Source organism: Kitasatospora sp. cg17-2 (genome assembly GCF_054031055.1).
On record NZ_CM132923.1, the window covers coordinates 3488143 to 3543412 of the forward strand.

55 protein-coding genes, 1 tRNA gene and 2 pseudogenes (2 of these 58 running past the window's edge) are annotated in these 55270 nt (G+C 71.3%); 38 read left to right on the top strand and 20 right to left on the bottom strand.

Going from position 1 to position 55270, the window contains the following annotated elements; translation table 11 throughout:
• A protein-coding gene (kynU, locus tag ACW14Y_RS14290; protein WP_340631565.1) for a kynureninase crosses the window boundary here: on the top strand, nt 1–802 show its 3' portion. 425 nt of this gene lie to the left of the window's left edge; 802 of the gene's 1227 nt are visible here — the last part of the coding sequence; the start codon falls outside the window, past its left edge; the stop codon is at nt 800–802.
• 152 nt (nt 803–954) lie between these two features.
• Nucleotides 955–1467 carry a F0F1 ATP synthase subunit B family protein gene (locus ACW14Y_RS14295; RefSeq protein WP_380312049.1) on the top strand — a complete coding sequence of 171 codons (513 nt, stop codon included), beginning with the start codon at nt 955–957 and terminating at the stop codon, nt 1465–1467.
• A gap of 103 nt (nt 1468–1570) precedes the next feature.
• Here ACW14Y_RS14295 and ACW14Y_RS14300 read toward each other — a convergent pair whose 3' ends face one another.
• Nucleotides 1571–2524 (bottom strand): hypothetical protein, encoded by a 954-nt coding sequence (locus tag ACW14Y_RS14300; protein ID WP_380312047.1) that lies wholly within the window; start codon nt 2522–2524, stop codon nt 1571–1573.
• Between the two features lie 63 nt (nt 2525–2587).
• On the opposite strand from ACW14Y_RS14300, the gene ACW14Y_RS14305 reads away from it, so the two are divergent.
• A complete protein-coding gene (locus tag ACW14Y_RS14305) occupies nt 2588–3223 on the top strand; it encodes a TetR/AcrR family transcriptional regulator (RefSeq protein ID WP_456986988.1) in 636 nt (211 codons plus the stop codon).
• 76 nt (nt 3224–3299) lie between these two features.
• Here ACW14Y_RS14305 and ACW14Y_RS14310 read toward each other — a convergent pair whose 3' ends face one another.
• Complete coding sequence (locus ACW14Y_RS14310; protein ID WP_380387533.1) at nt 3300–4772, bottom strand: choice-of-anchor A family protein; 1473 nt, start codon at nt 4770–4772, stop codon at nt 3300–3302.
• Nucleotides 4773–5049: 277 nt separating this feature from the next.
• Between ACW14Y_RS14310 and ACW14Y_RS14315 the strand changes: the two genes are divergently transcribed.
• The 3 genes from ACW14Y_RS14315 (at nt 5050) to ACW14Y_RS14325 (ending at nt 7344) form a co-directional block, all read left to right on the top strand.
• Complete coding sequence (locus ACW14Y_RS14315) at nt 5050–5805, top strand: 4'-phosphopantetheinyl transferase family protein (protein ID WP_380302816.1); 756 nt, start codon at nt 5050–5052, stop codon at nt 5803–5805.
• Between the two features lie 194 nt (nt 5806–5999).
• A complete protein-coding gene (locus ACW14Y_RS14320) occupies nt 6000–6482 on the top strand; it encodes a DUF2269 family protein (RefSeq protein WP_380302814.1) in 483 nt (160 codons plus the stop codon).
• A 31-nt stretch (nt 6483–6513) separates the two neighbouring features.
• Nucleotides 6514–7344: a helix-turn-helix domain-containing protein gene (locus ACW14Y_RS14325; RefSeq protein ID WP_380302812.1), complete on the top strand. Its 831-nt coding sequence runs from the start codon at nt 6514–6516 to the stop codon at nt 7342–7344.
• Nucleotides 7345–7381: 37 nt separating this feature from the next.
• On the opposite strand, the gene ACW14Y_RS14330 is transcribed toward ACW14Y_RS14325, so the two are convergent.
• Entirely contained in the window at nt 7382–7801 is a 420-nt protein-coding gene (locus ACW14Y_RS14330; protein WP_456986992.1) for a hypothetical protein, read from the bottom strand.
• 129 nt (nt 7802–7930) lie between these two features.
• Nucleotides 7931–8950, bottom strand: coding sequence for an Lrp/AsnC family transcriptional regulator (locus tag ACW14Y_RS14335; protein WP_380302808.1), 1020 nt, complete (start codon nt 8948–8950; stop codon nt 7931–7933).
• A 99-nt stretch (nt 8951–9049) separates the two neighbouring features.
• Here ACW14Y_RS14335 and ACW14Y_RS14340 point away from each other — a divergent pair, with 99 nt between their 5' ends.
• Nucleotides 9050–9865 (top strand): inositol monophosphatase family protein, encoded by an 816-nt coding sequence (locus ACW14Y_RS14340; protein ID WP_456986994.1) that lies wholly within the window; start codon nt 9050–9052, stop codon nt 9863–9865.
• Nucleotides 9866–9868: 3 nt separating this feature from the next.
• Here the strand turns inward: ACW14Y_RS14340 and ACW14Y_RS14345 are convergent, their stop codons facing one another.
• From ACW14Y_RS14345 to ACW14Y_RS14365, 5 genes are all read right to left on the bottom strand, one after another.
• Complete coding sequence (locus ACW14Y_RS14345) at nt 9869–10759, bottom strand: amidohydrolase family protein (RefSeq protein WP_456986996.1); 891 nt, start codon at nt 10757–10759, stop codon at nt 9869–9871.
• A complete protein-coding gene (locus ACW14Y_RS14350) occupies nt 10756–12393 on the bottom strand; it encodes an acyl-CoA dehydrogenase family protein (protein ID WP_456986998.1) in 1638 nt (545 codons plus the stop codon). The genes ACW14Y_RS14345 and ACW14Y_RS14350 overlap by 4 nt, the downstream gene beginning before the upstream one ends.
• Nucleotides 12377–13006 (bottom strand): TetR/AcrR family transcriptional regulator, encoded by a 630-nt coding sequence (locus ACW14Y_RS14355; RefSeq protein WP_340631553.1) that lies wholly within the window; start codon nt 13004–13006, stop codon nt 12377–12379. Before ACW14Y_RS14355 ends, ACW14Y_RS14350 begins: the two co-directional genes overlap by 17 nt.
• A 232-nt stretch (nt 13007–13238) precedes the next feature.
• Nucleotides 13239–14714, bottom strand: a complete 1476-nt coding sequence (locus tag ACW14Y_RS14360; RefSeq protein WP_456987001.1) for a S28 family serine protease — start codon at nt 14712–14714, stop codon at nt 13239–13241.
• A 151-nt stretch (nt 14715–14865) separates the two neighbouring features.
• A complete protein-coding gene (locus ACW14Y_RS14365) occupies nt 14866–15735 on the bottom strand; it encodes a S1 family peptidase (RefSeq protein WP_456987003.1) in 870 nt (289 codons plus the stop codon).
• Between the two features lie 165 nt (nt 15736–15900).
• Between ACW14Y_RS14365 and ACW14Y_RS14370 the strand changes: the two genes are divergently transcribed.
• A complete protein-coding gene (locus ACW14Y_RS14370; protein WP_402721518.1) occupies nt 15901–16782 on the top strand; it encodes a metallophosphoesterase family protein in 882 nt (293 codons plus the stop codon).
• A 24-nt stretch (nt 16783–16806) separates the two neighbouring features.
• On the opposite strand, the gene ACW14Y_RS14375 is transcribed toward ACW14Y_RS14370, so the two are convergent.
• Entirely contained in the window at nt 16807–19389 is a 2583-nt protein-coding gene (locus tag ACW14Y_RS14375; RefSeq protein WP_456988160.1) for an ATP-dependent Clp protease ATP-binding subunit, read from the bottom strand.
• A 104-nt stretch (nt 19390–19493) separates the two neighbouring features.
• The gene (locus ACW14Y_RS14380; protein WP_380387508.1) at nt 19494–19799 is read right to left on the bottom strand and encodes an MmcQ/YjbR family DNA-binding protein; all 306 of its coding nucleotides are present in this window, start codon (nt 19797–19799) and stop codon (nt 19494–19496) included.
• Between the two features lie 192 nt (nt 19800–19991).
• On the opposite strand from ACW14Y_RS14380, the gene ACW14Y_RS14385 reads away from it, so the two are divergent.
• Nucleotides 19992–20885: a nuclease-related domain-containing protein gene (locus ACW14Y_RS14385; RefSeq protein WP_456987006.1), complete on the top strand. Its 894-nt coding sequence runs from the start codon at nt 19992–19994 to the stop codon at nt 20883–20885.
• Between the two features lie 194 nt (nt 20886–21079).
• Here the strand turns inward: ACW14Y_RS14385 and ACW14Y_RS14390 are convergent.
• A pseudogene (locus ACW14Y_RS14390) lies at nt 21080–21196 on the bottom strand (hypothetical protein); the annotation flags it as partial.
• A 197-nt stretch (nt 21197–21393) separates the two neighbouring features.
• On the opposite strand from ACW14Y_RS14390, the gene ACW14Y_RS14395 reads away from it, so the two are divergent.
• From ACW14Y_RS14395 to ACW14Y_RS14415, 5 genes and pseudogenes are all read left to right on the top strand, one after another.
• The gene (locus ACW14Y_RS14395; protein WP_456987008.1) at nt 21394–22647 is read left to right on the top strand and encodes a restriction endonuclease; all 1254 of its coding nucleotides are present in this window, start codon (nt 21394–21396) and stop codon (nt 22645–22647) included.
• A 752-nt stretch (nt 22648–23399) separates the two neighbouring features.
• Complete coding sequence (locus ACW14Y_RS14400) at nt 23400–24260, top strand: HNH endonuclease (RefSeq protein WP_456987010.1); 861 nt, start codon at nt 23400–23402, stop codon at nt 24258–24260.
• Between the two features lie 271 nt (nt 24261–24531).
• Entirely contained in the window at nt 24532–25191 is a 660-nt protein-coding gene (locus ACW14Y_RS14405) for an HAD family hydrolase (protein WP_456987012.1), read from the top strand.
• Nucleotides 25188–26033 carry a DUF1932 domain-containing protein gene (locus ACW14Y_RS14410; protein ID WP_456987014.1) on the top strand — a complete coding sequence of 282 codons (846 nt, stop codon included), beginning with the start codon at nt 25188–25190 and terminating at the stop codon, nt 26031–26033. The genes ACW14Y_RS14405 and ACW14Y_RS14410 overlap by 4 nt, the downstream gene beginning before the upstream one ends.
• A 152-nt stretch (nt 26034–26185) precedes the next feature.
• Nucleotides 26186–26699 (top strand): annotated as a pseudogene (locus ACW14Y_RS14415) (IS701 family transposase); the annotation flags it as partial.
• Between the two features lie 76 nt (nt 26700–26775).
• Here the strand turns inward: ACW14Y_RS14415 and ACW14Y_RS14420 are convergent.
• Nucleotides 26776–27706, bottom strand: a protein-coding gene (locus ACW14Y_RS14420; RefSeq protein ID WP_456986901.1) for an IS5 family transposase whose coding sequence is annotated in 2 segments (ribosomal slippage) — nt 26776–27312 and nt 27314–27706 — 930 coding nt in all. Because the reading frame shifts where the segments join, the coding sequence is not laid out codon by codon here.
• A gap of 385 nt (nt 27707–28091) precedes the next feature.
• On the opposite strand from ACW14Y_RS14420, the gene ACW14Y_RS14425 reads away from it, so the two are divergent.
• The 3 genes from ACW14Y_RS14425 (at nt 28092) to ACW14Y_RS14435 (ending at nt 32158) form a co-directional block, all read left to right on the top strand.
• Entirely contained in the window at nt 28092–28451 is a 360-nt protein-coding gene (locus tag ACW14Y_RS14425; RefSeq protein WP_456987016.1) for a CU044_2847 family protein, read from the top strand.
• A 317-nt stretch (nt 28452–28768) separates the two neighbouring features.
• Complete coding sequence (locus ACW14Y_RS14430; protein WP_456987018.1) at nt 28769–29791, top strand: AAA family ATPase; 1023 nt, start codon at nt 28769–28771, stop codon at nt 29789–29791.
• 24 nt (nt 29792–29815) lie between these two features.
• Complete coding sequence (locus ACW14Y_RS14435; RefSeq protein ID WP_456987020.1) at nt 29816–32158, top strand: S8 family peptidase; 2343 nt, start codon at nt 29816–29818, stop codon at nt 32156–32158.
• A gap of 115 nt (nt 32159–32273) precedes the next feature.
• On the opposite strand, the gene ACW14Y_RS14440 is transcribed toward ACW14Y_RS14435, so the two are convergent.
• From ACW14Y_RS14440 to ACW14Y_RS14450, 3 genes are all read right to left on the bottom strand, one after another.
• On the bottom strand, nt 32274–32702 hold the full coding sequence (locus tag ACW14Y_RS14440) for a phosphotransferase-like protein (RefSeq protein WP_456987022.1): 429 nt from the start codon (nt 32700–32702) through the stop codon (nt 32274–32276).
• 137 nt (nt 32703–32839) lie between these two features.
• A complete protein-coding gene (locus ACW14Y_RS14445; RefSeq protein WP_456987024.1) occupies nt 32840–33841 on the bottom strand; it encodes an AAA family ATPase in 1002 nt (333 codons plus the stop codon).
• A gap of 261 nt (nt 33842–34102) precedes the next feature.
• Nucleotides 34103–34453: a GntR family transcriptional regulator gene (locus ACW14Y_RS14450; RefSeq protein ID WP_456987026.1), complete on the bottom strand. Its 351-nt coding sequence runs from the start codon at nt 34451–34453 to the stop codon at nt 34103–34105.
• Nucleotides 34454–34933: 480 nt separating this feature from the next.
• Between ACW14Y_RS14450 and ACW14Y_RS14455 the strand changes: the two genes are divergently transcribed.
• From ACW14Y_RS14455 to ACW14Y_RS14540, 18 genes are all read left to right on the top strand, one after another.
• Nucleotides 34934–35212 (top strand): hypothetical protein, encoded by a 279-nt coding sequence (locus ACW14Y_RS14455; protein WP_456987028.1) that lies wholly within the window; start codon nt 34934–34936, stop codon nt 35210–35212.
• Nucleotides 35209–36462 (top strand): hypothetical protein, encoded by a 1254-nt coding sequence (locus tag ACW14Y_RS14460; RefSeq protein ID WP_456987030.1) that lies wholly within the window; start codon nt 35209–35211, stop codon nt 36460–36462. Before ACW14Y_RS14455 ends, ACW14Y_RS14460 begins: the two co-directional genes overlap by 4 nt.
• The gene (locus tag ACW14Y_RS14465; RefSeq protein ID WP_456987032.1) at nt 36459–36818 is read left to right on the top strand and encodes a hypothetical protein; all 360 of its coding nucleotides are present in this window, start codon (nt 36459–36461) and stop codon (nt 36816–36818) included. Before ACW14Y_RS14460 ends, ACW14Y_RS14465 begins: the two co-directional genes overlap by 4 nt.
• A complete protein-coding gene (locus ACW14Y_RS14470) occupies nt 36815–37138 on the top strand; it encodes a hypothetical protein (protein WP_456987034.1) in 324 nt (107 codons plus the stop codon). Before ACW14Y_RS14465 ends, ACW14Y_RS14470 begins: the two co-directional genes overlap by 4 nt.
• A 51-nt stretch (nt 37139–37189) precedes the next feature.
• Nucleotides 37190–37519 (top strand): RRQRL motif-containing zinc-binding protein, encoded by a 330-nt coding sequence (locus ACW14Y_RS14475; RefSeq protein ID WP_456988161.1) that lies wholly within the window; start codon nt 37190–37192, stop codon nt 37517–37519.
• A gap of 51 nt (nt 37520–37570) precedes the next feature.
• Nucleotides 37571–38212 (top strand): RapZ C-terminal domain-containing protein, encoded by a 642-nt coding sequence (locus tag ACW14Y_RS14480; RefSeq protein WP_456987036.1) that lies wholly within the window; start codon nt 37571–37573, stop codon nt 38210–38212.
• 144 nt (nt 38213–38356) lie between these two features.
• Nucleotides 38357–40531: a cell division protein FtsK gene (locus ACW14Y_RS14485; protein ID WP_456988163.1), complete on the top strand. Its 2175-nt coding sequence runs from the start codon at nt 38357–38359 to the stop codon at nt 40529–40531.
• A 149-nt stretch (nt 40532–40680) separates the two neighbouring features.
• Entirely contained in the window at nt 40681–40935 is a 255-nt protein-coding gene (locus tag ACW14Y_RS14490; protein ID WP_456987038.1) for a hypothetical protein, read from the top strand.
• Nucleotides 40936–40976: 41 nt separating this feature from the next.
• Nucleotides 40977–41165: a hypothetical protein gene (locus ACW14Y_RS14495; RefSeq protein ID WP_456987040.1), complete on the top strand. Its 189-nt coding sequence runs from the start codon at nt 40977–40979 to the stop codon at nt 41163–41165.
• A 9-nt stretch (nt 41166–41174) separates the two neighbouring features.
• A complete protein-coding gene (locus tag ACW14Y_RS14500) occupies nt 41175–41390 on the top strand; it encodes a hypothetical protein (protein ID WP_456987042.1) in 216 nt (71 codons plus the stop codon).
• On the top strand, nt 41387–41662 hold the full coding sequence (locus ACW14Y_RS14505) for a hypothetical protein (protein ID WP_456987044.1): 276 nt from the start codon (nt 41387–41389) through the stop codon (nt 41660–41662). The genes ACW14Y_RS14500 and ACW14Y_RS14505 overlap by 4 nt, the downstream gene beginning before the upstream one ends.
• Before the next feature lie 9 nt (nt 41663–41671).
• Nucleotides 41672–42385, top strand: coding sequence for an SAM-dependent methyltransferase (locus tag ACW14Y_RS14510; protein WP_456987046.1), 714 nt, complete (start codon nt 41672–41674; stop codon nt 42383–42385).
• 15 nt (nt 42386–42400) lie between these two features.
• Nucleotides 42401–42604, top strand: a complete 204-nt coding sequence (locus ACW14Y_RS14515) for a hypothetical protein (RefSeq protein ID WP_456987048.1) — start codon at nt 42401–42403, stop codon at nt 42602–42604.
• 96 nt (nt 42605–42700) lie between these two features.
• Nucleotides 42701–43330 carry a GGDEF domain-containing protein gene (locus tag ACW14Y_RS14520; protein ID WP_456987050.1) on the top strand — a complete coding sequence of 210 codons (630 nt, stop codon included), beginning with the start codon at nt 42701–42703 and terminating at the stop codon, nt 43328–43330.
• Nucleotides 43331–43432: 102 nt separating this feature from the next.
• Nucleotides 43433–44287 carry a bifunctional DNA primase/polymerase gene (locus tag ACW14Y_RS14525; RefSeq protein WP_456987052.1) on the top strand — a complete coding sequence of 285 codons (855 nt, stop codon included), beginning with the start codon at nt 43433–43435 and terminating at the stop codon, nt 44285–44287.
• Nucleotides 44288–44289: 2 nt separating this feature from the next.
• Entirely contained in the window at nt 44290–45765 is a 1476-nt protein-coding gene (locus ACW14Y_RS14530; protein ID WP_456987054.1) for an ATP-binding protein, read from the top strand.
• Nucleotides 45766–46214: 449 nt separating this feature from the next.
• Complete coding sequence (locus tag ACW14Y_RS14535) at nt 46215–46406, top strand: helix-turn-helix domain-containing protein (protein WP_340634723.1); 192 nt, start codon at nt 46215–46217, stop codon at nt 46404–46406.
• Entirely contained in the window at nt 46406–47548 is a 1143-nt protein-coding gene (locus tag ACW14Y_RS14540) for a tyrosine-type recombinase/integrase (RefSeq protein ID WP_456987056.1), read from the top strand. Before ACW14Y_RS14535 ends, ACW14Y_RS14540 begins: the two co-directional genes overlap by 1 nt.
• Before the next feature lie 68 nt (nt 47549–47616).
• On the opposite strand, the gene ACW14Y_RS14545 is transcribed toward ACW14Y_RS14540, so the two are convergent.
• Nucleotides 47617–47691: transfer RNA gene (locus ACW14Y_RS14545), tRNA-Val, on the bottom strand.
• 223 nt (nt 47692–47914) lie between these two features.
• Here ACW14Y_RS14545 and ACW14Y_RS14550 point away from each other — a divergent pair.
• On the top strand, nt 47915–49234 hold the full coding sequence (locus tag ACW14Y_RS14550; RefSeq protein WP_456987058.1) for a hypothetical protein: 1320 nt from the start codon (nt 47915–47917) through the stop codon (nt 49232–49234).
• Between the two features lie 81 nt (nt 49235–49315).
• Entirely contained in the window at nt 49316–49543 is a 228-nt protein-coding gene (locus ACW14Y_RS14555) for an FmdB family zinc ribbon protein (RefSeq protein WP_375981414.1), read from the top strand.
• 24 nt (nt 49544–49567) lie between these two features.
• Here ACW14Y_RS14555 and ACW14Y_RS14560 read toward each other — a convergent pair whose 3' ends face one another.
• From ACW14Y_RS14560 to ACW14Y_RS14570, 3 genes are all read right to left on the bottom strand, one after another.
• The gene (locus ACW14Y_RS14560) at nt 49568–50491 is read right to left on the bottom strand and encodes an HAD family hydrolase (RefSeq protein ID WP_380439151.1); all 924 of its coding nucleotides are present in this window, start codon (nt 50489–50491) and stop codon (nt 49568–49570) included.
• 5 nt (nt 50492–50496) lie between these two features.
• Nucleotides 50497–52935, bottom strand: a complete 2439-nt coding sequence (locus ACW14Y_RS14565; protein WP_456988165.1) for a phosphoribosyltransferase — start codon at nt 52933–52935, stop codon at nt 50497–50499.
• A gap of 286 nt (nt 52936–53221) precedes the next feature.
• Nucleotides 53222–54481 carry an HpcH/HpaI aldolase/citrate lyase family protein gene (locus tag ACW14Y_RS14570; RefSeq protein WP_456987061.1) on the bottom strand — a complete coding sequence of 420 codons (1260 nt, stop codon included), beginning with the start codon at nt 54479–54481 and terminating at the stop codon, nt 53222–53224.
• A 331-nt stretch (nt 54482–54812) separates the two neighbouring features.
• Here ACW14Y_RS14570 and ACW14Y_RS14575 point away from each other — a divergent pair, with 331 nt between their 5' ends.
• On the top strand, nt 54813–55270 hold the start of the coding sequence (locus tag ACW14Y_RS14575; protein WP_456987063.1) for a TerD family protein. Its footprint extends 619 nt past the window's final position; 458 of the gene's 1077 nt are visible here — the first part of the coding sequence; its start codon is at nt 54813–54815; the stop codon falls past the right edge of the window.

A 55270-nucleotide genomic window follows, 5' to 3' on the forward strand; every position in this document is an offset into this window, starting at 1 on the left:
CCGCAGCCTGCTGGTCGACCCGGCGGAGCTGGACGCGCACCTGGACGGGGACGTCGCCGCGGTCGTGCTCTCGCACGTCGACTACCGGACCGGCGAGCTGCTCGACATGCCCGGGATCACCGCCCGGGTGCGGGCCGCCGGGGCGCTGATGATCTGGGACGTCTGCCACTCGGTGGGCGCGCTGCCGGTCGAACTCGGCGCGAGCGGCGCGGACTTCGCGGTCGGCTGCACCTACAAGTACCTGAACGGCGGCCCCGGTTCGCCGGCCTTCCTGTACGTCGCCGAGCGGCACCTGGCGGCCGGGCCGCTCCAGCCGCTGAGCGGTTGGTTCGGCCACGCCCGCCCGTTCGCCTTCGAGCCCGGCTACGAGCCCAAGGACGGCATCGGCCGCTTCCTCACCAGCTCGCCCTCGCTGCTGGGCCAGGCCGCGCTGGAGTCCTCGCTGGACATCTGGGAGCGGGCCGACCGGGCCGCCGTCCGGGCGAAGAGCCTGGCGCTGACCGATCTGTTCATCTCCCTGGTGGAGGACCTCGAAGGGATCGAGGTGGTCACCCCGCGCGAGCACGAGCGGCGCGGCAGCCAGGTGGCGCTGCGGCACGCCGACGGCTACCCGGTGGTGCAGGCGCTGATCGCCCGCGGCGTGATCGGGGACTTCCGGGCGCCGGACCTCATGCGCTTCGGCTTCACCCCGCTCTACCTCTCGCACACCGAGGTGTGGGACGCCGCGCGGCACCTCGCCGAGGTGCTGGGCAGCGGCGAGTGGAAGGACGAGCGCTTCGCCCGCCGCGGCGAGGTGACCTGAGCGGCCGGGGCGACCCGAGCAGCCGGAGCACCCGAGCGACTGCGGCGACCAGGGCGACCGGAGTGACGACCCCCACACCGGGCCGACGCTTCGTCGTCGATCCGCCTGGGAAGCCTCCCTGATGACGATTCGTCAGACATTGGGAGGGTCGTATGGATCTGGAACTCGGACCGCTGAAGCCGGAGCCCGTCGAACTCCTCGTCGGGCTGGCCTGCTTCTTCCTCGTCCTCTGGCTGCTCGGCCGCGTGGTACTGCCCCGGGCGGAGCGGGTGTTGGCCGAACGGCGGGACGCCACGGAGGGCAGGCTGGAGCGGGCCGCCGCCATCGTGGCCGAGGCCGAGCGAACGCTGGACGAGTACCGGCAGGAGCTGGCCGCGGCGCGGCACGAGGCGGCGCACATACGGCAGCAGGCCGCCGAGGAGGGCGCGGCGGCCATCGCGGCGGCCCGCGAGGAGGGCCTGCGCGAGCGCGACCTGCTGCTCGCCGAGGCCGACGCGCGGCTCGCCGTGGACCGGGCGTTCGCCGAGGCGGCGCTGCGGGAGGACGTCGGACAGCTGGCCACCGAGCTGGCCGGCCGGCTGGTCGGCGAGTCGGTGGCCGCCGTCGCCGCCGAGCGCCGCACGGCGGAACGCTTCTTCGACGAACTCCCCGCCGCCGAGCGCTGAGCGGACCGGGCGAGGGCCCCGCACCCGGATTCCGGGTGCGGGGCCGTTCGCGTCACGGCGCGGTCCGCGTCACGGGGCCCTTCGCGTCACGGGACCGTTCGCGTCACGGCGCCGTCAGCTCCTGGACCAGCCGCCCGTAGACGGCGAAGGCCGGCTTGGGGGCGTAGTCGTCACGGAGCAGGCCGAAGCGGTGGAACAGGCCCGGCCCCGCGCTGTCCGCGTCGCGCAGGCCGAAGTGGCTGTAACCGGAGAGGTTCAGCTCCCCCGCGAGCCCGGCCGTCGTCCTGACCACCTCCTCGACCACCTCGGCCTGCCGCCGCTCGGAGCGGTCCGGACCGGTCGGCCAGCCGTGTTCGCACACCCTGATCGGCACCGCCGCCCCGATCCCGGCCCGGACCACGACCTCCCTCCGGAAGCCGGTGAGCACCGCCTCGACCGCCGCCCCGAGCCGCCCGGCCGGGACCGGGCGGAAGACGTCCGGGAAGAAGTCCAGGCCGACGTGGTCGAGCGCGCGGTGGAACCGCTCGTCGGCGAGCCCGCCGAGCGCGGACCAGAACGGCTCGGCCGGATCCGGACTGAAGGCCGCGTTGAAGCCCACGGCGAGGTCCAGGCCGAGGGCGAGCGCCTCCTCCTTGGCCGCGACCACCCCGTCGACCAGCGCCCGCAGGACGCCCGGGGCGGAGCCGTCGAGCACCGGCGAGTCGACGTTCGGCTCCTCGCAGATCTGCAGGGTGCCGATCCGCCCGCCACCGGTGCGGACCGCGTGCCGGACGAAGTCGGTCCAACCGTCCGGCCGCTCGCCGGGGCCCCGGTACTGGAGCACCAGGTCGAGCCGGCGCCCCTCGCCGAGGTACCGCTCCGGCTCGGCCGGGGTGGGCGGCAGGGCCGGGCCCGGCGGGTACGAGCGGTAGGCACGGACCAGCAGGACCGGTGCGGTGCCCTGGAGTTCGCGCAGCGCGGCGGTGATCCGGGCAGGGTCGTCCGGGCGGACGGGGACGATCACGCCGTTCTCGTCGCCGAGCAGGCCGCCGGGGTAGATGCCGAAGGTGAAGGTCATGGCCCCACCGTAGCCGAAATTATTGGTGTCACTGCAAGTTTGGTGCGGCACTATGATTCCCGTATGGGACTTCGCGAGGAGAAGAAGCGGCAGACCAGGACCCTGCTCACCGACACCGCGACCGCGCTGTTCGCCGAGCACGGGTTCGAGCGGGTCACGGTGGCCGAGGTGGCCCGGGCCGCCGGCGTGGCCGTCAACACGGTCTTCAACTACTTCCCGACCAAGGAGGACCTCTTCTTCGACCGGCAGGAGGAGGTGGTCGCCCGGCTGGCCCTGGTCGTGCGCGAGCGGCCGCCCGGCGCCTCCCCCGTGGACGCCGTCCGGGCCGAACTCCTGGCCGGGCTGGACGAGGCCGAGCCGACGTACGGGCTGGACCCGCGGGCCGCGGCGTTCTGGCGGACGGTCGAGGACAGCCCGGCGCTCCGGGCCCGGCTGTTGGAGCTCGGCGAGCGCGCCGAGGAGGCACTGGCCGGCGCCCTGGCCGAGGAGGCCGGCGCGCCGCCCGGCGATCCACTGCCGCGGCTGGTGGCGGGCGCGCTGGCCGGGGCCCACCGGGCGGCCCTGGCCGAGGTCCGCCGGGGCATGGTGGCGGGCGAGCCGGTGGACGCCGTCCGGGCGCGGGTCGTGACCGCGGTGACGGCGGCCTTCGGCCTGCTGGCGGCGGGCCTCGACGACTGGCCGGACCGGCCCGGGGGCTGAACCCCGCGGCCGGAACGGCCGGGGCCGCCCGGTCGGAGCGACCGGGCGGCCCTGGTGACGGACGGCAGCGCTTGCGTCAGCTGTGGCGACCGCGGCGACGCGCGGCCAGGACGGCGAGGGCGCCGAGGCCGAGCAGGCCCACGCCCGCCAGCCCGAGGACCACCGGGGCGTTGCCCGCACCGGTGGAGGGCAGCTGGCCGCCCCCGCCACCGTGGCTGGGCACCGGGTGGTGGCTGCTCGGACCGTGGCTGGACGGGCCGTGGCTGGTCGGCGCCGCGCTGGAGGAACTGGGCGAGGTGGTCGGGGTAGGCGTCGGCGTCGGGGTGGGCGTCGGGGTCGGGGACGTCGGCGACGGGGAGGTACTGGTCGGGCTGGGCGAGGTCGGCGCCGGCGAGGTGGTGGTCTCGGTCGGGGTCGGGGTAGGCGTCGGGGAGGTCGGCGAGGGCGACGGCGAGGTGGGCGAGGGGCTCGGCGTCACCTCGCAGTCGGGCAGGTCACCGTCGAACGGGTAGCTGTGGATCTCGTAGCCGCCGTTGCCGTTCTGGACCAGGTTGCCCGCCAGGTAGACCCGGCCGTTCATGCCCGGCATGGTGATCGTCGTGGTGCCGGCCGGGTTGCCGGCCATCACCGAGCCCTGGAACTGCGCGCTGCCGAGGATCTGCGCGCCGGTGGAGGTCGGGAAGTTCCACATCAGCCGGGAGCGCATCTCGGTGGTCGGGTCGCCCGCCAGGCCGGTGCCGGTGTAGGTGTTGATCACCGGGTTGTCCGCCAGCATGTTGACCACGACGGTGGCACCGGCCGGGATGTTGTTGAACACCAGGCCGATCTGCCCGCCGTTCGGCGCGGCGAGGTTCCCGGGGACGTTGAAGACCTGCTTCGCACTGGTCCCGTCGCCGGTGAAGGTCGCCTCGCTGCTGGTGACGGCGACGGTGCCGGTGGCGGTGGCCTTGGCCACACAGGCCGAGACCTCCTCGATCTGCGTGAGCACCGACTGGTACGGCGCGGCCGCGTCGGGATCCTTGATCGCCTGGCCGGTCGGGTCGATGGAGACCGTGCCGGTGAGCGTGCCCGCGTAGCGCAGGTTGCCGAAGGCCTCGCCCTTGGAGTCGCTGCCGCCGATCAGCAGGCTGTTGCCGGGCTGGACGGTGACATTGCCGCCGACGGTCAGGAAGTCGCTGCCGTTCGGCGGGACCACCCGCGAGCCGACACCGACCACACCCGCGTTGAAGGCGCCGCCGCCCTCGCTCTTGTTGATCTCGAAGTTGCCGAGGGTGACGATCTTTCCCTCGGCCTCGGCCGCCCGGCCGGCGACCAGGTAGTTGCCGCCGGTGAAGACGGTGATGGAGGCGTCCCGGCCGGCGAAGTCCCCGTTGGTCGGCGGCGACGGCCAGACCGCGGGGCAGTCCGGCCCGCTGCACGGCCCCAGCGGCGGGGTCAGCGGAGCGGCCGAACCCACCGTCAGCACCGCCGCCAGCGGCAGCATCGCGACGGCGGTCGCCACCGCGACCCGGACGGCCGTCCGCCCGCCGGGGGACGGCGGACGCTCCACGGTGGTCCTGTCGCGACCCGGCGCACCGGTTCCCTGTCCCTGACCCATCGGCACATTCCTCCGCACAGAGAAAAAGCAGGTGGAGCAGCACCTGCCAGATTCCAGACGATTCCCGACCATCCCGGCCCATTGACGGAGAATCCCGGGATACCGGAAATTACCTATCAAATCGGACCATCCATACCCTACAGACCATCAGCGGCGATCCGACAATGCTCCGGTCGGACCGGCCGACCGTGTCCTTCCGGGCCGCGCGCGGCCCCGCTAGGTTGGAGGCATGACTTCCGCCGGCAGGACCTCCGACGCGACCGACGTGACCGACGCAGCCCGCGCGACCGACGCGACCGGTGCCGCCGACGCGATCGCCACCGTCGCCGCGAGCGCCGACGTACTGCGCCACCCCGAGGCCGGGGAGCACCTGCTCACCGAGGTCGAGAAGGAGCGCGCCGCCCGTTTCCGGTACGAGTCCGGGCGGGTCGACTTCACCGCCGGGCACGTCCTGGTCCGGCTCTGCGCGGCCCGGCTGCTCGGCGTCCCGGCGGCCGCGCTGACGCTCGCCCAGCACTGCCCCGACTGCGGCAAGGGCGACCACGGCAAGCCCTACCTGCCCGACCACCCCGGGATCTCGGTCAGCCTCTCGCACACCAAGGGCGTGGTCGCCGCCGCCGCCGGTCACCGGCCGATCGGCGTCGACGTCGAGCTCGTCGACCGGGGCGGCACCCTGCTCGACGTCGCCCCCCGGGTGCTCACCGAGGAGGAGCTGCGGCAGGTCCGGGCGCACGCCGACCCGGCACGCGCCTTCCTGCGGCTCTGGGTCCGCAAGGAGGCGCTGATCAAGGTCGGCCGGACCACCCTGGACGGCCTCGCCGCCGTCGACCTCTCCGGGCTCCCGCTGGACCTGCCCGGCGGCCGTCCGCTGCTCGGGCGCTTCGAGGACCTGGAGCTGCTCGACTGGGCCGACGAGTCGCACGGCGCGGCCGTCGCGGCGGTCTGCGGGCTGCCGCCGCGGGTGGTCGAGCTCTCCGCGCTCTGACCCGGGACGGCCCGCGGTCGCGGCCGCTCCCACCCGGGTGGCTGCTCCGACCTGGGTGGCTGCTCCGACCTGGGTGGAAGGCGGTCGGATAAGCGGTGTTAGCGTCCTCGACGGGGCGATGAGAACCGTCCGCCCCGGCTGCCCGCGCCACGACCGCCGCCGGGCCGCCCCGCTGAACCGCAAGGGTGCCCGCCATGGCCAAATTCCTGCTGAGCCTGCACGTCCTCGCCTCGGTGCTGTTCATCGGCCCGGTGGCCGTGGCCGTCAGCATGTTTCCGCGCCGGGCGGCCGCCGCGCTGGCCGGCGGGCCCGAGCGGGCGGCCGACGCCGGCATGCTGCGGCAGCTGCACCGGATCACCCAGGTCTACGCGCTGCTCGGGATCGCGGTGCCGGTCCTCGGCATCGGGGTCGCCCAGGTGATGGACGTGCTCGGGCAGTCCTGGCTGATCGCCTCGATGGTGCTGACCGCCGTCGCCGCCCTCGCCCTGCTGCTGTTCGTGCTGCCCGCGCAGCAGGCCGCGGTCGACGCCCTCGCCCTGGAGCCCGACGCGGAGGAGCACGGCAGGGCCGTCCGCGGGCTGAAACTGCTGCCGATGACGGCGGGCGTGTTCAACCTGCTCTGGGCGGTCGTGGTGGTGCTGATGATCGTCCGGCCGGGATCGACCACCGGCGTCTGACCGCCCCGCGTCGCAGTAGTACTGTCCCGCCATGACGATCATGGCGGGGATGGGGCCCGGCACCGGGGCGGGCATAGGGCCGCTGCTGCGCGGCTGGCGCGAACGACGGCGGCTCAGCCAACTGCAGCTCGCCCTGCTGGCCGACTCCTCGGCCCGGCACCTCAGCTTCGTCGAGAACGGCCGCTCCCGGCCCAGCCAGGAGCTGGTGCTCCGGCTCGCCGAGCACCTCGACGTCCCGGTGCGGGAGCGCAACGCCCTGCTGCTGGCCGCCGGCTACGCGCCGCTCTACCCGGAGAAGCGGCTGGACGACCCCTCGATGGCGGCGCTGCGCTCCGGCATGGAACGGCTGCTCGCCGCCCACGACCCGTACCCGGCGCTGGTCGTCGACGGGTCCTTCCGGGTGCTCGCGGCCAACCGCGCGCTCGGGCTGCTGCTGGCGGGCGTCGCGCCGCACCTGCTGGAGCCGCCGCTGAACGCCGTCCGGATCACCCTGCACCCGGAGGGGCTCGCACCGCGGATCGTGAACCTGCGGCAGTGGCGGCGGCACCTGCTGGAGCGGATGGAGCAGCAGCTCGGACTGGTCCGCTCGGCGCCGCTGCGGCTGCTGCTGGAGGAGGTGCGGGCCTACCCGGAGCCGCCGGGCGTGGCGGAGGCGGCCGAGGAGGACCACACCGAGCTGTTCCCGTTCGCGCTCCCGCTGCGGATCGCGCACGAGGGGCGGGTGCTGTCGTTCCTGTCGACCATCGCGACCTTCAACACGCCGATGGACGTGACCGTCTCCGAACTGGCCCTGGAGGCCTTCCTCCCGGCCGACACGGAGACGGCCGCGTTCCTCCTGGCCGCCGTGGGGGCGGAGCGGTAGCACCCTCGGGCTTCCGGGCCTTCAGGCGTTCAGGCCTTCAGGCCGGGACGCGGCGGAGGGTGGTGAACTGGAGCACGGCGAAGCCGGCCACCGAGGCGGCCTGCAACGGGATCCAGACATAACCGGCGGTGGTCGGCTCGAACCACAGCTCCATCGCCACCAGACTGAGCACCGTCCAGCCCAGGTTGATGTCGATCACCGCCCGCACCGCGGTCCGCGAGGGCTGCGGCCGGGCCGCCAGCAGACCGACCGCCAGTCCGAAGGCCGCCAGCACGGCGCCGAGTTCGAGCAGGGTCGAGCGGCCGACGCCCAGCAGTTCGGCCAGTGGCCCGGAGAAGGCCAGGTAGGCGAGGCCGTTGCCGCCGCTGACCACGGCGTCGAGGGCGAGGAAGCGGCGCAGCGCCGTCCAGGAGGCGGGGGCGGTACGACGGGCGGTGGCGACGGTGTGGGCGGACATGGCGGATCGGCCTCCGGCGGTGGGGTGGGGTCCCGGTCGGCGCTCCGCCGCCGGGTGGGCACCACTGTGCCGGGCGGGCGGACGGCCGTCGATTACCTCCGGGGTCATCCTCCGCCTCCTACGGCCGGGTCAGGGCCGGGAGGCGCGCGGCCGGAGTGCCTCGGCGCCCGGCGGCCGCAGCGGCACGCCCGCGCGCTTGACCGCCCGCGCGACGATCACCGTCTCGGCGCGGCCCACGCCGAGCGGGCCCAGGGTGTCCGTGACGAACCGGTAGAGGCCGCCGTGGTCCGGGCAGAACACCGCGGCCATCAGATTGGCCGGCCCGCTGGTCGCGAACACACCGTGCACCTGCGGGTGCCGGCCGAGCGCGGCGCCGACGGCCGCGAGCCGGCCCGGCGGCACGTCCAGCCACAGGTTGGCGTCCACCGCGAGCCCCAACAGCCGGGGGTCGACGGTGACATGGGTGCGCAGCAGCCCGGCCGCGTCCAGCCGGTGCAGCCGGCGCCGGACGGTGGACTCGGGGGTGCCGGCCGCCGCCGCCAGCATCGCGTGCGACTGCCGGGCGTCCTCGCCGAGCCGGGCCAGCAGGTCGCGGTCCAGCCCGTCCAGCGGCACGCTCCCGGCGGCCCGGCGGGCGACCGGCGGTTCGGCGAGCGCGGCCGCCTCGGCCTCCTCCAGGTGGCCGGAGCGCCACTGGCCGGCGTCCGCGAAGGCGTGCAGCACGGCGTGGACGGTGGTCTCGGTGACCGCGGCGGTGGCGGGCAGCTGCCCGTTCAGCAGCCGGTCGCGGGCACCGGCCCCGGTGAGCATCACCGCCCCCACCTCCTGGTCGCCGAGCATGACGTCGACGAAGGGCACGTCCGGCCGCTCGGCCAGCGCCCGCGCCACGGCCTCGCCCTTGCCCCGCAGCACCCGGATCCGCAGCAGCAGCGCGCCGACCGCCGCGTCCTCGACGTCGGGCATCCGGACCACCCGGACCAGGCCGGTCTGCTGGAGCCGGACGAGCCGGCGGGTGACCGTGCGCGGGGAGACGCCGAGCACCTCGGCGATCCTCCCGGCCCCGGCCCGGCCGTTCACCTGGAGCGCGCAGACCAGCCGGCGGTCCAGGGTGTCCAGCACGGTGTCCGGATCAGCAGCAGCGACGTCCATGGTGTCCGATCTCCGTCGTCCGTCCCGCACCGGACGTCCTGTCCGGGCGCTCCGACGGTACTCCTTGACCGCACGAGCACGAGGAACGGGAGAGGGACCATGGGCGACATCGAGGTGCGGGAACTGCGGACGCTGCTGCCGGCCGTGGAGGCGGCGGTCCGGGAGGTCGGCGCGCGACTGGCCGAACGGCGGCCGGCCGAGCCCTGCCCGGAGTTCGGCCTGGCCGGGGCGATGGCGCGGTTCGCCGCGTTCGACGACCCGGCGGCCGCCGAACTCCGGGCGCGGCTGGGCGCGTTGCGCCCGGAGGCGGGCCTGCTGGAGGACGAGTTCGAGGGCACGGTGCCGGCCGGGGGCGAGTGGTGGCTGTGCGACGCCATGGACGGCGCGGTGCAGTTCCTGCTCGGACTGCCGCAGTGGGCGGTGACCGCGACCCTGGTGCGCGACGGCGCGGCGGTGCTGGCCGTGGTGCACACGCCGCAGCTCGGCGCCCGCACCTACCGGGCGGTGCGCGGCGGCGGGGCGGAGCTGGACGGGCGGCCGATCGCCGCCGTGGAGCGGGAGCTGGCGGCGGCGGTGGCCGGGACCAGCCAGCCGCCGGGGGTGGCCGCCGACCCGGTGGCGCTGCGCCGGGCGGGCGCCTCGCTGTCGGCGGTGGCGGGATCGGTGCTGGCCGTCCGCAATCTGGGGCCGACCTCGCTCCAGGTGGCCCAGGTCGGCTCCGGACACCTGGGCCTGTTCTGGGAGTTCGGCGCGGACGCGGCCAATCTGCTGCCCGGCGCGCTGGTCGCGGCGGAGGCGGGCGCGGCGGTCACGGACGCCGCCGGGGCCCCGTGGACGCCCGCCGCGGACGCCCTCCTGGCCGCCGCGCCGGGCCTCCACGGCCGGGCCCTCCCCCTGCTGAACGGTCTTGACTGACCGTCAGAGACGGAACAGCGCGGCCGCGTTGTCGTGACAGACGGCCCGCAGCCAGTCCTCCCCCAGCCCGAGCCGGTCCAGCGCGTCCAGCTGGTGCCCGTACCGGTAGGGGATGTTGGGGAAGTCGGTGCCGAGCAGCACCTTGTCCCCGAGGGCGCGCAGCCGGGGCAGCTCGGCCGGCGGGAAGGGGGTCTCCCGCTCGGAGAAGTCGGTGAACGCCATGGTGGTGTCCAGCCGGACACCGGGGTACCGCTCGGCGAGGTCGAGGAAGTCGGTGTACTCGGGCAGGCCGAGGTGGGCCACCACCAGGACCAGCCGGGGGTGCCGGGCGAGCACCGCGGCGATCGGGCCGGGGCCGGTGTGCTTGCCCGGGACGGGTCCGGAGCCGCAGTGGGTGACCACCGGTGTACCGCTCTCCGCGAGCAGTCCCCAGACCTCGTCGAGCAGTTCGTCCGCCGGGTCGTAGCCGCCGACCTGGAGGTGCGCCTTGAACACCCGGGCGCCGTCGGCGAGTGCCCGGGCCACGTAGCCGGGCGCGCCCGGCTCGGGGTGGAAGGTCGCGGTGTGCAGGCAGTCGGGGGTGCGGGCGGCGAAGTCCGAGGCCCAGGCGTTCAGCCACTCGGCCATCCCCGGCTTGTGCGGGTAGAGCATCGCGGTGAACGCCCGGACGCCGAACTCCCGCAGCCGGGCGACCCGTTGCTCCTCCGCCTCGCGGTAGGCGATCGGCCAGGGGCGGCCGGTCAGCGGGCCGGCCGCGTCGAAGTACGCCCACACCTTGTCCAGCACGTTCTTCGGCATGAAGTGGGTGTGCACGTCGATCAGTCCGGGCAGGCCGAGGCGCTGCCAGAAGGCGCGCACCCCGGCCGCCTCGGCGACGGGGTCGGGCGCGCTCATGCGGCCGGGACGGGCCGGGCGCGGTCGATGATCGCCGCGACGTCCGGTCCGGGCGGCAGGGTGCCGAACGCGCCGCCGTGGTCGCCGCCGAGCCGGGAGGCGCAGAACACGTCGGCGACCGCCGGGTCCCCGTACCGGACCAGCAGCGAGCCCTGGAAGGCCAGCGCCATCGCCTCCACCAGTCGGCGGGTGCGGTACTCCAGCTGGTCGAGGTCGGTGAGCTGCTTGCGCAGCCCGGCGACGGCCGCGTCCAGCCGGCGGTCGGCGCCCGCCGCCGCGTCCAGCTCGCCGAGGAGGGCGTCGACGGTCTCCGGATGCTTGGCCATGGCGCGCAGCGCGTCCAGGGCGGCGACATTGCCGGAGCCCTCCCAGATCGAGACCAGCGGCGCCTCCCGGTAGAGCCGGGGCATGCCGGACTCCTCGACGTAGCCGTTGCCGCCCAGGCACTCCAGGGCCTCGGCGGCGTGCGCCGGACCGCGCTTGCAGACCCAGTACTTGGCGACGGCCAGGCCGAGCCGACGGACCAGCGCCTCCCGCTCGTCCCCGGCGAGCGCGGCGTCGGTGGCCTGGGCGAGCCGCATCGCCACGGTGGTGGCGGCCTCGGACTCCACCACGAGGTCGGCGAGCACATTGCGCATCAACGGCTGGTCGACCAGCGCCCGGCCGAACGCCCGCCGGTGCAGGGCGTGCTGGACCGCCCGGGTGGACCCGAGCCGCATCCCGGCGGCGGCGCCGATGGTGCAGTCGAGCCGGGTCGTGTTGACCATCTCGATGATGGTCCGCACCCCGCGCCCCTCCTCGCCGACCAGCAGGCCGTACGCCTCCTCGTACTCGATCTCGGCGGAGGCGTTGGACTTGTTGCCGAGCTTGTCCTTGAGCCGCTGGAGGCGGAGCCGGTTGCGGCTGCCGTCCGGCAGGACGCGCGGCAGCAGGAAGCAGCTGAGCCCGCCCGGCGCCTGGGCGAGGGTGAGGAAGAGGTCGGACATCGGCGCCGAGGTGAACCACTTGTGGCCGGTGAGCCGGTAGCTCCCGTCGGGCTGCGGGACGGCGGTCGTGGTGTTGGTGCGGACGTCCGAGCCGCCCTGCTTCTCGGTCATCGACATGCCGGCGATCAGACCGCGCTTGCCGTGCGGCTCGCGCAGTCCGAAGTCGTACTCGGTGGCGGCGAGCAGCGGTTCGAACTCGGCGGCCAGCGCGGGGGTGGTGCGCAGCGCGGGAACGGCGGCGTAGGTCATCGAGACGGGGCAGGTGTGGCCGGCCTCGACCTGGCTCCAGACGTGGAACTTGGCGGCGCGGGCGGTGTGCGCGCCGGGCCGGTCGTCCCGCCAGGGGGCGGCGTGCAGACCGTGGCCGACGGCGGTGCGCATCAGCTCGTGCCAGTACGGGTGGAACTCGACCTCGTCGATCCGGTGGCCGAAGCGGTCGTGGGTGCGCAGCACCGGCGGGTGCTCGTTGGCCAGCCGCCCCCACTCGGCGGCCTGCTCGGAGCCAGCCAGCCGGCCGAGGGCGCGCAGTTCGGGCTCGGCCCAGCCGGCGCCGGCCCGGTGCAGGGCGGCGAGCAGCGCGGGGTCGGCGGCGGTGTCGTGCCCGTACGGGGGCGGGACCTGGTTGGTGACCTCATGCGTCGCTGTCATCGCGTTCTCCAAGCGCTCGGAGGGTGAAGGAGACGAGGGCGGGGACCACGGCGTCGGGGACGGCCCCGGGGCCGTGCGGGGGTACCGCGGCGAGCGGGCCGGTGAGGGCCTCGGCGGTCGCGCCGACGATCGCGGCGGCGGTCAGCTGCGGGTCCTGGGGCGGCAGCCGTCCGGCGGCGAGCGCGGTGGCGATCTCGGCGGCGAGCACGTCGCGGAAGGTGCGGCGGAAGACCAGGCGCTCGGCGTCCACCACGGTGTCGGCCGGTTCGACCAGCAGCGCGTGGGCGAGCCGGGGGGCGCGCAGGGCGCGGGCGGCGAAGGTCTCCACGACGGCCGCGATCCGGTCCCGGGGGGTGTCGTGCCGGGCGACGGCCTCGTGCACGGCGGCCACCTCCCGGGTGACCACCCGACGGAAGAGCTCGACCGAGAGTTCGGCCTTGTTGGCGAAGTGCCCGTACATCGAGCCGGTGGCGATACCGGCCCGTTCGGCCACCGCGGCCATGCTGCAGCCGCCGTAGCCGCGCTCGGCGAGCAGGCCGACCGCGGCCTGGAGCACCGCCTCGCGCTGGGCGTCCAGTCGGGCTTGCACGGCGGGGGTGCGACGGTAGGCCATGGAAGCATTGAAGCACTGATTCACCGCTTCGGGGAGGTGCCTCGCGCCCCCTTCCCGAAACGCTCCGGGGGCGGCGGCGCGGGCCCGGGAACGGCGGAGGGCCGCCCGTCCACCGGGCGGCCCTCGCTTCGTACGGTCCCGCGAGCGCGGGCGCTCCCGCCGAGGCGGGTGGTCCCGCCGACGCGGGCGGTCCCGCCAAGGCGGGCGGTCCCGCCAAGGCGGGCGGTCCGGACTACAGCCGGACGCGGTCCTGCTTCAGCCCCTCGACGTCCAGCGGGCCGATCGGCGGCACCTGGTACTGCCCCTTCAGCGCGCGGGCCGAGGCGTCCGTACCGAGACCGGCCCACTCCAGCACCTTCGCGGTGGCGGCCGCCGACTCGTCGGCCGGGAGCTTGGAGATGTTGGAGCCGTGGTTGCCCCCCGGCACCGTGTAGACGTAGCTGTCCTCGCTGCCCCACCCGAGCCGGAACGGCTCGGCGCCCCACGGGTCGTTCTGGCCGTAGACGTAGATGATCCGCTCGGCCGAGTTCCGCACCCAGCGGTCGATGTCGCGCATCGCGGACGGGTCGAAGCGCATCGGGATCGAACGCGGCACATAGGTGCGCGGCGCGTACAGCTCCTTGTAGTCGTAGTGCAGCAGGCCCTTGAGGGCCGAGACGTCGAAGGAGGGCGAGCCCAGCTCGGTGCCGGCCTGGTAGTAGTACGCGGTGTACCCGGCGAGCGCCTGGTCGCTGTTGCCGGTGATGCCGGACTGGGTGTCGAGCCAGGCGTACAGCGCGTCGTCGGTGCCGGCGGCGCCCGGGACGTTCACGCAGTCGGCCGCCAGGCTGTACTGCCAGAACGCCCAGACCGAGTCCAGCACGGCCAGCTCGTACGCCTTGTCGGCGCTGCCGATGGTGGTGAACGTGGAGCCGGCGGTGGCGTTGTCGGCGGCGTAGCGGGGCTCCAGCCGGTCGCGGCGGGCCAGCAGTTCACGCTGGGTGGCGGTCAGCGCGGCCCGGCACTCCGGGGTCCCGACGTTGCGGAAGAACCGGCTGTAGGCGGAGTCCTCGCGGTCGTCGACGTCGTTCGGGGCGACGTAGGCGATGGTGCCGGCCACGTCGTCCGGGAAGAAGCGCCGGTGGTAGGTGGAGGACATGCCGCCCTTGGAGGCGCCGGTGGACAGCCACTCCTGGTGGTAGATCCGCTTCAGCGCGGTGATCAGCCGGTGCGCGTCGGTGGCCGCCTGCTTGATGCCGGCCTTGCTCCAGTCGGCGGGCTCGGGGCGCGACGGCGTGAAGTAGCGGTACTCGATGGAGACCTGGTTGCCGTCGACCAGCCGGGCCGGCTCGGTGCGCGAGGGGGTGGTGCGCAGCGTGTAGCCGTTGGTGTAGAACACGGTCGGCCGGTCGTAGCCCCGGTGCAGCACGCTCAGCCGCTGCTGGAAGGTGCCCAGCCAGGGGCGGGCGTGGTCGATCGGCTGGGTGTAGGTGAGCAGGAAGTAGCGGTGGCCGGTGGTGGTGGGCTGCTCCTCGGTGACGGTCATGCCGGGGATCCCGGCCAGCCGGGCCTTGATGTCGGCCGACGGGTCGTCGGCGACCGAGGCCGCGACGCCCTCGGGGCCGGTCGTCGTCCCGGCGGACCGGGCGAGCGCCGTCGGGGCCAGGCCCAGGCCGAGCAGCGGTATCAGCAGAACGGCTACCAGCAGCCTTCTGATCGTGGTGGTCATCAACTCTCCATCGGGTCAACGGAACTGTGCGGTGTTCTGGTCCGAACTCTCCGGCAGTCGGCGCGCCGCCGCCGGACGGACCGGCCGTCCGGTAGACGGCCGAATGGGCCACCCGCCGGTCGCGGATGGCCCATCGGGGAAAAAGCGCCGGTCAGGGGCGCGGCAGAGTGCAGCCGGCCCTGGTGAGGTCGAGCTTGTTGCCGGTGCCGAAACAGGCGGGGATGGTGTACGTCTCCTGGGCGTAGCCGATGCCCCGGCGGACGGTCACCGCGCCGTTCTGGTCCACCTCGCACGGGTTGTTCAGCGTGCAGCGCTGACCGTCCTCGTTGATGGTGTTGTTCACCGCGACGACCTGCCCGCTGTTGGCGTCGACCACCGGGGAGCCGGAGGTGCCGCCGATGACGTTGCAGGTGGAGGTGTAGCGGAGGGAGTCCTTGAAGGTCCAGTCCGCTTCCTTGAGCCGGTAGGCGAAGCCGTCGGCCGAGCAGGAGTAGATCTTCTTCCAGTACCCGGAGACGACCTTGATCGAGCTGCCCTGGACGGGGTGGGTGGCCGCGACGGTCAGCGGGGCGATGCCGTAACGGGACTGGATCGCGGCATACGTGGTGTTCAGCTGGTAGATCGACACATCGGTGTCGGTCATGGTGCCGTAGACCATCTTGCTGGCCTTCACCGTGCCGAGCGAACCGCCGCTCGCGTTGAGCAGGGTGAAGCTGCGGCTGGAGGCCTGGTTGGTGACCACCTGGCCGGGGCCGGGCATACCGGTCTCCAGGCAGTGGCCGTTGGAGAGCACCAGGGCCGGGTCGTTGGCGGTCGAGGCGGGGAACCGGACCAGCGAGCCGGAGCAGTTGCTCAGCGCCACCGTCCCGGCGAACGTGACGGCGGCGACCTTCCCGGCCTGCGGCGACGTGACGTTCGTGCTGGTGGTGGCGGTGGACGCGGTCGCGGCGGGGGCGCCAGCCAGGGCGGTCGCCCCGGCGAACAGGAGCGCGGCGGCCGTGCCTATGAGCGGCTTCTTCATGAGAGACCTCTCGGTGTGTCTCGGCGTGGGGGTGCCCCAAAGCTGGCGCGGACATGACGTGCTGTCAAGAGTCCTGTCACCGACCCCCGGACCAGAGGGCCGTGTTCCGGCCGCCGGACCCCGGTACTGTGACCGGAACGGCAGGAAGACCATCTGGGGGCTGACATGACCGGCGAGCACCGCGACCACCGCACGGACGACGCGCGACGCGGACCGACCGGGGGCCGGCTGCTCGCGGTCAGCGACCTGCACGTCTCCTACCAGCAGAACCGTGACCTGGTGGAGCAGTTGCGCCCGGGCTCTCCCGACGACTGGCTGATCGTGGCCGGCGACGTGTCCGAGTCCACCACTACCATCCGCTGGGCCCTGGGCCTGCTGGCCGAACGCTTCGCCAAGGTCGTCTGGGCCCCCGGCAACCACGAGCTGTGGACCCACCCCAACGACCCGGTCCAGGTGCGCGGCGTCGAGCGCTACCAGTACCTGGTGGAGATGTGCCGCGAGCTCGGCGTGGTGACCCCCGAGGACCCGTACCCCGTGTGGACCGGCGCCGGCGGCCCGGTCGCGGTCGCCCCGCTGTTCCTGCTCTACGACTACACCTTCCGGGCCCCCGGCACCTCCACCAAGGAGGAGTCCCTGGCCGCGGCCTACGAGACCGGCGTGGTCTGCGCGGACGAGCGCTTCCTGCACCCCGACCCGTACCCGGACCGCGACTCCTGGTGCCGCGAGCGCGTCCGGCTGACCGAGAAGCGCCTCGCCGAGCACGACCCCGAACTGCCGCTGGTCCTGGTCAACCACTACCCGCTGGTCCGCAATCCCACCGAGGTCCTCTGGTACCCCGAGTTCGCCCAGTGGTGCGGCACCGAGCTCACCGCGGACTGGCACCGCCGGTTCAACACCGCCACGATGATCTACGGCCACCTGCACATCCCCCGGCGGACCAGCTACGACGGGGTGCCGTTCGAGGAGGTGTCGCTCGGCTACCCGCGCGAGTGGGGGCGGCGCGGCCTGCCGGACCCGCTGCTGCGCGAGGTGTTCCCGGGCGCGTGAGGCGCCGCCGGCCGGTGGTGGCCGCTACTCCCCTTCGCCTCCCACCACCGGCTCCGGGCCGCGCTCCTGCTCCTGTTCCTGCTTCTGCTTCTGCTCCTGTTCCTGCTTCTGCTTCTGCTCGGGGCGCGCCAGCGTCACCGTCAGCTGCCCGTCCGACACGTCCGCGACCAGCGTGTCCCCCTCCCCGACCGTGCCGTCCAGCAGCAGGTCCGAGATCCGGTTGTCCAGCTCCTGCTGGATGGTGCGGCGCAGCGGCCGGGCCCCGAACGCCGGCTGGTAACCGAGGTTCACCAGCAGTTCCTTGGCCCCGTCGGTCACCTCCAGGTCGACGTCCTGGGCCTTCAGCCGGCGCCGAGTGCGGTCCAGCAGCAGGTCCACCACCTGCAGCAGGTCCTTGCGGGTGAGCGCGTGGAAGACGATCACCTCGTCGATCCGGTTGAGGAACTCCGGCCGGAACTGCGAGCGCAGGTCCCGCATCAGATCGTCGCGGATCTGGTCGACGTCACCCGCGTGGTCGAGGATCCGCTGCGAGCCGATGTTGCTCGTCATGATCAGCACGGTGTTGCGGAAGTCGACCGTGCGCCCCTGGGAGTCCGTCAGCCGGCCGTCGTCCAGCACCTGGAGCAGCAGGTTGAAGACGTCCGGGTGGGCCTTCTCCACCTCGTCGAAGAGCAGCACGCTGTACGGCTTGCGACGCACCGCCTCGGTGAGCTGCCCGGCCTCGTCGTAACCGACGTACCCGGGCGGGGAACCGACCAGCCGGGAGACGGTGTGCTTCTCCTGGAACTCGCTCATGTCGAAGCGGATCATCCGGTCCGGGTCGCCGAACAGCAGCGCGGCCAGCGCCTTGGCCAGCTCGGTCTTGCCGACACCGGTCGGGCCGAGGAACAGGAAGGAGCCGGTAGGGCGGTCCGGATCGCCCATCCCCGCCCGGCCGCGACGGACCGCCTGGGCCACCGCGGTGACCGCCCGGTCCTGCCCGATCACCTTCTCGTGCAGATGCTCCTCCAGCCGGAGCAGCCGCTCGCGCTCGGTCGCGTTCAACTCGGCGACCGGGATGCCGGTCCGCCCCGAGAGCACCTGCGCGATGTCGTCCGCGGTGACCGCCACGACCTCCTCGCGGGCCTCGGCCACCGCCGCCAGCTCGTCCTCGGTCTGCCGCAGCTCGGTCTTCAGATTGGCGGCCCGGACGAACTCCTCGTCCGCCACCGCCTCCTCCAGCTCCCGGCGCAGCTTGGTGATCCGGTCCCGCACCGGCATCGCGACCGTGGACCCGCCCAGGCTGCGCAGCCGCACCCGCGCGCCGGCCTGGTCCAGCAGGTCGATCGCCTTGTCCGGCAGGAACCGGTCGCTGACGTAGCGGTCCGACAGGGTCGCGGCCGCGTCCAGCGCCTCGTCCGTGAACCGCACCTGGTGGTGCGCCTCGTAGGCGTCGCGCAGGCCCCGGAGGATCTCGACCGTCTCCTCCACCGTCGGCTCGGGCACCAGCACCGGCTGGAAGCGGCGCTCCAGCGCCGCGTCCTTCTCCACGTACCGGCGGTACTCGTCCAGGGTGGTCGCGCCGACCACGCTCAACTCGCCCCGGGCCAGGGCCGGTTTCAGGATGTTGCCCGCGTCCATCGAGCCCTCTCCCCCGCCGCCCGCGCCGACCACGGTGTGCAGCTCGTCGAGGAACAGGATCACGCTCTGCTCGGCCGCCGTGACCTCGTCGATCACGTTCTTCAGCCGCTCCTCGAACTCGCCCCGGTACTTGGAACCGGCCACCAGCGCGGTGAGGTCGAGCGTGACGACCCGCTTCTCCTTGAGGATCTGCGGCACGTCCCCCGAGACGATCCGCTGCGCCAGCCCCTCCACGATCGCCGTCTTGCCGACGCCCGGCTCACCGATCAGCACCGGGTTGTTCTTGGTCCGGCGGGACAGGATCTCGACGGTCTGCTCGATCTCCTCGGCCCGGCCGACGACTGCGTCCAGCCGGCCCGCCCTGGCCTCCTCGGTGAGGTCGCGCCCGTACTCGTCCAGCGTCGGCGTCGCACTCTGCTGCCCGCCCCCGCTGCCGCTGCCGCCGCCCGCGCCCCGGCCCGTGCTGCGCCCGTCCAGCACCGAGCGCAGCGCGTCCTGCGACGGCGCCGCGTTGCGCACCGCCGTCCCCGCCCCCGACCGCTCCTCCTCCAGCAGCGCGCCGAGGATGTGCTCCGGCCCGATGTACGAGGCCCCCGCCGCCTGCGACCGCGCGTGCGCCGCCAGCAGCGCCCGCTTGGCCGCCGGCGTCAGCGCCGGCCGCCCCTCCTCCCCCGACACCTGCGCCCCGGACGGCAGCGCCTTGTCCAGGTCCCCCGCCAACCGGTCCGGATCCACCCCCGCCCGCTCCAGCATCCGCCGCGACGGATCCACCCGGGTGGCCGCCCACATCAGATGCCCGGTGTCGAGATCGCTCCCCCCACCCTCGGCCGCCCGCCGGGCCGCCGCCGCGAGCAACTCCTGCGCCGACTCGCTCAACAACCGCCCGATCGGCACCCGCTGCACCGCGGGCGGCGAGGCCAACGGGCTCATCCCGAAGAACCGGCTGAGCAGATCCGAAAACGGGTCGTTCGACCCGAACGGCGGCATGGTCACGGAAGGTCACCTCTCCCAAGCGGGGCGTGCGCCCACCCAAACACACCCCACCCCACCCCGCCTCCCGACCACAGCACCCGGCTGACCCCGCCCCCGGGTCAGCCCCGCTGCAGCAGCAACCGCTCCCGCGCCGCCCTCGGCATCCCCGCCACCACCCGCTCCCAGGAGTGCTCCACCATCTCCCGCAGCTCCTCGTCCGGGACGGTCGCATCCAGCACGACCGTGATCCAGTGCCGCTTGTTCATGTGGTACCCGGGCCCCACCGCCGCGTACTGCCCCCGCAGATGCACCGCCAGCCCCGGCTCGCACTTCAGCGTCACCCGCTCCTCCCCCAGCACCGCGAACACCTTCCCCTCCACCTTCAACACCGTCACCCCCGGCCCGAACGCCTCGTCGTCCGTCACCCCCGGCAACCCCGACGCAACCTCGAACAACTCCTCCGCCACCATCCGCTTCCCCTTCCCTCCCACCCCGCAGGCCGACCACGAAACCGTACGCCCCGTCCTGCTCGACCGACGGCCTTCTTGTCACGGCCTTCTTGTCAGAGTGCGCGCCGCGTGCTGATCTCGTGTCAGGGCCGGAGCGGAGGGGGCAACGTGGCGGAACTGACGGTCAAGCCGTGGCGGCGGGCGGACAAGGACCGGCTGTACGTCAATCTGGCCGGCCCCCGCGGCCAGGCGGTCGCGTGGCTGGACTGCCTGACCGGGGTCGTCACGATCACCGACTCCCGCCATGAATCGTCGGCCCTCGACAAGGTCAGGGAGTGGTGCCGGACCTGCGGCCGGGCGATCCCGCCCCTGACCGTGGTCCACCGGACCTCCCCGCCAGGGGTGCTGCCCGCCCTGCCGCCGTTCACGGTCGACGACGACCTCGCCTCGAACCGTCCCGGAGAAGGCGTCCGGGGCATGATCCAGGCCGATCAGAGCAAGCGGACCTGGCTGGTCCGCGTGGCGGCCAGACTCTCCGGCGACGACCTCACCCGCTCCGAGCTGAGCAAGGGACTCGACGGGGAGAGGTTCGTCGGCGGGCTGCTCGACGGCCTGCGCGCCCACGGCTGGTACGTACTGCACGCCGTCCCGCTCCCGAACGGCGCGGACATCGACCACGTGGTGATCGGACCGCCCGGCGTGTTCACCGTGAACACCAAGCACCACCCCGACGCCACGGTCTGGGTCGGCGACAAGCGCATCACCGTCAACCGCAACAGCTACCCGTACATCGAGAAGTCCAGCCTCGAAGGCAGCAGGACCGCCGAACTCCTGCACCACTGGTGCGGCCTAGCGATCCCGGTGCACCCCGTGATCGCCGTCGTGGGCGCCCGGACCCTGACCCACAAGGGAACCCCCGCCGTCGATGTGGTCGACGGCACCCGGATCACGGACATCCTCGCCTCCCGCCCTCCCCTCCTCGAAGCCCACCGCGCCGCAGCCGTCTTCGCCATCGCCCGCCGCCGAAGCACCTGGACCCACTTCGGCCACCGCCCCGCCTGAGCCCGGTGGCCAGTCGGTCCGCGGAAAACTTCCGGCGATCGTAGACCCGATGCCCACGTCCGTCTTCGGGACGGCAACGGAGGACCACGACTGCACCCCGGCGCGCCACGTCGCTGTGCACGCCGGTGAGCCCGTTCGACGATCACTTTGATTCCGGTCTCCTCGAACGCCTCTCGGCGCACGCGGTCCTCGACGCTCCCGGCGAGTTCCAGGCATCCGCGGGGTGGCTCCTCAGCGCCGTTCACGGCTCGCCGGACGGCCAGCACGCGGCCGTCGCCATTGGCGACTGAGGTTCCCGCTTCCACAAGCACTCCGAGCGCGGCAGCCCGGCTACGGATGCCAGTCAGTAGCCACTTCGCTCACACAGCTGCTATCGACCTTGCTCGGACCAGCTGTACTCCTTTGTCCCCCACGACCGCGCCCCCAGTGCCAGCGGCTGATCGTTCCCGCGAGAGACTCCATATTCGTACATACGTACTGCCAATTGCCCAGAACGGAGCCTGCGTACGTGCCTGCCCTCAGCGCTTCCTCATCACAGACCGCGCATCCCGCAGCAGCGTTCGATGAGCTGACCGATGTCGATCTCCACCTCGACGCGTTCTATCCGGGTGGCACCAAGGGCAACATCTCGGACGACCCGATCAGCAAGTTGGTCCCGAAGGTGGGCAACCAGGGCGGCTTCCGGCTCGCCGGATCGCCCTGGAATCAAGACGTCCGCCTGGCCGTCCTCTACACGACCGGCCGGGAGCCCGACTGGCCGGACGCTCTCGATCCGCAGACCGGAACGTTCACCTACTACGGAGACAACAAGAAGCCCGGGCACGAGCTGCACGGGACGAACCCCGGCGGCAACCTGCTCCTCCGGGATGTCTTCGCTGCCTCCCACGCGGGTCCGGCGGAGCGGCACCGAATACCTCCGTTCCTACTCTTCGAGAAGGCTGGCGCCACCGGTCGCGGCGTCCGGTTCCGCGGACTTCTCGCACCGGGAGGCCCTGCTCTTACCTCCGATGACGAACTCGCCGCCATCTGGCGCACAACCGGCGGCGAGCGGTTCCAGAACTACCGCGCCCGGTTCACGGTGCTCGACCAGGCGGTCGTTCCACGCAGGTGGATCCAGCACCTCGTCCAGGGCGGAGACCCCCTGGGAGGCGGCTGCCCCGATGCGTGGCGCATCTGGATCGAAACCCGCTCCTACCTCCCACTCACCGCCCCTGCGACGACCGTCATCCGTGGCAGGGCGGAACAGCTGCCCGACGACCCGAACTCCCTGGAGATCCTGGCAACAATCCGCGAGCACTTCCGTGGTCGGGAACACGACTTCGAGCCGTGCGCAGTGGAGCTGTGGCGCCTGCTCGCGCCGGCGACCGGCGAGGTCGAGGTGACCCGCCGGAGCCGTGACGGAGGGCGCGACGCCGTAGGACAGTACTACCTGGGCCCTCCGACGGACCGGATCGCCATCGACTTCGCCCTGGAAGCCAAGTGCAAGTCTCCCGACCAGGCTGTCGGCGTGAACGAGGGAAGCCGACTGATCTCACGCCTCCGGCACCGAAACTTCGGTGTCCTCGTCACGACGTCCTTCTTCAACCGGCAGATGCAGAAGGAGATCCGTGACGATGGACACCCGGTGGTCCTGATCTGCGGGCGCGACATCGTGGATCTCCTCCGCCAGCACGGATACACGTCCAAGACTGCGGTCGAGGAATGGCTGGCCAAGAGGTACCCCGCAACAGGATCCGACACGCTGGTGACACAACCGGACTGAGACCCCACAAACGATCAAGGGCCAGTTCGGGAGGATCCTGCCTCCGAACTGGCCCTTCTCTTCTGTGGGCGCGGACGGTTTCGAACCGCCGACATCTGCTTTGTAAGCTCGTTGGACCTCTCGCACAGGCTCGGCGAAGCCGCACGCCCTCCCCGGCTGCCGGGCGCTGGCTGCCTTCCTTGCCGTTTCTTGTCCGTCAGCGTTGCCGTCAGGATCTGCCGTCAGCTCGGGCGCCCAGACCTACCTGCAGGCCAAGGATCTCGCCGGACTGAGACCTGCTCACGGGCCAACGTTCGCAGTTCCTACCTGTTCGGCACCCCTCGTTTTCCTGCAGGGGCCCGCAGGTGGCCGAGGGTCATGCGCCGGGGCGGTGCAACAGTGCTCTGCAGTACATCAACAATGCCCTGCCTGCAGACCGACGCGGTCAGGGCGGGTGTCCTCGCGGACCTTCTCCACGATGTGCCAGTCGGTCAACGCAGGCCAAGCCATGCCGGAGAGCCACCTCTCACAGAGCGCCGGCCACATCCTTCGGCCCGCTCCGGCAGTAGAGCTGCCCGCCGCCGGAGGATGTTGGCAAATGCATCTATCGTTGGCGGCAACATATCGTCACTTTGCCCATCACAGATAGGCTCTGACGGATACTGTGGGATAGGCGGCTACGAATATCGGGTTGCATTGATGGCAAGCCGCCTCCTATGGTTAAGCCCGCGTCAGCCGACCGCACAAGTCGGCTCAGAGGGAGGGGACCTCGCATGCCTGCAGAACTAGACACCACCCGACCGCTGCCCGCGCCGGACGACCCGGTCATCTATACGCTGTTCAGCAGCAAGGAGACCGCAGCCGCCTGCACCTTTCTGCTCTCCCGCCGGGAGGACCCGCCGACGATGGCGGAATGGCTGGGTCACGCGGAGCAGACGTTCGGGAAGTCCAACGTCCACAGCCAGCGGCGCCTGCGCGAAGTCCGCGACCAGTTCGTCGTCAGCTCCAGCCGCCCGGCCGGAGGCCGCGCGCCGGTCTATCGCCTTGAGGGCTGGAGGACGGAGCCCGCCGGAGGGAAGATCGACTCCAAGCTCCAGGCAGAGGTCTTCGAGCGCATGGGCCGCTACTGCCACATGTGCGGCGCGACCCCACCGCAGGTGAAGCTGCAGATCGACCACAAGGTGCCGGCCGCCTGGGGAGGCAAGACCGTCATCGAGAACCTCGAACCGCTCTGCGAGGACCACAACCGCGGCAAGCAAGCCTTCTTCGCCTCGATGAACGCCTACAGCGAGGCCCTCGCACGGGCCCTGCCTCTGGGCAACCCCTGGGAGCGGATCGGCGAACTCCTCAAGGCGTTCCACGAGAAGGGGGAAGCGGTACCAGTCGAACTCATCGAGCTCGCTGCCCGTGACACCAACAAGGGAGACCCCACCAAGCGGCTCCGCGAGCTGCGGTTTGTCCTCGGCTGGGAGATCACCGCCCGCCGCGTCAAGAAGGATGGCATCACAGCCGTCAGCTACGAACTGCTCTCCTGGAAGCCTTGGCCGGCGGAGGGCGCCCCGAAGGCCGTCAACCGCTACGAGCGTGAGCGCAAGCGCCGCAAGGCCGCAGAGGTTCACGAAACAACCGACTGACACTTCTGCGGACTCGCGGGCCCTGTCTCAACCGGTTTCGGTTAGGGCAGGGCCCGCGGCGCCTCTCACACCATCCGCCCACCGGGACGGATCTGAAGCCGCGACACCTTCGTCCCGAATGACATCCGGGTTGGTGGCCGACCTGCGCAAGTGTGCGAACGCGCAGGTCAATGCGTTGGTCTTCGTCGGTGCTGCCTCGGCTCAAGCGGCCCCAATCCCAAGATCTTCTCCCAGACTTCTCCCAAGGTCGGACGCGGGTAAAGTCACGGCCATGGGCAGGCTCGTTCTCATGGACCTAGACAACACGCTGATCAACCGGAATGGCGCCGTATCGGACTGGGTCACCGACTTCAGCGCGGCCCGGGGGCTGTCGGCGGAGGCTGTCCAGGCGCTGTCCAAGGCGCTTCGGGAACGCGCGACGCCGGACACGTTCGAGGGCCTTCGCAGCACTCTCGGCCTGCCGGAGCCTGCCGTGGTGCTGTGGGACAGCTACGTGGCCGGGCTGGCCGCCCGGGTGGTCTGCGCTCCAGCAACGCTGTCCCAGCTCGATCGGCTGCGCGGCGCTGGCTGGTCGGTGGGCGTGTTGACCAACGGGGCTACCGACGTCCAGCGGGCCAAGCTCACGGCTACAGGCATCCTCGACCGCGTGGACGCGGTCTGTATCTCGGAAGAGATCGGGGCCCGTAAGCCTGAGCCCGAGGCGTTCCGGGTAGCGGTTGCATGGTCAGGGCGAGAACTACCAGGCGAGGTATGGATGGTCGGCGACAACCCGGTGACGGACATCGCTGGGGCCAGCGAGGCCGGCTTGCGGACCATCTGGATCTCGGCCGGGAGCGGCTGGTCCTTCCCGGGCCTGGCCCCCGACCACATCGCCGAAACCATCGTCGATGCCGCAGACTTCCTGCTCGGACTTCCGGAGACTTCACGATGACCATCAAGCCGACAGTCGGCGTTCTCCACCCCGGGAGCATGGGTGCCGCAGTGGCCGCGTGCGCCCGAGCGAACGCCGCGCGAGTGCTCTGGTGCCCAGCCGGCCGTAGCGCCGCCACCGCTGCACGGGCCGAGCGGGCAGGGCTGGAACTGGTTGCCGGATTGGACGAGCTGCTGGAGCAGGCGCACATCGTCCTCAGCCTCTGCCCGCCGGCCGCCGCTGAGGACATGGCCCGCGTCGTCGCAGAACGCCGATACGCGGGTGTCTATGTGGAAGCCAACGCGATCAACCCGGAGCGGACACAGCGCATCGCCGCTCTGCTGGACGGATGTGCTCGCGCGGTGGTCGACGGCGCCGTGATCGGCTCACCACCGGTCGGAGGCAAGCGGACCCGGCTGTACCTTTCAGGCCCGGCGGATGCCGTCTCGCTGGTGGAGGATCTGTTCGCCGATAGCCCGATGGAGACGCCCGTGCTGGGCAACGACATTGGCCAGGCGTCGGCTCTGAAATTGGCGTACAGCTCGTACCAGAAAGCGTCCCGTGTGCTGGCCGCGGTGGCGTTCGGCGCGGCACGGGCCCACGGTGTGGACGAGGCGCTGTTGGACGTGGCCGGCAAGCGCCAGGGCAGCTACCTGGTGGAGACCGGATACATCGCCAAGACCGCCGCGCGAGCGTGGCGTTGGGGTCCAGAGATGGAGGAGGCCGCCGACATGCTGTCCGCCGTTGGGCTGCCTGACGAGCTGCTGAGGTCTGTTGCTCAGACCCTGGCGCGGTGGGGGGACAGTAAAGACCTCGCCGAGCTGACGTCCGACGAGGCTCTTGACCGCCTGGCTCGCCCTTAAGGAGGGCGAGGAGGTGATGGAGGCGAGTGCGTAAAAATCGTCTCTACGGGTTCAAGGGCGCGCACGGCGCGCCAGCGCGCGGCCTTGCCGCTCGCCGCCGCTCCTGTCTTGCGCCCCGCGACGGCGGCGGCCGGCCGCGCCCGGCGACCGACGGCGATGGGGCGGGTCACCGCCTCTACGACTGTGCCCAGGTCGATATCGCCGGCCCGCCGGACAGCACGGGCCACCGGTGGCTGCTCGTCCGCCGTAGCCGGCGCACCGGTGAACTCGCCTTCTACCGCTGTTACTCGGCTCGTCCGGTCCCGCTGACCAATGCTGGTCAAGGTGGCCGGGCGCCGCTGGACCGTGAAGGAGACCTTCCAGTCCGCCAAGGGCCTGGCCGGGCTGGACGAGCACCAGGTCCGCCGCTGGACCTCCTGGCGCCGCTGGACCACTCTGGCCATGCTCGCGCACGCCTTCCTCGTGATCTCGGCAGCTATCGAACGGGCCGCTTCCACGACACTGCCAGAGCTTGCCCCGCTGACGTGCAACGAGATCAGACGCCTCTTCGCAGCGTTCATCACCCAGCCCACCCGCAGCCTCGCGCACCGACTCAGGTGGCCAGACTGGCGACGACACCAAGCCCGTGCTCGCTCTAGCCACTACCGACGACAAGCCACGCAGTAACCGTGATCAAGATCTACAGGTGGAGTACTAGAGGCTCGACCACGCGCCCGCTAGCGCCTAGGTTCCGTCCGGGCGATCATGTGCGGAGCCAGATGACGAGGGCTGCTGCGGTGACGGTGCCGAGGTAGACGTATCCGCGTTTGTCGTATCGGGTGGCGACGGCTCTGGCGTGCTTGAGCTTGTTGATGGCCCGTTCGACGGTGTTGCGTTTCCTGTACCGCTCCTCGTCGAAGCCCGGCGGTCGCCCGCCGCGTGAGCCTTTGCGCAGGCGGACGGCCCAGCTGTCGGTCTTCTCCGGGATGGTGTGCCGGATGCCGCGCCTGCGCAGGTAGTCGCGGCATGGCCCGTTGCTGTAGCCCTTGTCGGCGGCAAGGCTGTCGGGCCTCTTGCGAGGCCTGCCCGGACCGCTCCGCGGGACACGGATCTTCTCCAGCACGGGTTCGAACTGCGTGCAGTCCGCCCGCTGTCCCGCGGTGATGACCAGGGACAGCGGGCGGCAGCGGCCGTCCGCGCTCAGGTGGACCTTGGTGGTGAACCCGCCCCGCGAGCGGCCCAGGCCCTCGCCTCCGCCACCACCTCCGCCAGGCGGGCGACGAGGCTCTGCCACGGCGTCTCGACCTGGTGTTCCCCCGGCCCAGCCCCTTTGAATCAAGGGCTGGTGGCAGATCGGTACGGGCACCGGCCGCGTGCTGGTGGGCCCGGACGATGGTGGAGTCGACCGAGATGTCCCAGTCGATGTCGCCGGCCTCGTCCGCTTCCGCCTGGACCCGCTGGAGCAGACGCTCCCAGGTCCCGTCTGCCGACCACAGCCGATGGCGCTCGTAGACCGTCTTCCACGGCCCGAACCGCTCGGGCAGGTCACGCCAGTGCACACCGGTCCGTACCCGGTGCAGAATCCCGTCGATCACCTGCCGATGGTCCCGCCACCGACCGCAACGCCTGTTGCTGACCGGCAGGAACGGCCGCAGCCGTTCCCACTCGGCATCTGTGAGATCTCCCCGCCCCATGCCCGGACCAACGAGCAAGGCAGGCGATAGTCACATGATCGACCGGACAAGTCCTAGCCGTTTGCGCCTGGCCCATCGCTGTCTGCGCGCTCATCTCTCGGACGCCTCCATCAGGTTCGCCTCGGAGGAGACCATAACGCTCTCTACGCCCCATACCACCCACAGGACGGGCCAACTATGGAGCCTGCTACGACCTATGACTCGCAGCTCCTCACACCGTAGGTCCTGCCTGGCGACCCAGCAGAGAGCCTCGAATATCCGTACATAATACACAAAATGAATAATTCGGAATCTCCCCACGTGGGCAGTGCGCATCTGGAACGATGATCGCCACAGGCCGCCCCAGCGCGCCGAAGAAAAGCCAAACTGCAGCAAGGGAAGAGATATGTACAAAGAGATCGTTGACGAAAAGGGCGAAGCTGCATTCCTTGTTGAATTGCACCCCCTTCCCGCGCAGTCACTGGACCAGACGTCCCTGCTCAGAGGCGCGAGGACCAGGCAGCAGCAGGCCTTGCAGGAGCTCAATGCCGCTGGCGTCGCAGTCGCGGAGGCCTGCCGTCAGGTCATTGGCGAGGTTCGCGACCGACTCTCGGAAGCGGCTCCCGATGAGCTGGAGATCACCTTCGGGGTATCTCTAGCCGGTGAGGGTGGAATTCCGCTGATCGGCAAGGTGAGCGCAGACTCCACCTTTGAGGTGCGAGCGCTGTGGAAGAAGGCTGGCTCGGCTGGCGAACAGGGCCTCTGACCTGCGGTGTCCCGCAGGCCTCTACCTGGTAAGTGGGCGCACCCCAGACTGGATTGGCTTACCACTCTGGGGCATGCCTACTGGTCAGGCCTCGTACGTGCTGGTAACGTGCCGCCGTGAGCACGGTAGAGACTGACGACTGGACCAACTTCAGCCCTCCTGAGAAGGCGCTCCTTGAGGTGCTAGCTGCCGCCTTGGCGTCAGACACTCCTGCAGTCCGTCAGATCTGTCGGCGCCTTGCCCGCCGGCCGCCTGAAGGCACTAGCAACCCAGTCGCCTTGCGCGCGCAGGTCCGGGCCTTGCTTACAGCGGCTCCCATGCCAACCACCAGTCCACTGCGGGGCGGCGCAGGTTCGATCGATGCACCCCCCACTGACGCACAAGCATTCGCCCTTCCACGCGACCCTGACACTGCCCAGCCCTTGGCCAATAGGCAAGAACCTCAGAAATGGGCCGACCCAGTTTTGAGCGATGGGGACTTCGACCATGTCAGTCGAATTATCGCCGAGCACTCGATCAGGGAAAAGCTGGCTGCAGTGGGACTCGAACCCTCGCGCAGCCTGCTACTTAGCGGACCGCCTGGCGTGGGCAAGACGATGACGGCACAGTTTATCTCTTCGCAAATGAAGCTACCTCTTGTGACTGTCGATTTGGCTGCAGTGATGTCGAGTTACCTGGGTCGAACCGGCAGGAACATGAGAGCGGTTCTCGATTACGCCGCGCAAAATGAGTGCGTTCTTTTCATTGACGAGTTCGATGCTCTCGCCAAAAAAAGAGATGATGATTCCGATGTCGGCGAACTAAAGCGACTTGTGAACGTCCTACTCCTTGAGCTTGACCGCTGGCCAGATAATAGATTCATGATTGCAGCAACCAATCATGAAGACCTGCTAGACAAGGCAATCAGTCGCCGCTTCGAAAACATCATCAGGCTTCCCCTTCCGAGCATCGAGCAGCGACGGAAACTAATCCATAGAATTCCGTTCATCGAGTCAGCTTCGGTTCCATGCGACGTAGTTGACCTACTGGCCCTTGCGACGGATGGCATGTCTCATTCTGATGTCATTCGAATGCTGAGGCTTCACGCAAAGAAGGAAGTCGTACTAAGTGGCGACATGGAGAATCTCGATCGATCCCTCACCTCTCTAGCCATTGAACTCCTCCGCAAGGATGCACTGGATGATATAGAGCTGAGGGAGGAGCTATCCGGAATTGCGCACTTCAAGCTTGGCTTGTCCCATAGAAAAATTGCAGCTCTTTTCGGACTCAGTCATCCGACTGTAAGCAAGGCCGTAAGCGCATACAAGGCAAGGGGCGAGATGGCCCCGCCAGTCAAATAGAGAACTCTTCAAAGGTGGGGGGAAATGACAGCAAAGGGGAATGGCGGCGGTCGAATTCTGGTCGGCGGGGAGCATATGTCTGAGGTCGTCGACAGGGTGTCGGGCGGAGGTGAAAAGTACCATCCAATGTCGATGGAGGAAGCCCGAGAGCTGCTCGCTCCACAGGCTCAGTCACTTCATGCCAGGGCTGCAGAAATTTCCCCTAGCTTGCGAGCAAATCGAGTTGTCTTCGAAGCAACGCTTCTCCCTAACTATTTGGCAAACAGCTACTTTCCGGACAAGCTCATTAGGCTCCTCGGTCTCGCGTCGCTTGGTTCTCGGCCAGCGAGGGAAATCTTAACTCAGAGACGCAGCATTCAGCCGGACGTGGCGACCAAGTCGCTTATCGTGGCTGGGGATGATTCCAGCCTGGCCCACCTTTCGCGGTTGCTAGATGGCAGTGATCTAAACCAACGAGAAAAGGCCGCAGCAGAGCAACTCAGGCAGTTCTCGAAAATTCATCTTCCGCGCCTTCAGGAAGTAATTAGGTCTCAAGTCGACCTCGAAGAACCGCCGAACGATTCGGATCACAGGGAAGCATTTGAGGCAATCCTTCACCCCAACCCAGATGCCGAGAGTCATCACCGACTCCCCGTATCGACTGGGCTCCTGAGGAAATTCGAGGCCTATATCCGCAGCCTTGGCGGAGAGGTGCTCTCCGATCGCCGAGACACAATCGGCGGTCTTACGTTCCTGCCCGTTCTCCTAGCGCCGGAAAGGGTAACGGAAGCGGCAGCCTTCAACCCGTTGCGATCAATTCGCAGGATGCCGAGAATCCGCCCTGTTCCTTCCTTGCCCCTGCGTTCTGCACCCAGTGTTCGCCGACCTGCCCCCGTTCCAGCGCACGACTATGCGCCGGAGGTTCTGATCTTCGACGCCGGCATCGATCCTGACGCAGATTTCTTTGCGGGTTCTGCAAAGCAGGTTGACCTAACACAAAAGCCTCCTCTCCCCGGTTGTATTGAGCATGGAAGCGCTGTGACGGGTGCAATTCTCTATGGGCAAGTCCAGGCCGATGAATTCCTCTCTCAGCCAGTCGCTCAGGTCAAGCACTTCCGCTGTATCCCGGGGGAGGACACTGACGTTGCTGAACTCTACTGGCTTCTGGATCGTATTGAGGAGCAAGTCACCGCGAGTGACGCTATCCTCGTGAATCTGAGCCTGGGCCCTGAGGTCGTCGTCGATGACGGGGAGCCGCATCGCTGGACCGCAAAGCTGGACCAAATTGCATACGAGCAAGACGTCTTGTTCGTGGTCGCCGCTGGGAATAATGGCGAGGAGGATTACGAAAGTAATCGTATCCAGGTGCCGGCGGACATGGTAAACGGCCTCAGTGTAGGTTCATGTGATTTGCCGCACCCGCTGCCCTTGTGGTCCAGGGCATCGTACAGTGCAGTAGGCCCTGGGCGACCAGGTGCCAGGATCCAGCCCACGGCAGTTAGCTTTGGCGGAGACGAGCAGGCTCCATTCTCGCGTCTGATGGGCAACGGAAAAATATCTTTTCACTGGGGAACAAGCTACGCCGCCCCCATGGCAGTCCATGGGCTGGCCAAACTGAGTAGCGAGCTTGGCGACCGTTGCAGTGCCTCAGCATTGCGGGCGTTCGCCGTGCATTTTTCTGAGGCCCATCCTGATATTAATTCAGAGCTTGAGGTAGGCCATGGGCGCCTGAGAGGCGACTACTCAGACGTTCTAGAGTGCGGCAGCCAGGAAGTCACTGTTCTCTACCAGGCTTCAGTCGACCGAGATCAGCTCCTTGGGTTTCAGCTGCCGGTCCCTGAGTCTCTGAATCGGGGGAACGTGCGGATTAGGTGGACGCTCTCCTTTGCGAGCCTCACTGATCCGACTGAGGCTGTTGAGTACACGAAATCTGGAATCGAACCTACATTCAGGCCGCATGCTTCGATCTACAGTTTCCGTGACCCTGACGCCCCACAGAGGAGTGTGAAGGTCGACATTTTGCGAGATCCAGACAAGGTTCTGGAACTAGTAGAATCTGGGTGGAAGCAAAGTCAAAATCCGGTCACGCGCACTCAGAAAACTGGCCCAAGAGCGTCAGAGGCTAGTCGGCGCCGCGGAGGCAAGTGGGAAACGATTCTCCAGGGGCAAGATAGGCTTAGAGCTTCAAGCCTATGGAGGCCAAGGCTGGACATCGAGTACTTCGCTCGGGAGGGCGGCGCATTGCTGCATAATTCCACGCCCGTAGATTTCTCCCTCCTGGTGACCGTGGAGTCAACGGCGGGGCTCCCGGTCTATCAGCAGGCCAGGTCTTCATTTTCTGTTCTGAGCGAACTTCCCGTTCCGATCCTTCCGCGAATCCAGCTCTGATGCGATGCCCTCCTTGGCCGGTCCACTGTCCAGAGACAGGCAAAGGAGGGCATCAAGTCGTGAATCGAATGACAGCTAGATCCCGAGATGGCATGCCCCGGAGAGCCGGACTCGACTACTGCGGGCGGTCGACCTCACCGTGCCGTGAGAGCAGCGCGTGGATGAGTCGGGCAGCCTCAGCCGGCTCAACGGCGGCGGTGTCCACCGACAGGTCCCACGCCTGCGCCGGGTGCGCATCGACGTCGGCCTGCGTTGCGTCCCACGCAGCCAACCGCGCCGCCGTGTCTCCATCGCCGCGGCTGGCGGAGCGAGCCTCGGTCGTCTTGCGCGAGCACCAGAGCAGCACGGCTGCCCAGTCCGCCGAATAGCCCGTCACCAGAGCTTTGATGCCCTCGATCTGGCCCAGATGCACGATCGGGACACCAATGTTGAACGCGTCAGCCAACCCAGGGCGGTCGATGACGTAGGTGTTGCCGTACCGGCTGTTCTGGTACACGACGTCCCCGGTCTTCTCCAGGTCGGCGAGCTGCTCGGCGGTGCCCATTCGGTATCCGCTGGACTTTCCCGTACCGACCTTCAGGCGGGAGAACAGTCGGTAGTCCGCACTGACCTCTTGGAGCGCCCGGGTGACGGTGTCCTTCCCGGCGGCCGGCGGCCCGTAGAGGATGAGTCCTCGGACAGTCACAGCCCACCGCCGCTCAGTACATCGCGTGCCTGGTCAGCGGCAGCAATGGCGGCACCAAGGCGGTTGTCCACGACGAAGTGCGGACCTTGGGGTCGCAGTTTCAGGTCGATGGCTGCCACGTACTCGTCCCAGGACTCCATCTTCCACGCGTCTCGGGCCGCGCCGCGGAACTCGATGTACTCCCGCATGCTTCCTGGGTCGCACTCGACCCAAATAGCTGCAACGGTAGCTCGCTTCGCCCTGCACCGGTTATAGAACCGCTGCATCCACTCTGCTTGCGAGAATTCCGCAATGAATGGCGCATCGAGGACTACGGAAGTTCCGCAATCGATATTGTCCCACGCGGCTTCCATGAGGCAGCGATATTCGAGCGGACGGATCTTCTCGCGGTAGAGGTCGGAGCTTCGGTCGTTTGCCTCCCCTCCTAGTGCCATTAGGAGCTGATCTACGAGAGGCCGGGTCAGTGAGTCTTTGTCCAGGATCGGCCACCCGGTAAGGCGGCCAAGGAATTTGGCGAACTCACTCTTCCCTGAGCCTGCATATCCGCCGACAAGAAGGACCATTGGCCCTGACGTGTCATCGCTGGTGCGACGCCTCCACTCGTCGATCACTCGGCTGCGGAAGGCGTCAGCGTTCACGCCAGCTGTGCCCTCGTGGATGCTGCCGAGAGCTTCGCGGATCGTCTCTGTCAGATCGAGGACAGTGTCTGCTGCGCGCTGGGTGGGCACCGTAGTGACCTCTCCGGGGAGCGCTCGGCGAAAGCCCAGTTCTGGTTCTTTCAAGTGGTAGAGAAGGCAGTAGGCCCGGCGATAGTCGGGGCGCGGGTACGAGGTTCCGTTCTCGTGCGCCCAGATAGTCTGAAAGTTGGCGGCAAGATTGAGCCTGTGCCGTTCGCCGATTTCCCGTAGCTTCTCGCCGACTTCCTCAAGGGTCAGGTCGTGGGATTCCCTGATCTTCTTGAGTGTGGCCGGATTCCATTCTGGGCGTTGCCGAGCCATATTCCCCTCCTAGGAAACTGCTCGTGCCGCGAGTGTAGCGGCTCGTTGAGTTACCTGAAAATCGTGAAAGCTATCGTGATAGCAGTCGTGTAAAGGTCCGCGACTAGATGCCGGTAGCTCTCCGTGATACAGATCTCGCGGCGGTGGGTGTGAACTGGATTCCATTCCACCCCAGGAGGGATCGATGGAAGTTCACCCGCCCCGATATGTACTCAGGGGACCACAGCGCAGCCACGGTCCCCTGAGTCCCCCGATCGCCTCTCACCGGGCTTCAAGCTCCTCGATGCGGGCCTTGAGGTCGCGCAGTTCGCCTCGAACCTCAGCCAGCTCCCGCCGCAGCTGCCCGGCCTCGCCGGCCGTCGCGGCTGTGGCTTTGGAGACCGCGTCTGAGGTCAGGAAGGCCGCTTTGCCTTGGTGGCTTACGACCATGCCGGTCTCGCGGAGATGACCAACGGCGGCCCGGGCCACTGTTGGGGTCACTCCGTAGTGCGCTTGGAGCTTCGCGAGGGACGGGATCTTCCCATCCGCGGCGAACTCGCCGGCGGCGATCCTCGCGCAAAGGTCGTCCGCCACCTGCCGGTAGGCGGACTTCTCTCCGGTCCAGTCGACCATCAACTCTCCACATCCCTCTGCGTCTCTGCCTCATAGTGCCGCAATGCCCGATCGGAACCAACGCTTCCACATTCGACCCGGCGGACCGGCTTGCCAACTCTGCTCCTCTGCCTCACAGTGGACTCTGAGGCAGAGAGAACAAAGATTTCTCGGTCTTCGCTATTCATGCACGTCAAACGCCCGGAGGGGTGGGGTGACATCCCCCTGAAGGAAGTGATCGTTCCTTGACAACTCCATAGGTCCCGCCGAGAACCCCGTGAAGGGAGGTGTCTGGGGAGAGGCGGAGGCAGACCAGGCGGACGGCCCGTAGCGGGCCCCTGCGGGGGTGAGGGTGCGACTCCCTCCCCGTCCACGTGCAGCACGCCGCGCGTCCCGCGCCGGTGGCTGCTTTCTCGGCCCCGTGATGGGCCGCCGCGCATTCCTTGGCCGGGCGCGCGGCGGCCCTCCGGGTCCACCACCAACCAACCAAGAGGTGTCCCCGTGAAGTCGATTGTTGCAGGCCAGTGCGCCGTGGACTCCGAGGAGTTCGCGGAGCTGGCGTTGGGCGTGGACGAGGAGTTGTTCGCCGGGGTGCCCGGTGAGTCGGTTCTCGCGTACCGGGCCCGGATGGATGTGGCGCTGGCGGTGCTGGCGGACCTGCGCCGGGATGACCCGGAGCTGGCCGCCTTCGCCGAGTGCCTGATGGACGAGGCGCCCGTGCCGCTGCACGCCGCCCGCCGGCCGGTCGTCCGCGCCGAGCAGGGCAGGGCTGCGGCATGAGCGGGCTGGGTGAGTACCGCGCCGAGCGGCGGGCGGACCGGCGCGACGAGCGCGAGCAGGACCGGTTGGACGCCGAGGCGGCCAGGGTCCGCCGGGAGGCCGATCGGCTCGCCGCCGAGCAGGCCCGCGGCCGGGCCCGCGCCGCGCGGGCCGAGCGTCTCGGCCGGGTGACCGGCTGGATCGGCGCGAGTCCGGCGCGTGCGTTCGTGCGGCTGGTTCAGGCGTGCTCGATCGTGCCGGCGGTGGTCTCGCAGGTGGCCGCGCTCGACCACGCGGACGTGGCGCTGCTGCTGGCGGTGCTGCTGGCCGCGATGCTGGAGGGCGGCGCGTGGGCGTTGGTCGCCATGGGCGCGCAGGCCGAGGGCGAGCGCTCGACCCGCACCTACCGGCTCGGCGCGTGGGCGGCCGGCTTCGTGGCCGGGGGGATCAACTTCGCCCACGGCTGGTCGCAGTACCCCGACGCCCGGTGGGTCGCCGCAGTGCTGGCCCTGTCGAGCATCGGCGCGGTGTGGCTGACCGATCTCCAGACCCACGGCGGCCGGGGCCCGACCACCGCCGAGAAGAAGTCGGCGAAGGAGCGGGCCGAGCACGCCCGCCGCCGGGCCGAGCACCACCCGGAGGTGCGGGCCGTCGCCGACCGTCTCCTGTCGGCCGCCGCGTACGGGGCGCTGGCCGCCGACGACGCGTGGCGGATCGCGTGGGAGTACGTCCACGGGGTCACGGTGCCGGGCCTGACGGCGGATCTGCTGGCCCGCCGGCTCAATGCCCGGGCCCGGATCGCCGAGCTGAGCGCGCTCCCCGCGCCGGTGGATCTGTGGCCGGGAATGCCCGACGACCCGTTCCCCGCCCTCACGCTCCCGCTGCCCTCCGGCCCGCCGGACAGCGTCTATCTCGACACCGTTCCCGAGGCTCTGCGGAACGCTTCCCCGATCACGCTCGAAGCCCTCGAATCCCTTTACGGAACAGGGTCGAGCGCATCCGCACCAGTTCCCGGGGAGGCCGCGAAGACGCCGCCGGCCGACGGCGGCGGGAACGCTTCCGGCGCCGGGGAACGCCCGCTCGACCCGGCCGATCTCGCCCGGGTCCGAGTGCGGGCCGCCGACCTCGCCGCCCGCGGCGAGGAGCTGTCCACGAAGAAGGTCCGCGAGTTGCTCGGCTGCCGCAACGACTACGCCGTCCGCCTGCGCGCGGCGGTCGACGCCGAGCGCCGCACCCCGGGCACCGACACCGGCAGGGAGAACACGCCGTGACCACCACCGCCGAGATCCACGTCGCCACGGCCACCGGGCAGGTCTCCGCCGCCGGTGCCCTGCTGGCGATCCTGTCCGCCCACCGAACCTTGCCCATCCCGGCGGCCGAACTGGTGGAGACCCGCCTGTCCGGCGGCGACCTGGCGTGGGGCGTGCGCCTGTCCCTGCACAACGGTCTCGACCACTTCGAGCAGTGGCGGGCCGCGCTCTGCCTGCCGGCGGCCGACGTCGACCACCGGCACAGCAGGAGCAGCACCCTGGCCTGGCTCATCGTCACCGGCACGGTCCACGCCGTCCCCGTCGAACTGGTCGGCTACTACGACCCGGCCGACACCGGCGAGGAGGAGCTGTCGTGAGCACCGAGCCCGACCGCAGCGCGGCTGCCTACGCGCTGGTCATGATGCTGACCCGGCACGAGCGGCTGCCGCAGCCCGAGAGCGATGTGTACGAGTACATGACCGGTTCGGGCGCCGAGGGCTGGGGCGTGCGGCTGGTCCTGCGCGACTCCATCGGGAAGTTCGAGCACTGGCGCGAAGCCCTCGACCTGGAGCCGGTCGTGGACTTCGAGCGCTGCCACCAGAGCGTGTGGCTCACCGCCTCCGGTGAGTACGAGGGCGTGCGGGTGCACCTCCTCTCGCTGGCCGAGGTCCCGTCGGCCGACGGCGCGGGCGAGTAGGCCGTGGCCGGTCCCCGTTTCTGGGACCCGGCGGGTGAGCGGCACGGCGGCATGCCCACCTACCCGTGGCGCATGGCCCCGCCCGACCTCCTCACCCGCCGCCAGCTCCGCGCCCGGGGCCTGCGGCCCGGCGGCCAGCCCGTCGCAGCCCAGCTCCTGTGGCGCTCCCGCCTCGCCACGGACCCGCGCCCCGCGTACCTCTACCGCCTGGCCCTCGCCAAGCCGGTCCGGCCGATGACGCCGGGCCGCTGGCGGGCGCTGGCCGCCGCCAACCGCGCGCGCCGCACTTGCGTCACCTGCGGCGCGGACGCCGGGTACGTGCTGCCTGCGCACCTGGGCACCTGCCTGCCCTGCGCCGACGGCGCCGCCCTCGCGGCCTGAACCCTCCCCCCGCTTGCACTTCGTTGCCATCTGCGACAGGAGACCACTGTCATGTCCGTGACCACTATCGAGATCGTCAGCTTCGGCTACCTGCACGGCGCCACGCCCGAGGCGCACCTGACCCTTGACCTGCGCCGCCACTTCCGCGACCCGCACGTCGATCCGGCGCTTCGCCACCAGACGGCGCACGACCTGCCGGTCCGTCAGGCGGTCATGGCCACTCCGGGCATCCGGGAGACCATCGCCGCGGCCGCCACGCTGGCCGACGCCTACGACGCCGGGCCCTCCGACGCGCCGATGACGATCGCCGTCGGCTGCGCGGGCGGCCGCCACCGGGCCGCCACCGTCGCCATGGCGCTGGCGGACCGCCTGCGCAAGACCGGCGTCACCGTGGTGGTCACCCACCGGGACCTGGACAAGCCGGTGGTCGAGCGCACCGCCGCCGGTGAAGCCGTCGCCCCTGCCGCCCCGGTCGTCTTCAGCTGGGAGATCACGTTCCAGTACCGAGCGTCGTCCGGGTACGGGACCGACATTCTCACCCTCCACGGCACCCAGGACGTCCGCCCCGGCGACACCCGCACCGCCACGCGAAAGGCGATCCGGGACGCCCTCGACCGCCACCGCCCCGAGACGCGCAACGCCTCGGTCCTCTTCTTCTCGCTGGAGCCCGACCAGCTCCTGCCCGCCGCCTGATCCACCACCCCGGGGCGGCCGTTCCTGCCGGCAAGCTGACCGGCCGCCCCGGGTCCTTTCCCGCACCAAATCGCAGTGAGGAAGGACCACCCAGTGAACCAGCACACCCCGGGCCCGGTGCCCGGTGACGACGCCGAGAACGAGATGTTCGAGCGGCTGTCGGCGACGATGGCCCCCGACGGGCCCGGCGTCGTCGACCTCGACAAGGCCCGCGCCGAACGCCGCCCCACCACCACCGCCCTCGCCGACGACACCGACACCGGCGGCGACGACGACGAGGACGACCTGCCGGTGTTCGTGGACCGGCCGGCCCCGCCGCTGCCGCTGCCGGTGGGCACGCGCCGCCAGATCCTGCCCACGTGGCTGCTGTCGAAGGCCGAGCTGAAGACCCAGCTCGCCTACGCCGCCCACCTCGCCGGACACACCACCGCCTACCACGCGGTCCGCACCCCGCTCTACGTCGGGAAGCTCGCCGCCCGTTCCCCCCGCGGCGCCGCCCGCACGGCGTCGTTCCTCGGCCGGTGGACGTCGGACGCGGAGGGGCAGCCGCTGCGGGCGGCCGCCGCCCGGCGGGAGGACGCCGAGCTGTACCTGAAGCTGTGCCGCCAGCGCGACAACCGGGTCCGCCTCCGCTCCCTGATCAGCCTCCTGGCGTCGGTGTTCGGCCTGGCCGCGGTCGTGGTCCTGTGGGTCATGACCAGCACCGCCACCCTGATGGTGCTCGCCTCGGCGGTGGTGCTGGCGCTCGGTGTGGCCGGAGCCCCGGTGGACGAGCCGCTGATCACCCGCGCGGTGGTCAAGGCGAAGGCGCCCAAGCTCACCTCGGACATGGTGATCCGGGCACTGGAGTCGCTGGGGATCGGCGGGATCACCTCCGCCAAGTCCAAGGGCAGCGGGATCACGTTCCCGGCGCCGATCATGCGCGACGGGCCCGGCTGGCGCGCCGACGTCGAACTGCCCCACGGTGTGGAGGTGGCGGACGTGATGGGCAAGCGTGGTCAGCTCGCCTCCGGTCTTCGCCGCCCGCTGGGCACGGTGTGGCCGGAGCAGGCGCCGGGTGAGCACCCCGGCCGGATGGTGCTGTGGGTCGGGGACCAGGACATGGCCACCGCCAAGCAGCCCGCCTGGCCGCTGGCCCGCAAGGGCACGGTCGACCTGTTCGACCCCATCGCGTTCGCGACCGACCAGCGCGGCGCGTGGGTGACCGTCACCCTGATGTTCATCGCGGGGATCATCGGCGCGGTGCCGCGCATGGGCAAGACGTTCCTGCTCCGCCTGCTCCTGCTGATCGGCGCCCTCGACCCGCGGGCCGAGCTGCACACCTACGACCTGAAGGGCACCGGTGACCTCGACCCGGTCGGCGACAAGGTCAGCCACCGCCACCGGGCCGGGGACGACGAGGAGGACATCGAGTACGCGATCGCCGACCTGCGCGAACTGCGCGAGGAGCTGCGGCGGCGCACGAAGGTGATCCGCTCGCTGCCCCGGGACATCTGCCCGGAGTCGAAGGTCACCAGCAAGCTCGCCGACACCAAGTCCCTGCGGCTGCACCCGATCGTCGCGGGCGTCGACGAGTGCCAGGTCTGGTTCGAGCACCCCAAGTACGGGGGCGAGTTCGAGGAGATCTGCACCGACCTCGTCAAGCGCGGCCCCGCCACCGGCATCGTGCTGCTGCTGGCCACCCAGCGCCCCGACGCCAAGTCCCTGCCCACCGGCATCTCCGCCAACGCGATTCTCAGGTTGTGCCTGAAGGTCATGGGGCAGGTCGAGAACGACATGGTCCTCGGCACCTCGGCCTACAAGCGCGGGGTGCGGGCGACGACGTTCACCCGGGCTGACCGGGGCATCGCCTACTACATCGGCGGCGAGGGCGCGGACGCGCAGATCATCCGCAGCGTGTTCGTGGACGCTCCCGCGGCGGAGGCGATCGCCCAGCGCGGCCGGGAGGCCCGCGAGCAGGCCGGGCTGCTGTCCGGCCACGCCGCCGGCGGGCAGGACACCGCGCCCGCGGCAGCCGCGGCCTACGACCTGCTCGCCGATGTCCTCGCCGTCGTCGGCCCCGACGAGCCGAAGCTGTGGTCCGAGACCGTCGTCGCCCGGCTCGCCGAGCTGCGGCCGGAGGTCTACGGGCCGTGGGGCGAGCTGGAGGGGCGGGCGAAGGCCGACCAGCTCGCCACCGTACTCAAGCCCTACGGCATCGCCACCGGGCAGGTGTGGGGCACCACCGAGGGCGGCAAGGGCGCGAACCGGCGCGGCGTCGAGCGCGTCGACCTCGTGACGGCGGTCACCGAGCGCGACAAGAAGCGCGACGCCGGATAGGCCTGGACGGTCCCGAAACGGTCGCTAGGTCTAGCAAGCGCCCTCGCTAGACCTAGCGACCCCGCTAGCGACCCAAACATGCACTGATCAGGGACCTAGCGCCTAGCGAAGCATCCGCGCAAGGCCCGGAAACCGCCCCGGAGGCACCCATGACCCCCCTGATCCTCACCATGCTCGCCGCCGCCCTGCTCGCCGGACTCGGTTACGCAGCGTTGTGTGCCGGAAGTCCGTTCGGCGACTGCCGCAAGTGCGACGGCCTCGGCTTCCAGCTCGCCTACGACCGCCGCGGCAAGCCCAAGCGCGGCAAGCACTGCCGCCGCTGCAAGGGCGTCGGCAAGCGCATCCGCGTCGGCCGCCACCTCTACAACGTCGCCCACCGCACGTGGCGTGCCGGCACCAACTAGCCCACCGCCCCGCCCGCCTTCACTGCCTCGGGAGAACGCTCATGACTGTCACCCTGTCCGTCGCCGTGATCACCGGCGTCGTCACCGGTGGGCTCGTGTGGACCAAGCGCGTCGGCGTCGGCACCGCCCTCGTCGTCTGGCTGTCCGGCCTCACCGCCGCTTCCACCGGCCTCGCCGGTCCCGTCAACGGGTTCCTGGCCGCGGTCGTGACCGCCGTCAGCAACCGCTGACCGGCCGTGATGACCGCCACCGCCCCGGCCGCGATCCGGCCGCTCGCCGCCGTCCACCTGCGCGAAGCCCTCACCGCCGCCGCCGACCACCGGCCCGCCGCCGCGCTCGCGGCCCTGCTCCACATCGACCCGACGTCCTGGACCGCGATCGAGCAGCGCGCCGCCCTGCTCGGCACCGACCTGATCGAGATGCTCGCCACCGCCGCCCGGGAGGGAACCCCGTGAGCCTCACCACCGACGCGATCACCGCCGCCGTCCTGTTCGGCCCCGGCGCGGTCCTCGGCGCCTGCCACCTCGTCTCCCGCCGCGGCGACAAGGGCGACTCCGCCGCCGTGCGGACCGTGCTCGCCGAATCCGCCGCCAAGCGGGCCTCGCGCGCCGTCGGGACGGACACCGCCCCGCCCGACGGCGGCGAGGGCGCCCCCGCCCCGGTCGGCGGACAGCCCGCCCGGCTCGCCACGGTCCTGCCCTTCCCGGCCACACGCCGGGCCGCCTGAGGGGGTGTCATGGACTTCACCGTCCGCCCGGCCGCCGACCGGCTGCCCGCCCGCCCGTGGAACGGCCTGACCGTCCTGGACGCCTACTGCTGCCAGGGCGGCGCCGGCATGGGCTACTGGCTCGCCGGATACGACGTCCTCGGCGTCGACCTCACCGGCCAGCCCCGCTACCCGTTCCGCTTCGTGCAGGCCGACGCCGTCGCGTTCATCACCGAGCACGGGCACCTCTTCGACCTCCTGCACGGCTCCCCGCCCTGCCAGCGCTACACCCGCTGCCAGAAGATCCGCGGCCGCGAGCACCCCGACCTCATCGTCCCCACCCGCACCGCCATGCAGTCCACCGGGCGGCCGTGGGTGATCGAGAACGTCGAAGAGGCCGCGCCCGAGATGCGGGACCCGGCGATGCTGTGCGGGGCCGCGTTCCGGCTGCGCACCTACCGCCACCGGCTCTTCGAGCCCGGCGGCGGCCTCACCGTCACCCCGCCCGAGCACCCCGTGCACGCGGCGCCGCTGGCGAAGATGGGCCGCCCCGTCGCCGACGACGAGTTCATGCACGTCGTCGGCAACTTCTCCGGAGTCCCCCTCGCCCGCTCGGCCGCAGTGATGGGCATGCCCTGGGCCAACCGGGACGGCCTCCGAGAGGCGATCCCCCCGGCCTACACCCGGTTCATCGGACACCAGGCCGCCCGCCAGCACGCTGCCGCCACCGCCCGGGCGGCCTGACCAGGAGGCACACGCGTGTACGACTACGACGCGGACGACCACGGCTACGACGAGTACGACGGCGACAGCGAGGGCGCCGAGGAGTGGCAGCCCGGGGAGTGCGACCACTGCACCGGCGGCGAGCCCGTCGAAACCCCGATCGGGCTGCTGGGCTGTGCCTGCCTGATGGGGCAGGGCGCCGGCCCCGTCGACTGCGCCTGCGGCCCCGAGCAGGACTGACCGAGCACCAACCCCGGGGCGGCCGCATTTGCTGGCCAGCACACCGGCCGCCCCGGGTCCCTGAAACCGGCACAACCCGATCTCAGGAGACCCAGCATGGACCTCAAGCCGTTCTCCCCGCAGCACTTTCCCGCCCTCGCCGCAGCCCTGCTCCCCCTCGCCGCGTGGGGCACGCACGCCACCGTCCTGCGCCGGCGCCTGGACCGGGCCCGCCGCGACCCGCTGACCGGCCTGCTCACCCGCGAGGGCTTCACCACCGCCGCCGCGCGCCTGCTCCACCGCCCGGACACCGGCGTCCTCGTCGTCGACCTCGACCGGTTCAAGCAGATCAACGACACCCACGGCCACGCCGCCGGGGACGCCGTCCTCGCCCGCATCCTCAACGATTGGGCCGGGGACCACGGCATCGCCGCCCGCCTCGGCGGCGACGAGTTCGCCGCCGTCCGCCCCCTGCCGGCCGCCTGGACCACGGTCCGCATGGGCCAGCTCATCGGCGAGTTCGCCCGCCCCGTCCACTGGCACGGCCACGCCCTGCACTACGGCGCCTCCGTCGGCCTGGCCCGTGTCGCCGACCTGCACGACCGCGCCCTCGAAACCGCCCTCGGCGCCGCCGATGCGGCGATGTACCGGGCCAAGCGCGCCGGCGGCGGCTGGCAGCAGCACACCCCCGAAACCGACCTCGCCACCACGGACCGCCGCTGGCGCCGCACCCGCACCGCCGCCTGACGACAACGGCAACTGCCTTGTCCGGAGCGGCCGGCACATCCCGCCAAGGCTTCCGGCCGCTCCGGTTCCCCCGCTCGAACCGAGACGAGGAGACCACCCAGCATGACCTATCCGACCGAGATCCGGGGAGCGCACCTGCTCGCCGCTCTCTCCCTCGCCGCCTCCGGCGTGCCCGCCCTGCCGCTGCGGGCCGGAAAGGTGCCGTTCGGCAACTGCCCGCACTGCACCGACGGCGCGTGCGGCGGCCGGCCGACCATGAAGACCCCCGGCCCCTGCACCTGCCCGGCCCCATGCCACGGCTGGGCCGCCGCCACCACCGACCCCGACGTCATCAACTCCCCGCAGTGGGCGCGGGTGTGGCGGGAGGCAGCCGCCGTCGGCTACCACCCCGGCGGCGCCGGGGTGACCGTCGTCGATCTCGACAACGCGCAGGCGATCGCGTGGGCGCACGCCAACCTGCCCGCCACCCGGACCGTGCCCACCACCCGGGGCGAGCACTGGCTCTACCGGGGCGCGATGCCGTCCGTCAACGCGGTTCGGCCGGGCGTGGACATCAAGTCGTCCATGTCCTACGCCCGTTGGCTCGGCCCCGGCAAGGGCACCATGGCGGCCCTGCCGGACGTCGTGCGCGCCCTGGTCGTGCGGAAGGCCACCCCGGTCCGGCCGGCGGCCGTCACGGTGTCCGTCCCGGGCGGGGGCGGGACGTGCCCGCACCGCACCCGGACCTACCTGGAGCGGGGCATCGCCATGGCCGAGCAGCGCATCGCCGAAGCCACCGCCGCCGTGCACGCCACCGTCTTCGGGACGTTCCTTGCGGTGCTGGCCACGCACGGGAGGTGCGGATGCCTGACCGAGACGCACACCGCGCGGCTGTTCGCCGTCGCGCAGGCCAAGGGCGAATCGCCCCGGCACTGCGCCGACGCCTGGGCCAACGCCCTGACCCGGCTGGGGCTGTAGCCGTGGCCGAGGACGAGAAGAACCCCGCGCGCGAGATCATCACCAAGTACGCGCAGGCCCACTTCCGGTACTTCCGCACCGCCGACGGCACCGTCTACGCCCAGCGCAACGGCCACCCCGTGGCCCGGCCGATCCGCTCCCAGGGCACCACCGGCAGCCACCGCCAGGAACTCATGGTCGGCCTGTACCGGGACGGAATCGGCGCCTTCAACGGCAGCGCCCTCAAGGAGGCACTGGACTTGATCGAAGCACTCGCCCTGTCCGAGGACGTGCAGCCCGTCCACATCCGCGTCGCCCCCGGGTTCGACGGGGCGACGTGGCTCGACCTCGGGCGCGCCGACGGCCTGTCCGTGCGCATCCACCCCACCGGCTGGGACATCGCCGTCCCCGATCCGCGTGAGGTCTGCTGGCGGCGCACCCAGCTCACCGGCGAGCTTCCGGTGCCGGTGAAGGACACCGACGGCAAGGGCATCGACCTGCTGCTGCGGCTGTGCAACTTCGCGAACGCCCAGACCGAGTGCCTGGCGATCGCGTGGCTGATCGGCTGCCTGGGGCCGTCCGTGCCGGTGCCGGCGCCGTTCCTCACCGGGCCGCAGGGCGCCGGAAAGTCCACCGGCGGGCGGATGCTGGTGCGGATCATTGAAGGCATGAGCGGTGACCTGCGCCGGGCCCCGAAGGACGAGGAGAACCTCATCGCCGCCGTGGCGGCCGGGTGGGTCACCGCCCTGGACAACCTCTCCCACATGGGCCCGGACCTGTCCGACGCGATGTGCTGCATCGTGACCGGCGCCGAGTCGGTGAAGAGGGCTCTTTTCACCGACGGGGACGTCCACCGGTCCAGCTACCGCCGGCCCCTGCTCCTGACCGGCATCGACGTCGGCGTCATCCGCCCCGACCTCGCCGAACGCCTGCTGCCGCTGCGGCTGGAGCGGCCCCGCGTCCGGGTCACCGAGGCGGCCTTGTGGGCGGACTACGAAGAGGCTCTGCCCGTCGTCCTTGGGTCGCTGCTCGACCTCACGGTCAAGGTCCGCGCCGCCGAAGCGGAGACCCCGACCGACCTGCGGATGGCGGACTTCGCCCACCTGTGCGCCCAGCTCGACGCAGCCACCGGGTTCGGGGCGCTGGCCGCCTACCGGGCCAGCCTGGACGACCTGAACGACGACGTGATCGAGGGCGACTTGCTCGCGCAGACCGTCCTGCGGCACGCCGAGACCATCGAGCCCGGCACCGCGCAGCGCTGGACGTCCACCGAGTGGCTGCTCCGCCTCAGCCGTCTCTGCAGCGGCGACGACGTCCGCGCCCTGCCCAAGGGCTGGCCGACCACCGGAAAGGTCCTCTCCGACCGGCTCAAGCGCCTTCAGCCGACCCTCGCCGCCCGGGGTGTGCTCATCGACACCGGCCGCACGAAGGAGGGCCGCTACCTCGAAATGGCCCGCCCCGCGCCCGCGCCCACGCACGAACAGCCCGCGCTGCACTGACCTGCGCGCGGGCGCGGACAAGCAAGAAGAGCACCGCGGGGCCGACGGGTGCTCTTCTTGCTGTTCGGCGCAGCCGCCCAAGGGTCGTGCCGCGCAGCGGCTCCTCACTTCGCCCTGAGGGCACGCCCAAGTACTACAGGCAGCCCCACCTTTTTCCTAAGTAGGAAGACGCTGCGTCACCTGCGTCACACGGGCCGGAAAACGGCCCCTGACCTGCGCCGGAACGGGTGACGCAGACGAAGGACGCTGCGTCATCCTGCGTCACCTGCGTCACCCGATGACGCAGCTGATGACGCACCGGTGACGCACACCCCAACCCCCGCGTCACCCAAAACCGCAGGTCAGAGACCCGAATGACGCTGATGACGCGGTGACGCAGAAATCCTCACCTCGGACAACACGCCCACCGACACCCCAGCTCCTGCGCCTCGAACCCCGGGAGTCGCCCCATGGCTACAGCCATCCCCGAAGCCCTGACCGTGCCCGAGGTCATGACCGCCCTCCGCATGAGCCGCAGCAAGGTCTACGACCTCATCCGTGCCAAGACACTCGTCAGCTTCACCGAAGGGCGCTGCCGACGAATCGCCGTCGACAGCCTCGCCGACTACATCCGAGCCAAGATCGAGGAGAACCGTCCCTGATGGCCCGAAAGAACCCGAACGGCGCCGGCAGCATCTGGCAGCGCAAGGACGGCCGTTACGAGGGGCGCGTGTACGTGCCGCAGCCGGACGGCACCCGCAAGCGCAAGACCGTGTACGGCGACACCTGGGAGGAGTGCGACGCCAAGCGGCAGGAGCTGGTGCGGCGGGACCGCGCCGGCATCCCGACGCCGACCCGTTCGCAGAAGCTCTCCGAGTGGCTGCCCTACTGGCTGGAGGAGTTCGTCCGCCCTCACCGCAAGAAGACGACGTACGCCAAGTACGAGACCCACGTCCGGCTCTACCTCATCCCCAACCTGGGGACAAGGCGGCTGGAATCCGTGAACGCCGCCGACGTCCGCAAGCTCCTCACCGCCGTCTCGCGCAAGGCGTCCGCCGCCACGGCGAAGGAATCGCACCGCGTCCTGCGAACGGCGCTCACGGCTGCGCACCGCGAGGAGCTGGTCAGCCGGAACGTCGCCACCCTGGTTCCGGCCCCGCGTGTGGAGGTGCGCGAGATGAAGACGTGGACGCTCGACCAGACGGTCTCCTTTCTGGAGGCGGCCCGCCCGGACCCGCTGTACACGGCGTTCGTCCTGGCCGTGACGCTGGGGCTGCGGCGCGGTGAGGTCCTGGGGCTGCGCTGGAGCGACATCGACCTCGGCCGCCGCACCCTCACGGTGCGGAACCAGCTGCAGCGCGTTCAGAAGGAGCTGTACGCCGACAGCACGAAGAACCGCCGGACCCGGGTGATCCCCCTGCCGGCGATGTGCATCGCACCGCTCCGCTGGCGCCGGATCCAGCAGGCCGAACAGCGCACCGCCGCCGGAGCGGACTGGCAGGAGACCGGGTACGTGTTCACCACACGGAGCGGCCGGCCGGTCGAGCCCGGGAACCTGAGCCGGTCGTTCGAGCGGATCAGCACCGGTGCCAAGCTGCCGCGCATCCGGCTCCACGACGCGCGGCACGGCTGCGCGACCATCCTGTTCGCGGCCGGGGTCGCGCCGCGGGTGGTGATGGAGATCCTGGGACACTCGCAGATCGCCGTCACCATGAACGTCTACACCCACGTCTCCGAGGACACCCGACGGGCGGCACTGGGGCACATGGACCGTCTGCTGAAGCGGAGGCGGCCGACGGGCTGACATCAGCGGTTGCCGTCAGTCGGTGCAGTCAAAAGGCCCGCAGCGTGATCGCTGCGGGCCATATCTGCTGGTGGGCGCGGACGGTTTCGAACCGCCGACATCTGCTTTGTAAGAGCAGCGCTCTACCACTGAGCTACGCGCCCCCGGTCGGGCGGGTCCCGGGGGCGGGGCGCACGACGAGTGCCTAGGGTACCTGGTCCGCGGGGTGGTGTGGTGCAGGTGGTGGGGCGGTGGGGCGGGTGGGGTGCCGGGTCCGGGGGGTGATCGGGAAGAATGGGGGTGGACCAGCGGTCGGGAACCAGGGAGCGCGCAGTGAGGGTGGCCGGCGGAGGCGGGCGGGGGCGACGGCGGGGGCCGGGGAGCGCGGTGGCCGAGGCGCTGGTGCTGCCGGTGGTGGTCGCGGGGGCGTTGGGGGCCGCGGGGGCGGCGTCGTTCGGGGCCGGCGGGGGCTGGTGGGGGCGGCGCGGCGGTGACGGCATGCGGGCGGACGCCCGGGCGGCCAGGGACGCGGCGCAGCAGGCGTTCTACGACGTGGACTCGACCCAGCGCGAGGTGCGGCTGGCGGTGGAGACGGTGCGTTCCGTCGGGGACAGCGCGACGGCCCGGCGGGCGGTCGCGGACTTCGAGGCGATCTCGGGCCGGGTCGACCAGGTGACCGTGAACTACCTGTCCGCCCTGGACGCGCACGACCTGGACGCGGAGGAGCTGGAGTCCGGTGCGGCCGCGCGGGCCAAGCACCAGTTGGACGATGTGAAGGACCAGCTCGGTTCGGCGCTGTCGGAGCTGACCGACTTCCTGCGCAAGCTGCAGCCGACGCTGGAGCGGGCCGAGTCGCAGCTGATGCGGGTGGCGCCGGCGGTGGAGCAGGCCAAGCGGGCGCTGCTGGAGGCCAGCAACGCGCTGGACGTGGCGCGCGGCGCCGGGCTGCGGGCGGACGGGCCGGCGGCGCGGTTGGCCGAGCTGGCGCCGGAGCTGGGGCGGCTGAACGAGGGGGTGGCCCGGCACGGGGTGCCGGAGACGCTGGAGCGCGCGGAGCGGGTGAAGGAGCGCGCGGAGGCGATCGCGGCGGAGGTCGGGCACCTGCCGGAGCGGGCCCGGGAGATCGACCGGCGGGTGGCCAGTCTGCGGACCAGGATCCAGGCGCTGGAGACCAAGGCCGGCACGGTGCCTCCGGCGCTGAGCGAGTTGCGCCGTCGGTTCTCGGCCGCGTGCTGGCAGGACCTCCAGCGGGTGCCGGACCAGGTGGCGGAGGCCGGGCGGGCCGCCGGGGCCAAGTTGGCCGAGGCGGCGCGGGCCCGGGACGAGCAGCGGTGGGCGGATGCCACGGGGGCGCTGGGGACGGTGCGCGCGCTGCTGGACACGGCGGACGGGTCGGTGGTCGCGGTGAACGAGCGGCTGCGGCAGCTGAACGAGGTGCAGATCGACCCGAACAAGGAGGTCGAGCGGGCCCGGTTCGCGCTGCGGGACGCCCAGCGGCTGGCGATGGCCGGGCGGCACGCGCCGGATCCGCGGCACGCGGCGCCGTTGGACGCGGCGGTGGCCCGGCTGGACCGCGCGGTGGCCGAGCTGGAGGCGGCCGGGCGACACCCGGACTACTGGCGGTTCCTGACCGAGTTGGCGGCGGTGCGGGAGTCGGCGGCGCACGTGGTGGAGCTGATCCGCGGCGAGCTCGGCGGACAGAAGTAGGACAGGAGCAGGACAGAAGCAGGGACAGAAGGTGGAGCGGAAGCGGGAGCGGGTGCCGGTGGCCCGGATACGCTGGCGGGTATGCCTCGTTATGACTTCCGCTGCCGCTCCTGCGGCGCCACGTTCGAGCTCCGCCGCGCGATGGCTCAGGCCAACGACCCCGCCGTCTGCCCGCAGGGCCACCCGGACACCGTGAAGCTGCTGTCGACCGTCGCCGTGACCGGCGCGGCCGCCGCCGGCGCCGCGCCGCAGCAGGCCCCGTCGGCCGGTGGCGGCGGGGGGTGCTGCGGCGGCGGCTGCTGCGGCTAGCCCGGACTCCGGGCGCTCCCGAGCCTAGGCGCCGAGGACCGGAGCCGGAGCCGGGACCGGAGCCCCGGCCTCGCCCCGGACCCGGGACAGGAAGCGGCGGGCGATCTCCTCGCCCGCCGCGACGCCGATCTCGTCGAGGGCGGTGACCCCGGGGGCCGTCCAGCCGGTGTCGGCCAGTTCGCCGTGGCCGGGGCGCCAGGCGGCGTCGGCGGCGAGCAGCAGGTCGGCGTCGAGCAGCGAGTCGCCGGCGGACAGCACCGTGGACGGGCCGACCCGCCGGACGACCTCCGCCAGCGCCGCGCTCTTGCTGAGCGGTGCCGGCACCGCGTACACCTTGCGGCCCTGGAGCGAGACGCTCCAGCCGCGTTCGGCGCACCAGCCGGTGAGTTCGGCGATCCAGCCCGCCGGCAGTTCGGCGCGCTCGACGACCAGGTAGGCGAACAGCTCGTCGGCCACCCGCCGCTTGTGGGTCCACTCGGGGTCGGCGCAGAGGGCCAGGTGCTCGACCACCTCGGCCAGCGGCGCGGCCCCCTCGGCCAGCCGGCCGGCCATCTCGGTCTGCCAGTCCTCGTCCGGCACGCCGTCGACGAGCAGCCGGCCGCCGTTGGCGCAGATCGCGTAGGGCGGGACCCAGCCGGGCGTCGGGCCGGGCAGGTTGACCCGCTCGTACTGCGCCCGGGTGCGGGTGGTGGCGGGGACGAGCACGGCCTCGCGGGCGAGTTCGACGAGCAGTGCGGCGGCCTCCTCGGTCATGAAGGACAGCGCCTTGCCGTCGTGCACCTCGACGGAGAGCAGGCGCGGCGCGAGCCGGTCCGGCACGTCCAGGGCGAGGGCCCGGTTGGAGTAGATCAGGGTGCGGTCGAGGTCGCTCGCGACAACGAAGCGCGGTGCGGCGCCGGAGCGCGGTACCTCGGCGGTGCCGCCGTCCGGGCGGGCGTGACCACTCATCGGGTTCAGGACTCCTTGGTGAGAACGGCCGTGCCGGAGGCGCCGGTCGCCCCACGGGTGTAGCGGGGGTGGATGAGGCCGACGCAGGAGTACGGCAGGTCGTCCACCTCCTCGACCGGGACTCCCCGCTGGGCGGCGAGCAGCCGGACGTGGTCGAGGTCGGCGCCGGCGCCGCGGCGGGCGAGCACCCGCCAGGGAACGCGGCGCAGCATGACCCGGGTGGTCTCGCCGACGCCGGGCTTGACCAGGTTGACGCTGTCGATGCCGTACTCGGCGCTGATCCGCTCGACGGCGGCCCAGCCGGCCCAGTCGGGGGCGCGCTCGTCGGCGTGCTCGGGGGCGAGGAAGCGCTCGGCCGCCGCGAGGGCCTCGGCCCGGACGTCGTCGAAGTGGTCGGCGACGGTGTCCAGGAAGGCGCCGGAGACGTCGGCGCCGGCCAGCTCGGTGTAGTGCTTGGCGCCGTGGAAGTCGTCCGGGCCGATCAGGTCGGAGCGCAGCACGGTGCGCGAGACCAGGCCGGAGACGGTCGAGTTGAGGCAGGCGGAGGGGATCAGGAAGTCGTCCCGGGTGCCGAAGGTGCGCACGCAGCGGCCTGGGTCGGCGAGGACGGCGAGGTCGGGGTCGAAGCCGGTGCCGGCGAGGGCCTCGGCGAGTTCGCGGGTGATCGCGCCCTTGCCGGTCCAGCCGTCGACGAACACCACGTCCCCGGCCCGGTGGTGGGCGTCGAGGTAGCGCAGGGCGGCCGGGTCGATACCTCGGCCGCGGACGATCGAGACGGCGTAGTGCGGGGCGTCGAGGCCGTGTCCGGCGGCGAGCCAGCGGCGGATCAGGATGCCGACCGGCGTCCCGGCGCGGGCCAGCGAGGCGAGCACCAGGCCGGGGCCGCGCTCGCGCAGCAGGGTCTCGGCGACGGTGCCGACGGCGAGCGCGATCCGCCGGGCGGAGACCCGCAGCGCCTGGTGGAACAGCTCCTGGTACTCGGGGCTCGGCTGGTACTCGACCGGCAGCGACTCGGCGTAGTGGGCGCCGCCGCTCTGCACGGCCTCCTCGCGCTCCTCGGTGGGTGCCTCCAGGTCGACGCCGGTGAGGTCCTTGAGCAGCCAGGCCACTTCGTCGGCGCGGTAGGAGGAGAACTCGGGGCCGTACAGCGGACGCGCCGGGGCCGCCGGGACGGCGGGGGCGGTCGGCCGGTGGGACGGCAGGACGGCGAGCACCACCCGGTCGGTGACCCGGCGCAGCTGGCCGAGCAGGGCGCGCCCGCCCTCGTGCAGGGCGGGGGTGTCGGCGGTGTCGTCGACCACCAGCACCACGGTGCCGAAGCGGCGGGCCGGGTCGGTGCCGGGGGCGACGTTGTAGGCGTAGCGCTCGCGGGAGGAGTCGTCGGCCGGGTCGTCGTGGGCGGGGAAGGCCAGCCGGGTGCGGATGGCGTAGCCGGGGTCGTCGACGGCGAGGACGGGCGAGCGGGTGGTGGTGGAGTAGTGGACGCGGTCGGTGCCGCCGGGCAGCCGCTGGGCGAGGGCCTCGGCCAGCCGCAGCGGCGCGTACATCAGCTCCTCGAAGCCGAGCACCAGTACCCGTCCGGCACCGTCCCCGGGCTCGACCGCCGCCGCCAGCCGCTCGGCCAGGCCGGGCAGCGCCGCCTCCAGCCGTGCCCGGTGCTCCCGGGTGAACCCGTGCCGCCCGCCGTCGGGCAGTCCGGCCGGCCAGTCCAGGTCGACCCGCACCAGCGGGGCGGCCGGGGCGGCCGGCGGCTCGGGCGCGGGACCGGCCTCGGCGATCAGCCGCTCGGCCCGGTCCAGGACGTCGGCGGGCAGTTCCACGCCGCCGTCGGCCAGCGCCACCAGGTCCAGGCGGACGCCGAGTTCGGCCGCGGTGTCGGCGAGCCGCCGCCGGTCGGCCGGGCCGCGCAGGTCGACCAGCGCGACCACCACGTAGTGCTCGCGCGGGTGGTTGGCGTGCAGTTCGCGGATGGTGTTGAGCACGGTGGTGCCGGTGGAGAACTCGTCGTCCACCAGGACCAGCGGGCCGTCACCGGCGAGCAGCCCGGGGTCCGCCGGCAGCAGCAGGTGGGAGGTGGCGTGCGAGTGCTCCTCCTCGAAGCCGCCGACCGGGGTGAGACCGGGCACCGGGCGACGGGTGGAGTGCAGATAGGGGGCGTCCAGGCCGTCGGCGACGCTGTGGCCGAGGCCGGTGGCGGTCTCGGCGTAGCCGAGCACGACGGCGCGGTCGACGCTCTCCCCGGGGAGCCGCGCCAGCAGGTCGCGGACCCGGCGGCCGAGCTCCAGGCCGGCGCCGTGCACCACCGCGGGCCGCTGCGGGACGTGCTTGCCGAGCACGGTGGAGACCAGCAGGTGGGCCCGCTTGCGGTTCTCCCGCAGGGCGAGGCCGACCAGCTCGGGGAGGCGCTCCGAACCGGTCAGTGCGACGCCCGCCCGCTCGGCCACCCAGCGCCCGGTCCACTCCCCCGCTCCGGCGGGGCCCTCGGCGCCCGACCCGAAGGAACCACCGACCCCGAAGGAACCGCCGACCCCGACGGAACCGCCGGTCGCGCCGGTCCCGTCGGTCCGGTCCGTCCCGTCGGCTCCAGTGGTCCGGTCCTGCTGCGCTGCTGTCACTACGGGTCCTGTCTTCTGTCTGTGCGGTGCGGTGCCGTGCGGTGCGATGCGATGCGGTGCGGTGGTGCCGCGCTGGGAAAGGTCTGACGGGCCGGCCCCGGGCCGGCCGGGCGGCTCAGCGGCAGAGGCAGGCCGAGAGCAGCTCCGCGAAGCTGACGTCCTCGCGGGCCACCCCGAACACCTCGGCGCGCAGCAACACCCGCTCCGCCCAGGCCCGGTGGGGCTTCGCCTCGTTCATCTTGTTGGTGTACGCCGAGCGCAGCACCCCGCCCCCGCCGCGCTCCTGCTGGAGGATGTCGTGGGCGTCGCTGTACTCCTCGTGCGTGACGACGGAGAGCGCGTGGACGGCGGGCACATGGCTGGGGTGGATGCAGGTCTTGCCCAACAGGCCGTTGGCGCGGTCGAGTTCTATCTCGCGGATGAGCCCGTCCAGGTCGTGCTCGATGATCTGCCGGCGGACGGCCTCGCGCGAGGGCTCGGCCTCCGCGAACGGGGTGCGGCGCAGCTGCGGCTTGAACATCCGCTCCTGGACCGGGAAGTACTCCCAGACCGGGCCGGTGACGGTGAACCCGGTGCCGTCGGCGCGGCCGAGCACGTTCACCACGTCGCCGATCACCGAGGCGACCAGCGCCACGTCGTACGCGGTCAGGTCGGGCGAGCGGCGCAGTCCGTACGCGGAGCAGAGGTCGGTGACGCCGAGGCGGACGGCGAGGACGCGCTCGCGGTACTTGTCGAGCAGCCTGGCTATGCCGAAGAGCTGGTCGCGGCGGGTCTCCAGGTGGGCGAGCTCGGGCGACTCCAGGACGGGCATCGCGAACAGCCGGTGCCCGGTGGCGGCCTCGGCGGCGGCGAGCGCCTCCAGGAAGTCGCCGCCGGTGTCCTCGGTGAACTTCGGCAGGACGAAGCCGGTGAGCAGTCCGATCGCGGGGCCGAGCCGGCCGGCGAGGTCGGTCAGCTGCGCGGGGGTCCGCACCCTGACGAAGAGGAGGGGAAGATCCTGTGCGCAAACGGTGGAGATTCCACCCGGTCCGACACCCTCCGTCACAGCGGCCCCGACACCCTCCGTGACGCCGGACCCGGCACTCTCCGTGACCTCCACCCAGAGCTCGCCGAGCCGGGCCACCAGGTTGGCCTCGGCGTCCGGGACCTCGTGGTCGGCGATGGCGTCCTCCAGGCAGAGGACCATCGAGACGACGCCCTGCGCGGCCTGCTTGCGGATGTCCGCGCGCAGGGTGGGGCGGGTGGCCGGGCTGTAGAGCGTGGCACCCAGCGCCGTGGCGAGCACCTCCGCCGCGCTGTCGGCGGTGAACTCCCCGGGCGCACTGAGAAAGAGCCGGTCGCGGACGTCTTCCGCGAGGTGGCCGAAGTGGCGCAAGGTGCTCTCCTCAGGAGGTTCGGCCGCCGGTCCGGCGGAGGCGGGGGAGGACAGGGAGGGACGGTGTCGACACCCGGTCCAGCACCCGGTCCAACCGGCTCGACGGCCGTGGTGGTTCCCGGTCCGGCCCTGCCCGGTCACCGTTGTCCGGCCAGGAGCCCCCCGCCCGCCCATCGTACGGACGGTGCCGGGTCGTGGAGGCTTCCGAAACATCGAATTCTCGGAAGGTTACCTTCCACTTCACAAAGCGCAAGCGTTGGCAAAGTCCCACCACAACGCCTCCTCCGGTCACGTTGTCCGAAGGGGTGGCGAACAGGCAGGATGGTCGGCTATGACGCACGTGATGGCCAAGGGCGCCAACATCGCACTGCCGGTGGCGGCTGTCCGCGCCGTGCTGCGCTGGAGCGCCACGCCCGGTGCGCCGGACGTGGACGCCTCCGCACTGCTGCTCGGACCGGCCGGCAAGGTCCGCTCGGACGCCGACTTCGTCTTCTACAACCAGCCGCGGCACCCGTCCGGCCTCGTGCGCCACCTGCCCAAGCAGCAGACCGCCGACGGCAGCGAGATCACCGACACCGTCGAGGCCGAGCTCGGCAAACTGCCGGCCGACGTGGAGCGGGTGGTACTGGCCGGCTCCTCCGAGGGCGGCACGTTCCGGACGGTGAGCGGGCTGCGCCTGCTGCTGTTCGACGCCGCCGCCGGGGACGGCGTACCCGCGCTGGCCGAGTTCGCGATGGCCGACGGGGACGAGGTGACCGCGCTGGTCGCGGGCGAGCTCTACCGCCGGGC

Bases quoted from the DNA above. Each gene is read 5' to 3' on its own strand.
- ACW14Y_RS14295 (WP_380312049.1), top strand. From the start codon at position 955: ATGGATCTGGAACTCGGACCGCTGAAGCCGGAGCCCGTCGAACTCCTC.
- ACW14Y_RS14300 (WP_380312047.1), bottom strand. From the start codon at position 2,524: ATGACCTTCACCTTCGGCATCTACCCCGGCGGCCTGCTCGGCGACGAG.
- ACW14Y_RS14305 (WP_456986988.1), top strand. From the start codon at position 2,588: ATGGGACTTCGCGAGGAGAAGAAGCGGCAGACCAGGACCCTGCTCACC.
- ACW14Y_RS14315 (WP_380302816.1), top strand. From the start codon at position 5,050: ATGACTTCCGCCGGCAGGACCTCCGACGCGACCGACGTGACCGACGCA.
- ACW14Y_RS14320 (WP_380302814.1), top strand. From the start codon at position 6,000: ATGGCCAAATTCCTGCTGAGCCTGCACGTCCTCGCCTCGGTGCTGTTC.
- ACW14Y_RS14325 (WP_380302812.1), top strand. From the start codon at position 6,514: ATGACGATCATGGCGGGGATGGGGCCCGGCACCGGGGCGGGCATAGGG.
- ACW14Y_RS14330 (WP_456986992.1), bottom strand. From the start codon at position 7,801: ATGTCCGCCCACACCGTCGCCACCGCCCGTCGTACCGCCCCCGCCTCC.
- ACW14Y_RS14335 (WP_380302808.1), bottom strand. From the start codon at position 8,950: ATGGACGTCGCTGCTGCTGATCCGGACACCGTGCTGGACACCCTGGAC.
- ACW14Y_RS14340 (WP_456986994.1), top strand. From the start codon at position 9,050: ATGGGCGACATCGAGGTGCGGGAACTGCGGACGCTGCTGCCGGCCGTG.
- ACW14Y_RS14345 (WP_456986996.1), bottom strand. From the start codon at position 10,759: ATGAGCGCGCCCGACCCCGTCGCCGAGGCGGCCGGGGTGCGCGCCTTC.
- ACW14Y_RS14350 (WP_456986998.1), bottom strand. From the start codon at position 12,393: ATGACAGCGACGCATGAGGTCACCAACCAGGTCCCGCCCCCGTACGGG.
- ACW14Y_RS14355 (WP_340631553.1), bottom strand. From the start codon at position 13,006: ATGGCCTACCGTCGCACCCCCGCCGTGCAAGCCCGACTGGACGCCCAG.
- ACW14Y_RS14360 (WP_456987001.1), bottom strand. From the start codon at position 14,714: ATGACCACCACGATCAGAAGGCTGCTGGTAGCCGTTCTGCTGATACCG.
- ACW14Y_RS14365 (WP_456987003.1), bottom strand. From the start codon at position 15,735: ATGAAGAAGCCGCTCATAGGCACGGCCGCCGCGCTCCTGTTCGCCGGG.
- ACW14Y_RS14370 (WP_402721518.1), top strand. From the start codon at position 15,901: ATGACCGGCGAGCACCGCGACCACCGCACGGACGACGCGCGACGCGGA.
- ACW14Y_RS14375 (WP_456988160.1), bottom strand. From the start codon at position 19,389: ATGCCGCCGTTCGGGTCGAACGACCCGTTTTCGGATCTGCTCAGCCGG.
- ACW14Y_RS14400 (WP_456987010.1), top strand. From the start codon at position 23,400: ATGCCTGCAGAACTAGACACCACCCGACCGCTGCCCGCGCCGGACGAC.
- ACW14Y_RS14405 (WP_456987012.1), top strand. From the start codon at position 24,532: ATGGGCAGGCTCGTTCTCATGGACCTAGACAACACGCTGATCAACCGG.
- ACW14Y_RS14410 (WP_456987014.1), top strand. From the start codon at position 25,188: ATGACCATCAAGCCGACAGTCGGCGTTCTCCACCCCGGGAGCATGGGT.
- ACW14Y_RS14425 (WP_456987016.1), top strand. From the start codon at position 28,092: ATGTACAAAGAGATCGTTGACGAAAAGGGCGAAGCTGCATTCCTTGTT.
- ACW14Y_RS14430 (WP_456987018.1), top strand. From the start codon at position 28,769: ATGCCAACCACCAGTCCACTGCGGGGCGGCGCAGGTTCGATCGATGCA.
- ACW14Y_RS14435 (WP_456987020.1), top strand. From the start codon at position 29,816: ATGACAGCAAAGGGGAATGGCGGCGGTCGAATTCTGGTCGGCGGGGAG.
- ACW14Y_RS14440 (WP_456987022.1), bottom strand. From the start codon at position 32,702: ATGGGCACCGCCGAGCAGCTCGCCGACCTGGAGAAGACCGGGGACGTC.
- ACW14Y_RS14445 (WP_456987024.1), bottom strand. From the start codon at position 33,841: ATGGCTCGGCAACGCCCAGAATGGAATCCGGCCACACTCAAGAAGATC.
- ACW14Y_RS14450 (WP_456987026.1), bottom strand. From the start codon at position 34,453: ATGGTCGACTGGACCGGAGAGAAGTCCGCCTACCGGCAGGTGGCGGAC.
- ACW14Y_RS14460 (WP_456987030.1), top strand. From the start codon at position 35,209: ATGAGCGGGCTGGGTGAGTACCGCGCCGAGCGGCGGGCGGACCGGCGC.
- ACW14Y_RS14475 (WP_456988161.1), top strand. From the start codon at position 37,190: ATGCCCACCTACCCGTGGCGCATGGCCCCGCCCGACCTCCTCACCCGC.
- ACW14Y_RS14480 (WP_456987036.1), top strand. From the start codon at position 37,571: ATGTCCGTGACCACTATCGAGATCGTCAGCTTCGGCTACCTGCACGGC.
- ACW14Y_RS14485 (WP_456988163.1), top strand. From the start codon at position 38,357: ATGTTCGAGCGGCTGTCGGCGACGATGGCCCCCGACGGGCCCGGCGTC.
- ACW14Y_RS14490 (WP_456987038.1), top strand. From the start codon at position 40,681: ATGACCCCCCTGATCCTCACCATGCTCGCCGCCGCCCTGCTCGCCGGA.
- ACW14Y_RS14495 (WP_456987040.1), top strand. From the start codon at position 40,977: ATGACTGTCACCCTGTCCGTCGCCGTGATCACCGGCGTCGTCACCGGT.
- ACW14Y_RS14500 (WP_456987042.1), top strand. From the start codon at position 41,175: ATGACCGCCACCGCCCCGGCCGCGATCCGGCCGCTCGCCGCCGTCCAC.
- ACW14Y_RS14510 (WP_456987046.1), top strand. From the start codon at position 41,672: ATGGACTTCACCGTCCGCCCGGCCGCCGACCGGCTGCCCGCCCGCCCG.
- ACW14Y_RS14520 (WP_456987050.1), top strand. From the start codon at position 42,701: ATGGACCTCAAGCCGTTCTCCCCGCAGCACTTTCCCGCCCTCGCCGCA.
- ACW14Y_RS14525 (WP_456987052.1), top strand. From the start codon at position 43,433: ATGACCTATCCGACCGAGATCCGGGGAGCGCACCTGCTCGCCGCTCTC.
- ACW14Y_RS14535 (WP_340634723.1), top strand. From the start codon at position 46,215: ATGGCTACAGCCATCCCCGAAGCCCTGACCGTGCCCGAGGTCATGACC.
- ACW14Y_RS14540 (WP_456987056.1), top strand. From the start codon at position 46,406: ATGGCCCGAAAGAACCCGAACGGCGCCGGCAGCATCTGGCAGCGCAAG.
- ACW14Y_RS14555 (WP_375981414.1), top strand. From the start codon at position 49,316: ATGCCTCGTTATGACTTCCGCTGCCGCTCCTGCGGCGCCACGTTCGAG.
- ACW14Y_RS14560 (WP_380439151.1), bottom strand. From the start codon at position 50,491: ATGAGTGGTCACGCCCGCCCGGACGGCGGCACCGCCGAGGTACCGCGC.